Here is a 57,671-nt window from a genome sequence, read left to right as displayed (position 1 = left end):
CCAGAACTTTTTTGTAAAGGCTTTCAAACTTTTCCGGTGAAAAAGGCTTGTTTACTTTGCCCCAGTCGATTTTAGCTTTAACCGATGCTTCTTCAACAATGAATTTATCTTCTGGAGAACGGCCTGTATATTTCCCGGTAGTCGCACGAAGCGCTCCTGTGGAAGTAAGTATACCTTCGTTACGGAGCAAAGCTTTTTCTACAAGAACAGGTACTGGCAGGTTCATATGTGATTGCGGGCTGTTTACCAATTCATTTAAAGAATTCGTGGATTCTACAGTATTCATATAAGGCGATACCATCCTTTATCCTAAGTTTTTATCCTCAATTAGTATAACACATTGATTTAAATAATGTATACTATTTTATTGCCTGCATCATAAAAAGTTCGTAAAATGGGCAGCTTATTTAAGATATTGAACTTTTTTTTGAGCATGATTGTACTAAGTGAAGTTTTCCTCATTAAAAGGACCCCAAAACGTGCTCAACATATCGAAAAAAGAATGTTCTCCTCATAAGGAGAACTTGTTGACACTGCGGGTTAACTGCGCTATCATAATTTCCGAACGGCTACTCTTATTCCGAGTAGGTGGAGGGACAGGCCCTATGAAACCCAGCAACCTGCACTCATTAGCGAGTGAGAAGGTGCTAACCTGCAAGGTGAATACCTTGAGAATAAGAGGTGAAGGCATGGAATTGAATCCTTTTCCCTCGCTTCTTTAAAACAGGGGAAGGTTTTTTTTATGCCCTAAATCAGTTAGCGGAATATATATATTTGTTATATAGAGGAATAAAGTACCGTATCTATTTTTTTCAATTTAAGGGAGGACCTCAATTGTCTAAGAAAGTAAGCCGCCGTTTATTTACATCCGAGTCTGTAACAGAAGGACATCCGGATAAAATTTGTGACCAGATCTCAGATGCGATCCTAGATGAGATTTTAGCTAACGACCCTAATGCGCGTGTAGCGTGTGAAACGTCTGTAACAACAGGACTAGTTCTTGTTGCTGGTGAAATCACGACTTCTACTTATGTAGATATCCCTAAAGTCGTTCGTGAAACAGTTAAAGAAATCGGATACGACCGTGCAAAATACGGATTCGACTCTGAAACTTGTGCAGTTTTGACTTCCATCGATGAGCAGTCTGCTGACATCGCGATGGGTGTTGACCAGGCGCTTGAAGCTCGTGAAGGTTCTATGACAGATGAAGAAATCGAAGCGATCGGAGCAGGTGACCAAGGTTTGATGTTCGGTTTTGCCTGCAATGAAACACCTGAGCTTATGCCGCTTCCAATCTCTCTTGCACACAAACTTTCTCGCCGTTTGACGGAAGTACGCAAGAGCGAAGAGATTCCTTACCTTCGTCCAGATGGAAAAACTCAAGTAACAGTTGAATATGATGAAAACGATAAGCCTGTCCGTATCGACACGATCGTTATCTCAACACAGCACCACCCAGAAAACACACTTGAAGAAATTCAGGCTGACATTAAAGAAAAAGTCATCAAGCCAGTTGTACCAGCTGAATTGATCGACGAAAACACAAAATACTTTATCAACCCTACTGGCCGTTTCGTAATCGGCGGACCTCAAGGTGATGCAGGACTTACTGGCCGTAAGATCATCGTTGACACATACGGCGGATATGCTCGCCACGGCGGCGGTGCATTCTCTGGTAAGGACGCGACTAAGGTTGACCGTTCAGCAGCATACGCTGCACGTTATGTAGCGAAGAACATCGTTGCATCTGGTCTTGCTGATAAAGTAGAAGTTCAGCTTGCTTACGCGATCGGTGTAGCACAGCCTGTTTCTATTGCTGTTAACACGTTTGAAACAGGAAAAGTGGATGAAGAAGTTCTTGTTGAGCTAGTACGCAACAACTTTGACCTTCGTCCTGCCGGCATCATCAAGATGCTGGACCTTCGCCGTCCTATCTATAAGCAGACAGCTGCATACGGCCATTTCGGACGCACAGATATCGAGCTTCCTTGGGAGCAGACAGACAAAGCTGCTGCACTTAAAGAACAAGCAAAAGCATAATAAACACACGAAACGCCCCTCTATCCATAATCAGGATTGAGGGGCGTTTTTATAATAATAATTTTTTATTTTATCTTATTAGCAGTGAGAAGGGTGTTTACCCTTTGCCTGCCGACAGAATCATAGTATAAAGGGAATTCTCTGCTCAGTTTTTTCATTTCTTTAAGCTGAAACATGTTGCGCCCGTCGACGATGACAGGGCTTTTTAGTTTATTCAGCATTTTAGGTTTTAGAATCTCCCTGAACTCATCCCACTCCGTCATGATAATAGCTGCATCACAGCCTTCGAGGCAATCAAGAAGAGAAGGAGATTTTACAGCGCCCGCTACAGGGTTGTCACGAACGAGCGGATCATAAACATTCACATCTGCACCAAGCAGCAGGAGCTGTTCTGCGGCCGATACAGCTGGAGAGGAACGAACATCATCTGTCATCGGCTTAAATGAAAGGCCAAGGACAGCTATTTTCCTTCCGAGAAGCCCACCAAAAACGGTGCTTAATTTGCGCAACACGGCTTTCGCTTGATTTTCATTAATGTACAGCGTTTCACGAATGAGAGGAAGCTCTTCGTTCAATTCTGTGCCGATGCTGGCCAATGCACGAAGATCCTTTGGAAAACAAGATCCGCCAAAACCTGCGCCTGCTTTTAAAAAATCTTTGCCTATCCTGCTGTCACTGCCGATTCCGCGTTCGATATCCTCGATGTTTGCGCCGGTTTTTTCAGCCAGTCCCGCCATCATGTTCATGTATGAAATCTTCATCGCAAGAAACGTGTTTGCGGCATATTTAGTAAGTTCAGCGCTCTCCCGGTTCATTTGAAGTTTTGGGCAGTCCCACTGCTTATACAGCTGTAAAACTTCAGTGCCTGTCTCATCATCATCGGAACCAATGACGATGCGGTCAGGGAAAAGAAAGTCCTGCACAGCGTTGCCCTGTCTTAGAAATTCAGGATTGCTGACAAAAGTAATGCGATGCTCTATGTTCATTGTCTCAGATAGCTTTTCCATCAAGCGCCCTGTTCCAGGAGGCACTGTGCTCTTAATGATGACGATTTTGTCCGAGTCGGCATACCTGCAGATCGTCTTGACCGCAGATTCAAGAAAGCTTAAATCCGCTTCTCCGTTTTTTGCCTGTGGAGTGCCTACACACAGAAATAGATAACGGCATGATGTGACGAGCTCTTTAGCTGTCTGAATATATGTTATATGCTGTTCAGCGAGAAGCTTTTCAAGGCCAGGTTCGAATATCGGCAAGCCTCCAGCAGTTAATGTTGCGATTTTTTCTTTTGAGGTGTCGTGAACCGCTATATCCAGTCCTCGCGACGCGAGGCCGGCGGCTGTAACGAGACCAACGTAGCCTGCTCCAAAAATGCCTGCTTTCACTCGTTTCACTCTCCCTTATGGGGTAATACTTAGATTTTTCTCGAAAAGCACTTCTTCGTATTGTACCAGCAGGTTTCATTAAATGGTAGACCAAGATAGTGTTTGTGGATAGTGCCTTGAAATTCTCGGACTGCTAATAAAACGAAGCGAAAACATACATAGAAGAGTCAGGTAAGTTTGATTGAATTTGTTTAGCTTTTGCCAAGGCGATTCAGTGCCTTATAGCGGCGCACTATGATAAAATGAGGTTCACAAAATGAAGCGCAGGGGGAATAAGAATGTATGAAGGCATCCACCATGTGTCGCTGCTTGTTCGGAACATTAACGCAGCAAAAGAATTTTATGAGGAAGTGCTAGGGTTTACTATGTCTCAAGAACGGCCGGCGTTTGATTTTCCAGGTGCGTGGTACGATATCGGGAACACACAGCTGCATCTTATCGTCCATGAAAAAGGGACTGCAAGAAGAGAGACAGCTGACATTGACAGCCGGGATGGACACTTTGCGGTCCGGGTTAACGATATGGCTGCATTGATCCTCCGTCTGGAGGAGTACGGGGTTTCTTTTAAAAACAAACCCCGCAACAAAACTCCATGGCATCAAGTGTTTGTGAGCGATCCGGACGGGAACTTAATCGAGTTTAACGCTCCTGTTTCTGAATAGATTTATAATACTGTCCTTTTTCCTCGTATTCTCGGCGGATTCTTGCCATGTCAGCGAGATCTTCTTCTGTCAGGTCACGGATGACCTTCGCAGGCCTTCCGAAAGCCATGCTTCCTGCGGGAATCTTTTTGCCGGGAGGAACGAGGCTTCCGGCTCCGATAAAGGCCCCTTCGCCTATTTCAGCTCCGTCAAGGATGAGTGAGCCCATCCCGATCAAGGCATTCTTTCGTACAAAGCAGCTGTGGAGAATAACCGAATGTCCGACTGTCACGCCATCTTCGAGGATGAGGGGTCTGTTCGGACTCTGGTGAAGAACAGAGTTGTCCTGTACGTTTACGCGATCTCCGATGATTGTAGGAGATACATCACCCCGGATGACTGTATTAAACCAGATTGAGCTGTATTCGCCGATCACAACGTCACCAGTGATTGTTGCGTAATCCGCTATAAAGGCGCTTTCGGCAATTTGTGGTTTTTTATTATGATAGTGATAGATCATGAACACACTTCCTGTCTTCTAAGATGGATACGATAAAAGTGTAGCAAACGGTTACAGTAAAGAGAAGGGGGTACAGATATGTGGACTTGGAATTCAAACGCCGAACAAATTAAAGGAACGGTCGTCCTCGTTCATGGGGCAGGTGAATACCACCGCCGCTATGAATGGGTCATCAGCAAGCTTAACGAGTCGGGTTACCATTGCGTTATGGGGGACCTTCCTGGTCAGGGTACTACAACAAGAAGACGCGGCCATATTGATGCATTTGATGATTACATTGAAACAATTGAAGGTTGGGTGTATACAGCTGCAGGCTTTGGATTGCCTGTGTTCCTTTTCGGCCACAGCATGGGAGGGCTCGCTGTCATCCGGACACTTATGGAAAAAAAGATGCCAGTGAGAGCTGTAGCACTGTCTTCACCTTGCTTAGGGCTGGTCAATCCTCCGTCAAAAGGGAAAGAAGCGCTGTCTCTCGTTCTGAATAAAATAGCGCCTTCGGTTAAATTTGCGACGAACCTTCCAGCAGGAAGCGGTACAAGAAGCGAAGAGATGAGATTGAGAGACGAAGGTGATGTTCTTCTTGTCAAAAAAGTTTCGGTCCGATGGTATCGGGAGCTGACGTTAGCCATTAAAACGGCAATAGAAGGTTATAGAAAATTTCCTGATGTCCCGCTGCTTGTCATGCAGGCAGGAAACGATCTGATCGTGGACAAATATTCAGTAAGGCAATGGTTCAGTGCGATTGACTTAAGTGAAAGAAGCTATAAAGAGTTTCCAGAGCTGTATCATGAAGTGTTGAATGAGCCAGAACGTGAAGATGTTTATAGTTATTTAGAAAACTACTTAAAGCTGCATAGTTGATATTCGTCAGGGGAAGGTAATGAAGTAAAGAAAAAGCAGAGGAGTATGCTTCATGAATTCGATTCCTACGCATCCTGTCGCTTTAATGTACAAAGTTTACAAAAAAATCTTCCCTTCAGTTCATGCTTTTTTAAGCCATTGGAAGAGCGAGGCAGAGAATATCCCGGATCCTGAACTCCGAAAACAGGCACTCGCAAGCATTAGTTCTAAGACTTTTCATTGTGAAGGGGGATCAATCTTAGCCCTTACTGCCGGTAAATACCAGGAAAAGGCTGTAAAATTTATCGTGGCGTACCAGACAATCAGTGATTATCTTGACAATTTGTGCGACCGAAGCACGTCGCTTGATGATAAAGATTTTTCTGCCCTTCATGAATCGATGGGGGATGCGCTCACTCCAAGTGCGAAGGACACGAACTATTACCGCTTCAGAAAAGAGCAGAATGACGGCGGGTATCTACAAAAGCTTGTTGCGGAGTGCCAGTCTGTTATTACTGAAATTAAAGGCTACGAAAAAATCTCCGCCTTCCTGCATGAACTTGCTTCGATCTATTGTGATCTGCAGATACATAAGCACGTGATCGTCACGGAAAGAGTGGAGAGACTGCAGAAGTGGTTTGAACAGCACAAAAAAAATCTGCCGCCGATGAGCTGGTATGAATTTTCAGCATGTGCCGGCTCCACACTCGGGATATTCTGCCTGATCAGCTATGCATTTGCAGAAGATTTTACCGAAAAGCAGGCGTCGCAGATCAAAACGGGTTATTTTCCGTGGGTGCAGGGGCTGCATATCCTTCTTGACTATTTTATCGATCAAGATGAAGACAAGCGTGGAGGAGATCTGAATTTTTGTTCGTTCTACAGCTCTAATCAAGAGATGCTGGACAGGCTTGCCTACTTTATCAGACAGGCGGACAGCAGTTTGTCGCAGCTGCCGCACTTTCGGTTTCACCGTCTCATTCACAGAGGCCTTCTCGGGATCTACCTTGCCGATCAGAAAGTGAAAGAGTGCCCTGCTGTTAGAAAAGCAGCATCTAAGCTCGTTCGGCTGGGCGGAACGGTATCACTATTCTTTTATATAAACAGGCGGATTTATCAAAAATTAAAGCCGTCATTGTAATCCGAAATCTAGCAGCAAAGAGGCTGTGACCATCATGGTCACAGCCTCTTTGCTGTTTTATCTTTTTTCGATCGCAATGATAAACGGCGGGGAGTTCTTTTGGTTTATAAACTGATATTTCAGCACGTGCGCTGCATTCTGATCGATCTCTGAAACAAAGGACATCACTTTGTCTTTCTCGGTCTTTCCTTGTTCATGACCGTGATAGATGACTAGGACGATGATGCCGCCGGGCTTCATCCAGGAAAGCAGCTGTTTCACTGCATCGATAGTGGAATTTCCTGTGGTAGTGATTTGTTTATCCCCGCCAGGCAGGTATCCAAGATTAAAGACGGCGCCGGTGAGCTTACCGAAGACTGAAGATGGAAGCACTGACTGAAGCTCACTGTGGCTGCAATGAAAAAAAGTGACGTTGCTGGCGGCAGATTGTTCATTCAGCCGTTTTTTTGCGTTCTCAATCGCGTCTTGCTGGATATCAAACGCAAAAACATGGCCGCTGCTGCCGACTAACCGTGATAAAAACAAAGTATCATGGCCGTTTCCGCATGTTGCGTCCACCACTGCGTCACCATCGCCAGCCGCTTTTGCAAGCAGTTCACGGGCGAAAGGGAGAACTCCTGAAAGCTTCATCTCAGCACATCCTTTGCCGGTTGATAATATTTTCCTTGAAAGCTGCCCCGCCGCTCAAGCTCTGCACCGATCTCGTTGAGCACTTTCCACTTGTTCGTGCTCCACATCGGCCCGATCAATAGCTCAGGCGGCCCGTCACCTGTCAGGCGGTGAATCATTAAATCAGGCGGAAGGACTTCAAGCTGGTCGCAGACGATCTGAATATAGTCGTCAAATTGTAAAAACTCTACCAGTCCTTGCTCATACTGCTTCACCATCGGCGTTTTTTTGAGGAGATGAAGCAGGTGGATCTTGATACCCTGTACATCGAGCTTCGCGACTTCTCTAGCCGTTTCCATCATCATTTCAGGTGTTTCAAGAGGAAGACCATTGATGATATGAGCGCAGACAGAGATATTGTGTTTTCTAAGCTTTTGAACTCCTTCTATGTAAACGGAGTAATCATGTGCCCGGTTGATCAGAAGAGCGGTCCTCTCGTGTACTGTCTGAAGTCCAAGTTCTACCCATAAGTAAGTGCGTTTGTTCAAATCTGCTAGATATTCGACAACATCATCCGGCAGGCAGTCTGGGCGGGTAGCGATCGCCAGCCCGACAACTCCTTCTTGGGCAAGGACTGTTTCAAAAAGCTCTTTCAGCTTTTCGACCGGAGCATACGTATTCGAGAAAGCCTGAAAATAACCGATATATTTTCCTTTTTTCCATTTACGGCTCATGCGTTCCTTCACGGTGTTAAACTGGGTGATGATATCATCTCTGCGGTCGCCGGCAAAGTCGCCGGAACCACTCTGAGAGCAGAATGTACATCCTCCGTAAGCCGCATTGCCGTCACGGTTCGGGCAGTCGAAACCGCCGTCGAGTGTGATTTTTATGATCTTTTCGCCAAAATGCTGTTTTAAATGTTCGTTCCATGTATAGTAAGGCTTGTCGCCGAAGTAAGCCGGCTTTTCCATTAATGAAGTCATTGATCATTGTACTCCCTTCCAGCGCAGCAAAAAAACGCCATATAGCATTGTAGCATGTACATAAATCCCCCGCCAATGGGCTGGCAAGAAACAAAAATTGTAATATGGCCGAAAAAATTCTACAATACATAAGGATGCAAGGGGGAACATGAAATGAAAATGCCGGGGCGTGTCTGGCTGCTTATTGTTGGCATGGTTTTAAATGTAACAGGCTCTTCTTTCCTTTGGCCTGTTAATACGATTTATATGGTAGAAAATCTTGATAAATCTCTCACAGCCGCAGGAATCGTACTTATGCTGAACTCAGGTGCTGGCATACTCGGGAACCTGATCGGCGGGACGATGTTTGACCGTTTCGGAGGATACCGGACTATTCTTGGCGGTGTTTCAATAACATTTACATCTTCTATTCTATTAATATTCTTTCATACGTTCTATGCTTATGCCGCTCTTCTGTTCGTTATCGGCTTCGGTATGGGTATCACGTTTCCGTCCATGTATGCGATGGCGGGAACAACATGGAAAGAAGGCGGAAGAAAAGCGTTCAACGCTATCTACATCGCGCAGAATGCTGGTGTGGCAGCAGGTGCTGCTCTTGGAGGCATCGCTGCTTCTTATTCTTTTACACTATCTTTTGTTTCGAATGCAGTGCTCTCGTGTTCGTTCTTTCTGCTCGTTTTCTTTGGTTTTAAGCATATGGACGGGGACAGGGCGATAGCTTCTGTGTCTGGGCCGCTTAAAAAAGATACTGCGGCACTGTTTAAAAATCCTGGCTTTCAGTCACTTCTCATCCTTTGTGCAGGATACTTATTTGCCTGGATCGGATATGTTCAATGGCAATCCTCCATTGCGGCTCATACCCAAGATATGGGGGTAAGCGTTAAGCTTTACAGTCTTCTTTGGACTATAAATGGTGCCCTGATCGTTCTCGGGCAGCCATTGGTCAATCCTTTGCTTAAAAGATGGATTCCGTCTGTCAAAGCACAGATCATGGTTGGATATGTCATCTTTGTCGTTTCCTTTTTGGTAATCGCTGATGCAGCAGACTTTTCAGGGTTTCTTGCTGGAATGATCATATTAACGGTCGGTGAAATGCTTGTTTGGCCTGGGATACCATCCATAGCAGCAGAGCTCGCTCCGCCAGGCCGTGCTGGATTTTATCAAGGAGTCGTTAATAGTACAGCGACGGCAGGAAGGATGATCGGACCGCTGTTTGGCGGTTTGATCGTGGATGTATTTCATATTCGCATCCTGTTTTATACGCTTATCGTTTTCCTTCTATTCTCGTTTGTTTTCACACAAGTGTTTGACAGAAGGACAAAAAGTAATAGAGAAGCAGCTGCTGAAATGCAGTTTTGAACAAATATACTGCTAGAGGAGAGAGTGCGTTGGAAGGTTTCTTTAGGTTTTCACTCGAAGAACTGCCATTTATTATTATTTCACTTGTTGTTGCGTTTACCATCCACGAATGGGCTCATGCTTATACGGCATACAAGTGCGGGGACAGCACCGCTAAAAATCAGGGAAGGCTGACGTTCAATCCTGCCTCGCATATCGATCCTCTCGGGGCGCTGCTTATTCTGATTGTCGGTTTTGGCTGGGCAAGGCCTGTTCCGGTTGACAGGAGGAACTTTAAGCGTCCGCACCTTTACGGGATTCTCGTTTCGGCAGCGGGCCCTGTCAGTAATTTATTCATTGCTTTCTTAACCTACTTGCTGCTGTTCATTCTCGATTCATCCAGTTTGATGCCGATGTCAGGCAAGGGAGCGGAGTTTGTTTCATCTCTGCTGTCAACGATGCTTCATTTGAACATCGTTCTATTCTTGTTCAACCTGCTGCCTTTTCCGCCGCTTGACGGCTACCGCATCCTTGAGGATCTGGCTCCAGAGAATATACGTTCCAAAATGATGCGCTATGAATCGTTTGGTGCGGTGCTTTTCCTGCTGATCGTTCTGACTCCGCTTGATCAGTATGTCATATATCCGATTTTTGACGCAGGTGTTCCATTTGTGGTGAATACACTGTACGACATTATATCTCCGCTGTTTATCTAGCGGGCTATCAGGCAATAATAGTGCAGGGTGTTCTTGACAATTAACGCTTCAATTCATACAATACAAAGTAACATCATATTTAATGTTTAATAACGATGACAGGAACCAGTAGGATATGGAAGGGTTTTAGAGAGTTGGCGGAAGGTGCGAGCCAATCCTGTACCATATTTGAACTCATCCTCTAGTTGCAGGCGTGAACCAGGAGTAGTGTCTGCCGTATGCCGCGTTAAGGCTTCCAGAGTGAACGCAAATTTTGCGTTAATGAGGGTGGTACCGCGGAATTGTGTATGTTTTCACAGCCTTTCGTCCCTAATGTTTTATATTAGGGGCGGAAGGCTTTTTATATTTTAAGGAGGAACAATCCATGTATTACAATCACAAAAAGATTGAAAAAAAGTGGCAGTCCTATTGGGAAGACCACAAAACGTTCAAGACAAAGGATGAACTCGGCAAGAAGAAGTTTTATGCGCTTGATATGTTTCCGTATCCATCGGGAGCCGGCCTGCATGTAGGGCATCCTGAAGGCTATACGGCGACAGATATCTTATCACGCATGAAGCGGGCGCAAGGTTATAATGTCCTCCATCCGATGGGCTGGGACGCATTCGGACTTCCTGCTGAGCAGTACGCGCTTGATACTGGCAATGATCCAGCAGAGTTTACGGAGCAGAACATTAACACGTTCCGCCGCCAGATCAAAGAGCTCGGTTTCTCTTATGACTGGGACAGGGAAGTGAACACAACAGACCCTGACTATTATAAATGGACACAATGGATCTTCCTTCAGCTTTATAAAAAAGGACTTGCTTATGTCGCGGAAGTGCCTGTGAACTGGTGCGAGGCACTCGGCACAGTGCTCGCTAACGAAGAAGTGATCGACGGAAAAAGTGAGCGCGGAGGCCACCCGGTCGTGCGCAAGCCGATGAAGCAGTGGATGCTTAAAATCACTGAATATGCAGACCGTCTGCTTGAGGATCTTGAAGATCTTGACTGGCCTGAAAGCTTGAAAGACATGCAGCGCAACTGGATCGGCCGTTCTGAAGGAGCGGAAGTTACATTTGATGTTGAAGGGCACAATGAAAAGGTAACGGTATTCACTACTCGTCCGGATACCCTGTATGGCGCAACTTATTTAGTGCTTGCACCAGAAAGTGCATTGGTCGATATCATCATTTCTGATGCTCAGCGTGAAGTCGTTGAAGTGTATAAAAAGCAGGTTGAAACGAAATCTGATCTGGAGCGTACGGAGCTTGCTAAGGAAAAGACAGGTGTATTTACAGGTGCTTATGCTGTACATCCTGTAACCGGTGAAAAGCTTCCAATCTGGATCGCGGATTATGTACTTGCAAGCTATGGAACTGGTGCAATCATGGCAGTTCCTGCTCATGACGAGCGTGATCATGAATTTGCTGTAAAGTTTGAACTTCCGATCATCGAAGTAGTAGAAGGCGGCAATGTGCAGGAAGCTGCCTATACAGGCGACGGCGCGCACGTGAACTCTGGCTTCCTTGATGGTCTTGGCAAAACAGAAGCGATCGAAAAAATGAACGGATGGCTTCAGGAAAACGGAAAAGGCGAGAAGAAGGTGACATACCGTCTTCGCGACTGGCTGTTCTCCCGTCAGCGCTACTGGGGCGAGCCGATCCCGATCATTCACTGGGAAGATGGTACGATGAGCGCGGTTCCTGAGGAAGAGCTTCCGCTTGTATTGCCTCCAATGACAAACATCAAACCTTCAGGCACTGGTGAATCGCCGCTTGCGAACCTTCCTGAATGGGTGAATGTAACAGATCCTAAAACTGGGAAAAAAGGCCGCAGGGAAACGAACACGATGCCTCAGTGGGGCGGCAGCTGCTGGTATTACCTTCGTTATATTGATCCGAATAACAGTGAAGCCCTCGCTGATCCTGAAAAATTAAAACACTGGCTGCCGGTCGACATCTATATTGGCGGAGCAGAGCATGCGGTACTTCATCTTCTTTATGCCCGTTTCTGGCACAAGGTGCTTTACGATCTTGGCGTCGTACCGACAAAAGAACCGTTCCAGCGTCTGTTCAACCAGGGGATGATTCTTGGCGAAGGCAACGAGAAGATGAGTAAATCTAAAGGGAACGTTGTAAATCCTGACGAGATCGTTCTAAGCCACGGTGCGGACACTCTCCGCTTGTACGAAATGTTCATGGGTCCTCTTGATGCATCGATCGCATGGAGCACGACAGGACTTGACGGTGCACGCCGATTCTTAGACCGTGTGTGGCGCTTGTTCGTGACTGAAGGCAATGAAGAGCTACACAGTCATATTAAAGAAGCTGCTGGTTCGCAGGAGTTTGAGCGTACGTACCATCAGACCGTGAAAAAGGTAACAGAGGATTTTGAAAACCTTCGCTTCAACACAGCGATCTCTCAGATGATGGTGTTCGTGAACGAAGCTAACAAGCAGGAAGTGCTTCCTCAATCCATGATGGAGGGCTTCGTTAAGCTGCTATCCCCAATTGCACCGCATATGGGCGAAGAGCTTTGGGAAAAGCTTGGACACAGCGGCTCAATCTCTTACGAAACATGGCCAGCATGGGATGAAGCAAAGCTTGTTCAGAACGAAGTAGAGATTGTCGTTCAGGTGAACGGCAAGCTGAAAACAAAAATGACCATTTCTGCTGATCTTGGCAAAGATGAAATGGAAAAAGCAGCATTAGAAGAAGAGACAGTGCAAGCAGGGATCGAAGGAAAAACGATTCGCAAAGTCGTCGTTGTTCCTGGCAAGCTCGTCAATATTGTAGCGAACTAAGGAGGAAACAAATGGAACTCAAAATCATTTCGCCTGAAGAAGTAAAGCAGCTGCTCAAGGAAGGAAAGAACATCTCGCTGATTGATGTAAGGGAAGATGAAGAAGTTGCTGAAGGGAAAATTCCTGAAGCTGTACACATCAAAATGGGAGAGATTCCAGAACGTCTTGACGAAATCGATAAAGAGAAAGAGCATATCATCATCTGCCGTTCTGGACGAAGAAGCGAGAACGTATCGCTTTTCCTTATGGACCAAGGATACAAGGTCAAGAACATGGAGGGCGGCATGCTCGCTTACGGAGATCATAACAGCTGAACACATTAACAAAAAAAGAAACACGCAGCGAGCGTGTTTCTTTTTTTGTTGCGTATATGGGTCCGGTACCATTTTATATGATGTTGACAATGAAGGGATGTTCTTTAAAGGGGTACCGGACCCCAGAAGAGGATCCAAGGGATACACCCTAATAATTGTTAAAGATGTTCAGGATTTTGCCGATAGATAAGTATATCTATTTATTGGAGGATTCCATGAAATCATATTGGCAAGACAAAATGAAGTGGTTTACAGGGATCGCCTTCCTATACAGCCTGCATATTGCGGGAGAGTTTGGCTTTTTGCCCATAAAAGGCCATATTGGAGAAATTTTGATGAATCTTTCAACCTTGCTTCTTATATTCGTTGTGCTTTTTTTTATGTTTAAAAAGAAAAACGATTATCTTGACAATTTGAAGGAAGAGATTGAGCTGCATAAGGATACACACGAAGAACTGAAGGTTAATAGAGAACGTCTGCAAAATATATTTGATTGTATTGATGTTGCGATTTGGTCACATAACATCAAAGCGGAAAAACTGATGATTTCACCAGGAATCGAAAAACTGTATGGAATTCCAATGGAACGGTTTTTTGAAGATGTTCAATTATGGAGCAAAGTTATCCATCCGGATGATGCAGGAATTATGGAAGAACGCGCTGCAAAAGTGGCAAAAGGTGAAATCGTTACGAGTGAATACCGTATTATATGGCCGAACGGGGAAATTCGCTGGATACAGGACAGGGGCATCCCTTTTCTGGATGAAGATCAAACTCTCGCTGAATTTCATTCGGTTCTCTTTGATATTACAGACAGAAAGCAGTCAGAACATACAATTAACCAGCTTGCGTTTTACGACGAACTGACAGGATTGCCTAACTTGACCGGGTTTATTAAGCGTGTAGAAACAAAACTAGTAAAAGCACGTGTTGAGAAAAAAAGCTTAGCTGTTCTTTTTCTGGATCTGGATCGTTTTAAAGTCGTGAACGACACACTCGGACACAGCTTTGGCGACAGGCTGCTTCAGCAGGTCTCTCAGCTCTTGATCAAGACGATAGGCGAGCATGGAGAGGCATTCAGAAGAGGCGGGGATGAGTTTATCATCACCCTTGAGAATATCCATAAAGAAGAGCTGCAAAGAATAACAAGCAGTATTATTGCGGCATTTAAAAGACCCTTTTTTCTTGGTGGACAGGAGATCTATACTTCTCCAAGCATCGGCATCAGCATTTTTCCCGAGCATGGGGAAGATGTGGAGAGCCTTTTGAAAAATGCTGATTCTGCTCTTTATCTGGCAAAAGAAAGAGGAAGGAACAACGGGCAGTTTTTCTCAGAAAACTTAAATGAAAGAATCAAGAAAAAGCTGCAGGTTGAGCATGGCCTGCATAAAGCATTGGAAAACAATGAATTCCGGCTTGTTTATCAGCCTCAATTTGAACTTTCGACAGGACAGATGATCGGAGCAGAAGCATTGCTCAGGTGGGAGCATCCAAAACAAGGCGTTATTTCTCCGGTAGATTTTATTCCGGTAGCTGAAGAGACAGGACTGATCATCCCAATAGGGGAGTGGGTCATCAATGAGGCGTGCAGGCAGCATCGGTATTGGCAGGATAAAGGCTATAATGGCCTGCTTGTTGCCGTCAACATATCAGCAAGGCAGCTTCTAGATGAAACATTTACGGCAACGATAGAAAGAGCAATACATGAAAACGGTTTATATCCAGAAAATCTTGAGCTGGAAATTACGGAGAGCACGATGCACAACATTGAAGAATCCCTTCCTGTGCTCAACAGGCTGAAGGAGATGGGCGTTTCTATCTCCATTGATGATTTTGGGACAGGGTATTCTTCTTTAGCGTATTTAATGCATCTGCCAATCAATACCTTAAAGATCGATAAGATGTTTATTCAGGATACTGGACGCAGCCCTAAAAGTGATGCCATCGTCAAGACTATCATCAATATGGGCAACAATCTTGGGTTCAATGTTATTGCAGAGGGCATAGAAGAAGCATCGCAGGTTGAATACTTGGAAAAACTCGGCTGCCAGCAAGGCCAAGGTTACTTCTTCAGCAGGCCGGTTGAAGCAGGTGAACTTGAAGCGATCATGATCACAAAGGTTCCCCAGCATACTTGATTAGAAAAAAACTGTTCCTCCTGCCGGAGGGACAGTTTTTTAATTTTTAAAGATTGTTCCATTTGAACGGTTTGTTTTGTTAATAGGTCAGCGGAGTCGCCTTTGTAAAATTCAACACATAAACGATAAGGACAAGTTTCCGCTCTTCGTGGATGATTTTTTTTAATATGTTTGCTTAATCATCTTGAATCCATCATTGATAAAGTTGATCGGAGTGTAAGGTGCCGTCTCCTCGAAAATGAAAATCGCATTTTCTTCGTGCGATGTCTTGCTGCGCAGCCTTCCTTATCCAGCGGGACGAGTGGGACAGGTGAGACCCTTTAGGGCGCGCAGCGGCAAAGGGGCTCACTTGTCCAGCAGAAAACGGCTAGCCCCTCGAGGTCAAAAGGGCAAGTGTCCAATAAGTCAAAGACCGACTTACCGGCCCCTTTCCCTTTTGCTTGTCGGGGCTTAACGAGCCAACCCGTGCTTTTCGCCACGCCCCGCGGAAAGCGTGCGCCTGAAACGGAGATCAACCGCTTCTCTGAGTTCTTATAGCAACAAAGTTAAGTTTGCGTATACAAACTTTTTAAAATTGAAACTATCATGAAGCATAAACAGATTTTACTGATAAGAAAACCGTATAGCATGACGACAAAACAAGTGCAAACCAGACAGAAGATGTGCTAAACCGCAAAAGGAAATGGCAGCGCGTTTCCGAATGTATATGAAAACCATTCATATGGAGGCGAATAGATGCTGCAGGTAAAGCTGTTTGACGAAGAGCATGAAGAAGATCTCGAGACCGAAATGAACGAATTTCTCGCTGCTTTGCCAGAAGGAAGTATTAAAGAAATCCAATATCAAGTCGCGATAAGTGACAATGGGGAGGAAGAGGAAGACGCCATATTTTCATACTCAGCCATGATCATATATCGCAAGACGTAAAGAAGGACCGCTCTCATCTTAGACGGTCCTTCTTTTTCTTACTGATAGCTGGCGTGATGGGCAGCGTTTGTGCCGGCCAGATGACCTGTTACAAATGCGACGGTAATGTTGTACCCGCCTGTATAGCCGTGCAAATCGAGTACTTCACCGCAAAAATAAAGTCCTTGCATCATTTTTGACGCCATAGACTTTGGATCCACTTCTTTGATGGAAATGCCGCCTCCTGTAACGAATGCCTTTTCGATCGACAATGTGCCGTGTACAGAGAATGAAAAGGACTTTAAAAGCTGTACAAAATTTCGTATCGTGTTTTTGGAAAGCTGGTCTACAGCAGTTGATGGATCGAGTTCTGCCCGCTGTAGCAAGAACAGCAAATACCGTTCGGGCAATAAATTTTTTAATATATTCTTAACGGCTTTTTTTGGCTCTTCAGCGAGCATGGAAGAAACGTGCTGAAAAAGCTTTTCTTCGTTCCATTCCGGGTGGCTGTCTATGCGCATTTCAATTGTCCCGGTGCTGAACTTTTTAAGTGCCTTTACAACATATTGGCTGCACCGCAGCACTGCCGGTCCTGATATGCCGAAGTGGGTGAACAGCATGTCGCCTTTGTGCGCTTTTATGAGCTTTCCTTTAGGGTTCCAGACAGAAAGCTCAATGTCCCGAAGCGCCAGGCCCTGCATTTCCTTCGATTTAATAAAATCTTCATGAGACACGATAGGGACTTCTGTCGGATAAAGCTCGGTGATAGTATGTCCTGCTTTTTCCGCCCATGCATAGCCGTCTCCTGTCGAACCGGTATGGGGAACTGACTTTCCTCCAGACGCGATTACGACCGACTTGGTCTTTAAGATATCACCGCTTCGCAGCTCGACACTTTCAACTGAACCATCTTTATAATGAACGGTTTTGACCGGGGCGTTCGTCCGGATCGTGATGCCAAGTGACTTAATCTTGCCAAGCAGAGCATTGACAACATCCTTTGCCTTATTGCTGACAGGGAACATTCTGCCGTTGTCTTCCTCTTTCAGCTTGATTCCAAGCTCTTCGAAGAACGAGATAATATTTTCATTGTTAAAAATAGAAAATGCACTGTATAGAAATCTACCGTTCCCGGGAATATGCTTAATAATTTCATCAACAGGCAGCCGGTTTGTCACGTTGCAGCGGCCGCCTCCCGAAATGGCGAGCTTGCGTCCGAGCTGATCTCCTTTATCGAGCAGCAGCACATTCGCACCGGCTGAAGCAGCAGCAACGCTTGCCATCAGTCCAGAAGGCCCGCCGCCGATGATGATACAATCATAATTCATGATTTAATCCCAACTTTCATCTATGATAAGCAATACAAAGATAGCACAAATTCAAGAAAATGTCGTGAACCTTAAACAAATAACCACCATACTCCACAGCGGTGAAAAAACAGGTTTGCTTACGGATGATTGTGATACAATACTAATATTGTTTAACGAAGTGAAGTAGGAGATGAAAGAATGTCTCGTTTATTGAGAGGAACATTGATTTTAACCGCCGCAACTTTTTTTTCAAAGTTTATCGGCCTGATTTATATTATCCCGTTTACAGCGCTTGTTCATGAGCGGGGGATTGCTCTTTATGGATATGCATATAACCCGTATACCATATTGCTGAGCATCTCGACAATGGGCATTCCGCTTGCTGTTTCAAAATTTGTGTCCAAGTATAATGCTCTCGGAGATTATGAAACAGGGAGAAGGCTGTTAAAATCCGGCTTGCTGATCATGACGATTACTGGAACAGCCGCCTTCTTGCTTCTATACAGCAGTGCCCCGTTTCTCGCTGAAAAGATTATCGTAAAGCACGGTGAGAACGGTAACTCGCTGCAAGACATCATCTTTGTCATAAGGATGGTCAGCACGGCTCTCATTATCGTACCATCCATGAGTCTGATCAGGGGCTATTTTCAAGGGTTTCAATCGATGGGGCCAACTGCTGTTTCACAGGTCGTGGAACAAATCGTCCGAATTATTTTTATCCTGATCGGTGCTTGGGTCATCATGAACGTACTTCACGGCACAATTACTCAGGCAGTTGGGCTTGCCACGTTTGCAGCCACACTCGGGGCTATCGGCGGGCTAATCGTACTGCTATGGTATTGGAAAAAAAGAAGCCCTCATTTGAAGAAGATGTATGCCGAGAACAAAACGAAGTCAAACGTTTCTCTTGCAGCCATGTATAAGGAGACGGTCGCATACGCGATTCCTTTTGTCGCTGTAGGGCTTGCAATCCCGCTCTATCAGATGGTGGACCAATTTACAATCGTCAATGTTTTAATAGAAAAAGCAGGATATACACAGCCTAAAGCCGAATCAGTATTCGCGATTATTACCCAGATCGTCCATAAGCTTGTCATGATTCCTGTGTCCCTTGCAACTGCGCTGGCATTGACACTGATTCCAATCATCACGCAGTCATATGTACAAAAAAACAAAGACGCACTGAACAAGCAGATCACACAGACGTTTCAGATGGTGCTGTTTTTGACGGTTCCTGCAGCGATTGGTCTTTCCGTACTGGGCGTGCCTTCTTATGGCGCTCTGTTTGGCACTAAAGGAATGGAATTCGGCGGACATTTCCTGGAATGGTACGCGCCTACGGCTATCCTGTTTGCTCTTTTCTCTGTCACTGCAGCGATCATGCAAGGACTGAACAAACAAAAATTTGCGTTTGTCAGCTTGATGCTCGGCTTTGGAATAAAGGTTCTTCTTAACGCACCGCTGCTCGGTCTTTTCGAGGGGATAGGCTCTATTATCGCAACAAATATAGGCTTCGGTGTATCGTTTGTGTTTAATCTTTACATTATAAAAAAGTATGGAGAGTTTTCATACAAGTGGGTATTTAGACGATCGGTCCTCATGTCGATTTTCGCAGCTTTAATGGCTGCTTCCGCGTATCTTGTAAAATTCGGACTCGAGTCAATGTATGGAGCAGATTACAGCCGTTTTGAGACAATCATCACACTTGCCGCTGGAATTCTTGTTGGAGGGGCCGTTTACTTGTACCTAAGCTATCGATCGGGTCTTCTGACTATCATTCTTGGTGACAAAATTTCTTTTTTAAGCAGGAAAAGACGAAAAGAAAAGCAGCACTCGTAATGCTGGCAAAAAACAAGAAGGCCGGGATTCCGGCCTTCTCACTTTTTCTTTGCTGAATGCTGTTCATCATACCATTTAAGCTGTTTTCCTATACTGTAACCTTCTAAAGGCACTTCATAAGTGTAGCCTGCTTCTTTGAGCTCAGGCTCAAGAAACTCACGGTACACCCAGCCTCCATGAAGATGAATCTCTGATGTTCGGGGAGGAGCAAATTCTTGAAGCTTCTTAATGACTTTTGCGGCCCATGCCCTTTTTTCGTTTGGAGTAAAAGCTTTAATTGTTACGTTGTAAGGTTCGATAAACTGTTTTTTTGACAGCAGCCCATGCTTGGCGCTGTAAAAAAAATAATCATCATAACTTTCCTCGGCATAGCTCAGGGATTTCTGAAAAAGCGGGCTTATGTATAGGTCCTTCGCTTCAGCCGGGTGCGGCAATTTTTTTCGTGCAGTTGCCAGCAGGCCGATTTTTTTCTTCATTGCGATTCCTCCTATAGTACTAAAATACCCGTTTATATATAGATAAATCAAATATTTAGAAAAAATATAGGTAAATATATACATTCAAGAGGTGTAAGAGATGAGACTTGATAAATGGCTGTCTAATTCAGGGTTCGGTTCTAGAAAAGATGTGAAGCAGCTCATAAAAAGCGGCGCCGTTACAATCAACGGAACCGCCGTAAAAGACGGCAAAAAACAGGCAGTTCCGGGAGAAGATAAGGTAGCGGTTCATGGTGAGGAAATTGTTTACCGTGAATTTATTTATTTGATGATGAATAAACCAGACGGGGTCATTTCCGCCACAGAAGATAATTTTCATGAAACGGTTATCGATCTGATAGATGAATACTTTCAATCATTCAAGCCGTTTCCTGTAGGAAGGCTGGATATCGATACTGAAGGGCTGCTTCTTTTGACGAATGACGGGCAGCTTTCACATTCCTTGCTTTCTCCGAAAAAACATGTACCGAAAAAATATTATGCGGAGATTGATGGAGCCGTTACAGGAAAAGATGCTGAGGCTTTTTCATGCGGTGTAGAATTGGATGACGGCTATGTGACAAAACCTGCTGTTCTGGAGATTCTTGAAGTATCTGGAGAACGGTCAAAAATTAACTTAACCATTTCTGAAGGAAAGTTTCATCAAGTTAAAAGGATGTTCTTATCTAGAGGGAAAGAAGTAACCTATTTAAAACGCATGAAGATGGGAAGAGTTGATCTTGATCCGATACTTGAACCAGGAGAATACAGAGAATTGACCAAGGCAGAATTAGAGAGCTTGTTAGCAAGCGGTGTTTCTGAGCACTAAAGAAAGGGTATTCACCTTTAAAAAGGAGGCAGAATCCCATGCTCAAAATTTCTGAACTGATCGGAAAAAAGATTGAACAATTGTCCCTTGGCAAGACAGAACATAAAGTAAATGATGTGCTTTTCAGGGAAGATGATAACAGGATCGGCTACATTGTTTACCATGTTCAGACCATCGCGGTTGATCAGACTAACCCGCGTGATGACGGATACATGAACAAAGCAAGCACTTGGGTTGCAGGCATGAATACATCAAATGTTCCTTCGCCTGGAATGATGAGTCATCAAGAATCAGCTGCTTCTAATAAGGATACGTATTATATTCCTTGGCCTGAAGTAGATGGAATTACAGAAGACAAACTTATTTATCACGGCAACGAAAGGCAAAAATCAGAAAATGATAACTGCGTTTCTTGGAAGAGCTATAAAGAACTGACTGTAATTCATCCGGACGGCAGAGAATTGGGGCAAATCTCCGATGGCTACTTAAATCCTGAAACAGGCAAGATTGAAGGATGGGAGATTACCGGCGGATTTTGGAAACAGTTAATGGGAGACGGAACGAAAACGATTCATCTCGAAGGCCGGCCTGACTGGAGCAGAGGTGAGTGGAGACTTCAATCTGAACCAGAAGCTTTGATGCAGGAGAAGTAAACATTATATCCAAAAGAAATCCCAGCCAATCAGGCTGGGATTTTATTATCGGTTTTTTTTTGTTAAGAAACTTTTACTTTCTTAGCCGTAGCTTCCCATAGTCCTCTTCCAGGGCTATTGACAAGCTTGTTATAGGCGAGCACGTTTAAATCTCTCTGGATGGTCCGTTGTGTTGTTCCAAATTCTTCAACTAATTCTCGTGTTGTGACTGTTCCATTCTTGCGAATAAAAAGATACATTGCTTTTACACGATTCAGCATCCTGTCAGTTGAAGGACTCAAAAAACCACTCCTTATTGATTGTATTAAAATGCTTAACACTATCTTACTCATCAATTGTGAAATAAGTATGAAAGCCATTTTACAAACATGTTAAGTTTTCTGAAAACACAAAAAGCGAAGATTCGTTTAAAGAATTCTCCGCTGCGCAGGCCTGTCTGATATAAAACGTGATGTCTGATTGGAATGAGTGAAACGGCAACGCAGCTTTAGTGCATACAATTGTACGTGAAACTTTAGCCCCCGTATCCCCACACCTCCTATTTAAGGGGTATTATACAATATAGGCGAATTTTTTGCAAGTTTTATCTATAGGTTGTGATAGGGGTTTTGCGCAGCAAGCACTTTCATGTAGAATAGGAAGGGAATTTACATATACTGTTTGCCGGATACGGAAGGAGATAAACAATGCAAAACGTGAATTGGAAAGATGAAGTCAATAAACGCCAAGAGGATCTGCTGCATGATACGAAAAAGATGCTGCAGATCAAAAGTATCCTAGACGAGGAGAACGCAGTCGAAGGCGCCCCATTTGGAACTAAAGTAAAAGAAGCGCTTGATTTTCTTTTAGACCTCGGCAGTTCGAGCGGAATGAAAGTGAAGAACCTTGATGGCTATGCGGGACATCTTGAAATTGGGGAGGGAGATGACCTTATCGGTGTTCTATGCCATATAGATGTCGTGCCAGAGGGTGACGGCTGGTCAGTTGATCCGTTCGGGGGAGAAGTAAAAGAAGGAAAGATTTTTGCCCGAGGAGCGATCGACGATAAAGGACCTACAATGGCTGCCTTTTACGGGATGAAAATAATTCAGGAGTTGAAGCTGCCTCTGTCAAAAAGAGTAAGGCTGATTATTGGAGCCGATGAAGAAAGCGACTGGAGATGCGTCGATCATTATTTCAAACATGAAGAAATGCCGTCTATGGGATTTGCCCCTGACGCCGACTTTCCAATTATTAATGCAGAAAAGGGAATTATTGATGTGATGCTTTCGCTTCAAGCTGAAGCAGCGGAAGTTAGTGACGGCAGCTTGTTACTGTCATTTTCATCAGGCAGGCGTTTAAATATGGTGCCAGATGCAGCTGATGCTTCCATTCAGACGGAAGATGCAGAAAGTGTACTGCAAGCATTCTCCGCTTTCTTAAAGGAAGAAAACCTGCAAGGGAACGGCAGTTCTGAAGGTGGTACAGTCAAGCTCCGGCTCGAAGGTGTCTCTGCACACGGAAGCACCCCTGAACAAGGTGTCAATGCAGGTACAAAGCTTGCCCGATTCTTATCAAAATATGTTGTGTCCGGCAGCGGAGCTGTATTCATTCAGCTTGTTTCAGAAGGTCTTTCAGAAGATCATTACGGGATGAAGCTTGGGATAGATGAAGAAGATGAAGCGAGCGGTAAGCTTACTGTCAATCCGGGAATGATGGAATATAATCACGACAAAGAAGCTAAAGTAGGCTTAAATATCCGGTTTCCAGTGACACATAAAGGCGAAAAGACGATTGAGAAGCTGAAGAACAATGTGAAAGAAGATGGATGGAACGTGTTTGTTAAAGAAAACAAAGCGCCCAATTATGTAGAAGAAAGCCATGTATTGGTTCAGACGCTGAAGAAAGTTTACGAAGAGCAGACAGGCAAGGAAGGAGAATTGATCGCGATTGGGGGAGGAACTTACGCCCGCTCGCTAAAAGCAGGTGTGGCGTTCGGTGCACTATTCCCAGGCAGAAAAGATGTAGCCCATCAGAAGGATGAGCACATGTTTGTCGATGACTTATTCCAAGCAGCAGCGATTTACGCACAGGCGATTTACGAACTGGCAAAATAACCGGTTCATTTCTTAAGAGAGAAGGGACAGCAACATCGTGGAAATCAGAGGAACGTCCTTAAATATGAAACTGTATTATTTGCTTATTTTTTTCTCGTTCGGCAGCCTTTTTCCGCTGCTTGGCGTTTATTTTAAAGATGCTGGACTTTCTGGAACGCAGATCGGCACCTTGCTGTCGATCAGTCCTGTCGTGATGATTTTCGCACAGCCTCTTTGGGGTGTAATTACGGATTACACACAGCGGCCAAGGCTTATACTCGGCATCAGCTTGCTGCTGACGGCGTCCTTTGGGCTGGTCGTTATGCTGCTTCATGAATATGCTATGCTGATCTTGCTGCTCGTTGTTTTTTCCTTTTTCCAAAGTGCGATCGTGCCTGTGTCTGACAGTATCCTGCTTAATTATGTTCATCGGACGGGCAGGGAGTATGGCAACTATCGACTGTACGGGGCAATAGGGTTCGCTGTCTCAGTTTTAATCGTCGGAAAGCTGTCAGAAGCTACAGCGTTAACTTCAATTTTTTATGTATTTGCCAGTGCACTGTTTCTTTCGCTTTTTCTCGTCAGAAAAATGCCTGGTGAAAATCAGCCGCTTCAAGGCAATCTGAGTGCGGGTATCAAGCAGCTTGTAAGGATGCCGCCATTCGTTCTTTTCCTGCTTGCTGTGTTTCTCGTGTTCGGTCCGATTTTTGCAAATAATTTTTATTTCGGATTTTATATCCAGGAAATCGGCGGAACTCTTACAGGGGTCGGTATCGCTTTTCTCCTTTCAGCGGGCAGTGAAGCTCCTTTCATGAAATTTGCCGGCGGAGCGATAAAGAAGTGGGGAATCGTGCACATCATGATGTTCGCATCCGCATTGTCAGCTGCGCGTTGGACGTTCTATTTTTTTGAGCCTTCTCTTGCAGTTGTTATGGCGACAACGATCGTTCAAGGTTTCAGTGTGGGTCTTTTCATCCCTGCTGCAATGGAGTTCCTTCGTAACCATACCCCTCCAGAAACACGAGCGACAGCTGTTGCTCTCTACACAGCGATCGGAAACGGTGTAGGATCATGGTTCTGCACACTTGTGGGAGGAATGCTTATCGATTCGTATTCTATTTTTTCGACGTACTTATTTTTCGGTATTCTTTCTGTCGGCGGCTTCCTCATCATTGCCGTTCTAAACAAGCTGCAGCAGAAAGAACAGAGAGGCGTCTCCATTTCTGTCATTTCAAAATAAAGCAAAAGCCGGATTCACAGTTCATATGTGAATCCGGCTTTATTATTTATCTCTGTTAAACTAGTCTTGTTGAGTATTTCGCCCGTATCCGTTCAAGTCAGTTTAGCGAAAAGCAGCAGAGATGATTAACATTTTTTAGAATTGAAAGAGATCGCTGGATAAGTATCTTTCTCCTGAATCGCATGTGATGCAGATAACTACTTCGCCTTTTTTTCGGGATGCTGCGATTTTTAATGCAGCAAAAACGGATGCTCCCGATGAAGGTCCGACCAAAATGCCTTCTTCGGCTGCCAGTCTGCGCGTGATATTGTATGCGTCATCGTCTTCTATACGGAGAATTTCATCATAAACGGACGTGTTCAAGATTGGCGGAACAAATCCCGGGCTCGTTCCGACGAGTTTGTGTTTGCCAGGCTTTCCCCCAGAAAGGACGGGAGAGCCGTCTGGTTCGACAACATGAACGGTCAGATCAGGGAACCATTCTTTAAGCGTTTCGCCAGTTCCGGTGATAGTACCTCCTGTCCCGGCTGGTGCAATAAAGGCAGTGAATGGAAGCCCTATTTCTTCAACTGCTTCTTTTATTTCAACAGCTGTAGTGTGGCGGTGAGCATCTGGGTTGGCACTGTTTTCGAACTGCATTGGTATAAAACTGTTCGGGGTTTTTTCAGCTAGCTCTTGAGCTTTTCGGATGGCGCCTGGCATCTTTTCATCGCCAGGTGTCAGCACTACTTCCGATCCATATGCCTTCAGCAGGCTGATTCTTTCCTGAGTCATCGTATCGGGCATCACGATGATGGATTTGTAGCCTCGCGCTGCGCAATTCATGGCCAGGCCTATTCCGGTATTGCCTGATGTCGGTTCAATAATGACAGAATCAGGCTGTAAAAGACCGGCTTTTTCAGCCTGCAGAATCATATTATATGCAGCTCTGTCTTTCAGGCTGCGGCTCGGATTGAAATATTCGAGTTTCACATACACATCTGCACCATCTGGATCTGGAAGTTTATTTAGCTTAACGAAAGGCGTATCGCCGATCAGCTCGGACATGTTTTGAACAACTTTCATAAAGTGAACCTTCCTTACGTTTAGAAAATTTTGTTTCAGTATACCAAAGAATGAATACTGATGAAAATAAATCGACATTAAGGGCTATTCTGATAAAATAATCAATAATGAAAGAAGGGTATATATGGATAGGCACGTATTTCTAGCGCTGCCTCTGTCAGCAGAAGCGAAAAAAAAGCTGGCAGAGGTCACTCAAACGCTCAAGGACAAGGTTCCTATGAAAAAATGGGTGCATCATGAGGACTATCATTTGACACTTGTATTTTTAGGGAACGCGAGAGAAGAGGCATTAAATAAATTAAAAGAAATGCTAAGCACGATAACCGCCAGTCCGCTCACACTAGAGATTGATTCAATCGGCAGTTTCGGACGGGCTCAGAAACCTCGTATATTATGGGCGGGGGTGGCAAGAAATGCGGCACTCGAAGAACTGCAGAAAAAGGTATCTGAAATGTGCAGAGAATGTGGCTTTATTATTGAAGAACGGCCTTTCGCACCACACATCACGCTTGCCCGGTCATACATTAATGATGCCCCGCCATTACAATATGACGTATCGGATTTATGGCCGATACGAGGAACATCCATATCTGTTCCGCAAAAAGAGTTTGTTCTTTTTGAAACAAAGGTCGGAATGCTTCCCAAGTATCATCGTAAGGAAACTTTTCAACTAAATTATGATTAAGGAGAATAAGAATGGCACACTTGGTGAAAATTCATGATTATGTGTCCCGGTATGAAAAAAATCTATACCATTATCAGTCACAGTTTATCCGTTTAAAGAAAAAAAGACGGGAGGAGAAATTGGCAGCAGAGGATCATGAACATTTTATTGAAGAAGAGACGGCTGTTAAGCAGCTGCCTGAACAAAACAAGAAACGGCTATTCAATCGATGGTTCAATAAACCAAAACAAAAACAAAATCTAATAGAAGAGGAAAAAAAGGAGCCTTCTTTTCCTTTATACAAAGTTAAAACAGCACGTGAAAAAATAGAGGAATATAGAGAAGAACTTTTTTCGTTTCAGTTGAAATGGGCGAGTTCAACTGTTAACGAGCTTTCAGAATTAGATCCTTCTATTCTTGATCACAAGCTGCTTCGCTATCTTGCAGAAGAAGTTCCCGATAATTATTTTGTGTTCTATAAACCTGTTATTCATTATATAAGCGCCCCAGTTGAACTGGAGATCATTGTCGTTGGTCCTGCGGATGTGTGGCTGACCGTTTGGCTTGATCAAGAGGGTATTTGGAAGGAAGAAAGCAAGCGTTTCTGGCAGAACAGCGAACTCGCGGGGAAGAGGTACATAAGTCCGCATATTGCGATGCAAAGGATGGAACAAGCAGTATCACAGTTGATGCTTCCTTTTGCGGGGCAGCTCAGTTTGAAGAAAGCAGTCATCGCAAAGGATGCGTTCATTGATGAAGATGATGACTGGAGAAGGACGATGTATATTGATAAAAGGCTTTTTCCTGGGTGGCTTGAAAGCATAAAAAGAGAACCTGCTCCGGTAAAAAGCCAGCAGCTGAAATTTGTTTCTGAACTGCTTTCTCATTGTGTAACGAACTCTTTGTACCGCCGCGGTGAGCAGCTTTCAGAAAGTGGAGATGAAGAGGAAAAAGAAGGATTTTTTGCTGATCCTGTCGAATAAAGTCTGAAAATACATACACGAGGATCAGGAAAACAAATGAAGCAAAAATATTTTTTTATAATTAACAAGCATAACAGAAAAGCACTTACGGTTTGGAAAACGCTCAAAAGATTGCTCGACAAAGAAAATATACCCTACCGGTCTCATTTTACTGAGCATCAGGGGCATGCGGATGAGATCGCCAAAAAAATTTCTTATATCAATACTGATGAAATAAAAGCAATCGTGGCAGTCGGCGGCGACGGAACGATCAATGAAGTGGCCAATGGCTTACACGAAAGACGTCATATCCCTTTTACTTTTGTGTCTGGAGGATCCGGAAATGATATTATCCGTGGAATCTATAAGAAGAGGATGACAGTCAGCCAGCATTTTGGCCGCCTGAAAGGCAAGATGCGTGATGCTGCAATAGATCTCGGGAAACTTAAGCTTATCGGCCGTGGAGGCCAGCCCCGGTATTTTGTAAGTGCGATCGGTGTGGGTCTGGATGGAGAAGTTTCCAAGAGAGCTGACGATTCACCTTATAAAAAGGTTTTCCATTTTTTACGTCTTGGCACGCTGTCTTATGTGCTGGCTCTTTTCAGTGTTTTGCCGCGTTATACACCTCGTGATGTTGATCTCGTAATAGACGGGGCGGACTATCATTTTAGCGGAGTATGGCTTGTGGCTGTCGGTAATTTGCCATTTTACGGAGGCGGCATGAAAATATGTCCTGAAGCTGATGCATCTGACGGCATCCTCGATCTCTGCATCGTTCATGATATGTCCTGGAAAAAGCTGCTGCTTCTTTTTATTACTGTTTTTTCAGGGTCTCATGTACGGCAAAAAGGGGTAACGCTGCTTAAAGGAAGAAGCATCACGATACATTCGAACACTCCGATGATGATTCATGCAGACGGCGAGCATGCAGGCACCACTCCGGTAGAGGTGACTGTCCAGCCGTCTGCCGCCCGTTTGAAGCTTTAATAAAGTTTGTTTTAGCAACCTATGTTGCATTTTAGAATTCAGAGAAGAGGTTGATCTCCGTTTCAGGCGCACGCTTTCCGCGGGGCGTGGCGAAAAGCAGAAATGGCTCGTTCAGCCACGACAAGCAAAAGGGAAAGGGGCCGGTAAGTCGTACTTTGACTTATTGGACACTTGCCCTTTTGACCTCGAGTGGCTAGCCATTTTCTGCTGGACAGGTGAGCCCCTTTGCCGCTCCGCGCCCTAAAGGGTCTCACCTGTCCCACTCGTCCCGCTGGAGTCGGCGCCTTACACTACGATCAACTTGTACAAAGAAGTATTCAAGAAGATCAAGTAAATGTGATGAAAAGTCAGCAAAAGCAATCTAACGAACGGACTAGTCATTGAAGCTAACCTCACCTCGAAGGTATTCCGCCAAATTACAAATTATGAAAAGAGATAAATAAAAACCTCTGTAGGTATTTCTTGTTGTTTTTCACCCATGTAGAATGTAGTTCCTGCAGCGGCAATGAAATGTTGCCGCCCTTTTCTTTTGTCCATGTTTAACATCATCCAAACCGTCCCAATATGATATAGGAGAACCAGAAAGGCAGGAGTGAAAAACATGACAGAAGAATCCAAGCATCAGCCGCAGGCATATTTGGATACGTTCACGATGATCACAGTTCTTCTTCATGAAGAGATATCAAGAGAAGCCTCGTTCCATTTAACTTGCGGGCGTGAGAAAATTTCCTTGAAACGCATTTCTGAGCAGTGGATCGATGGCACGCTGATATTTTATATGACCGCTGAAAAAGCACTGGATATCGGAAAAGAGTACTTGATCTATGGACCAGGATTTTCTTCTGTGCCATTAAAACTGGGCAGCGTAGTGAGGACAGCTGAATTTGAAAAGAGGTTCAGCTGCAGCGGTGAGCTTGGAAGTCTATACACGAAGGATAAGACGGTATTTAAGGTCTGGTCGCCAGTCAGCACAGAAATGAACGTGCTTTTATGGAAAGGCGGAAAAGGGATGCCGTTGACACTGCCGATGAAAAGAAATGATAAAGGTGTCTGGAGTGCTGAAGCTTTAGGCGACTGCCACGGCGATGCGTATCTTTTTTCCGGCAGGGTGAACCACAAGACTGTTTTAGCAGTAGATCCATATGCAAGAAGTGTGACGGCCAATGGGGAGAAGGGACTGGTTGTCTGCCTTGATCACACTCATCCAGCAGGCTGGGAAGATCATAACAGACCAGCTCCGATAAGCAAGACGGATTCTGTTATTTACGAACTTCAGGTAAGAGACTTCTCCTCTCATCCGGAAAGCGGAATGAAAAATAAGAGAAAGTTTCTCGCTTTTTGTGAAAGCGGGACAAAAACTCCTGGAAATATTGAAACCGGCCTGGATTACTTGAAAAATCTTGGTGTGACACACGTACAGCTGCTTCCTGTAGCTGACTTTGGAAGTGTAGATGAAAGGAATCCAGGAGAATCATATAACTGGGGATATGACCCTGAAAACTATAACTCTCCTGAAGGATCATACTCGACGGATCCAGATGATCCAGCAGCAAGGATACGCGAGCTGAAACAGGCTGTTCTCGCACTTCATGAAAGCGGTATCCGTGTCATTCTCGATGTAGTTTTTAATCATGTGTATATCCGTGAGAACTCTTCCTTCGAAAAGCTTGTTCCAGGCTATTACTTCCGTTTTGATCAAGGTGGAAGACCATCCAATGGAACTGGAGTAGGCAATGATACAGCATCCGAACGTTCTATGATGCGGAAATATATCATTGATTCTCTCTCTTACTGGCAAAAAGAATACAAAGTGGATGGATTTCGGTTCGATCTTATGGGGATTCATGATAAAGAAACGATGAAACGTGCTGCGAAAAAACTTCTACAAGAGGACACTTCCATTTTTTTGCTTGGTGAAGGATGGGAAATGAACACCTTGCTGGAGCCATCGGAAAAAGCGAGCATTAGGGCAGCGAAAGAACTTCCGCAATACTCTTTTTTCAATGACAGCTTTAGAGACGCTGTAAAAGGAAGTGTTTTCTTTCCAGATAAGTATGGTTTTATCAGCGGGAATTTCAGGCAGCTTGCAAGTGTGCTCAATGGATCCTGCGGAGGAGGCGGGCTATTTGTTGACGCATCACAAAGCATCAATTTTGTAGAATGTCACGATAACCATACACTCTATGACTGGCTCAGCATCCTTCATCCACATGAAGAAGAATCTAAAAGGCTAAAACGGCAGCAGATTGCTCTCGTGCTGACTGTCTTCTCACAGGGAGTGCCATTCATTCATGCAGGGCAGGAATTTTATAGAACAAAGCATGGATTTGAAAACAGCTATTGTTCGCCTGATGAGATTAACTGGCTTGATTGGAAGCGGAGAGACCGTTTTTATCAAGATTTGAAAACATTCATAGAGCTTCTTTCTATCCGAAAGGCTCAGCCTTGTTTCAGATTTATGGCACCAGAAGAAATTGGAGCCTGCACAGCTTTGATAGAAGATGGTTCAACGGGAGTCGTCCTTTACCGGGTTACGAACCGAAAACCAAAAAACAAGGAAGAATGGCAGGAGGCGCTGCTTTTGATTAACGCCCGAGACACTGAGGCAGAGGTTAAGGTTCCTATAGAAGGTGCCCCATGGCTGAAGGCGGCAGGGACACTTCCGGTAAAAGAAGTATCAGAACAAAGTATCTTGATGGAACCTTTGTCGTACGCGATCCTTTATAAGCCATCTGGTGTTTAAGATTTTTAAGATATACTTTTCATGTCGAATTATGATAAAATAGTGAATTCGTAGAGGTAATCGGAATTTTGATAAAAACGTGTTTTGGGGATGGAAGAAGGTGAAGGCATTGGAACATATTTTAGGAAAAGAATGGCGGCTGTACCCCGCTGGAGGAGCAACAGGTGAAGCATATATCGCCCAGCATGAAGAGCAGCGACTTTTCTTAAAACGCAATTCTTCTCCTTTTTTAGCGGTGCTTTCGGCGGAAGGAATCGTACCTAAGCTCCTATGGACGAAGCGTCTCGAAAATGGCGATGTGATTTCCGCACAGCAGTGGCTCGACGGGCGCGAACTTAAATCAGCGGAAATGAAATGCAGCCATGTCGCAAAACTTCTCGGCAAGATACACAGCTCAAATGAATTGCTCGAGATGCTGAAAAGGCTCGGAAAGATGCCTTTGACCCCTGAACTAATCATCGCTGATCTGCAGCGTCAGTCTGCTGCGATGAAAAACAGCTCTCAGCTTGTAAAGGAATCCATCGCCCGCCTAATGGAAGATAAAAACGAGATTCAATGTGATGATAAAGTGGTCTGTCATTGTGATGTCAATCATAACAACTGGATGCTCAGCAAGGACAGTCAGCTTTTTCTGATTGACTGGGACGGTGCTATGGTCGCAGATCCTGCACTGGACTTAGGGATGCTGTTGTATAGCTATATACCAAAAAGCGAATGGGCCGAATGGCTTTCTGAATATAACATGAAGCTCACTCTAGGCCTTGAAAAGCGGATGCATTGGTATGTTACAGCTCAGACAGCATATATGCATATCCAGAACATAAATAAAGGGGAAACGGAAAAAGCGGCTGAAACAGAAAGCACGCTTTACCGCCTTTTAAATCACCCTTCAATTACACAGTAATATTCTTTTATTCTGTTTGATGAGCTGTTATGGTATTCAGCCAGCCTTCGATATGGGGCATGTGATCTTTGATGTGTACGTCAAGCTGCTGATGCGATGCTCCTGTATGGCTATATTCATTGATAGAAACAATCGCCTGTCTTAATTCTTCGTGAATGAGGCTGTTGGAGGATAATTTGGAAGCCAGTCTTTCGAGCTGAGCGCACTCTGCTGAAGAACCATTGCAGTCAGCGAGATGATCCTGCAATATATCACGTAATAAGGACAGCTGATGGCTGTGATCAAGGGGCACCTGTCATCTTCCTTTCTGTAGAGTAATGGACACCGTGATGAACGGTGTTTTTATTTTTCCTTGGAATCAGAATTTCATGTAGCAGCAGCCATCTTTCGTTTGCGGGAACTTCGTGATAAAATGACCAAGTCAATTTATTTAAAAGGAGCCATGTTATGCGTCAGCGTTTTAAGCCTTGGGCTAAAGATAAATTATTAAGTCACCCAGAAATTTCTCCGGTGAATCCCGCTGAATGGAAGGGAAGATGGAGTGAATATTTTGGAAATGACGGTCCGATCCATCTGGAAGCAGGTACGGGAAAAGGCCGTTTCATAACAGGAATGGGCATTCAAAATCCTGAAGTTAATTACCTGGGCATGGAAATTTACGACAGTATTCTAGTAACGGCTCTAGACCGGATAAAAGAATCCGGGATTTCCAACGTTCGCATTATTAGAGAGAATGCTGAAAAACTGAGTGATTTTTTTGAAGAAGGAGAGCTTGACCGGATCTATTTGAACTTTTCTGATCCGTGGCCAAAATCCAAACATGAAAAAAGGCGGCTCACTTCAGAGTTCTTTTTAGCACAGTATGAGAAAGTGCTTAATGGTAAAGGGGAAATTCATTTTAAGACTGATAACCAAGGACTTTTTGAATACTCTTTGCATAGTATGTCCAAATATGGAATGACGCTTAAGAATGTAAGCTTGGATCTTCATAAAAGTTCTTTCGAAAATAATGTGATGACTGAATATGAAGAAAAATTTTCGGAAAAAGGTTTCCGCATCTATCGTTTAGAAGCCGAATTTAAATAACCGTGATTGATGATGGGGTCCGGTACCATTTGCACAAAGGCGCATATTCGCGCTGTTATTGGCAAATGGTACCGGACCCCATTTTTTGTGATACACTTTAAACTAGATGATATGACAGGAGTGAGGGACTTGGATACATATGAAATTGGCGGGCTGAAGTTTCACTGGCTTGATGGCGGGGTGACAAACATGGACGGAGGTGCGATGTTTGGCGTAGTGCCAAAGCCGCTTTGGAGCCGTAAATACCCTGTAAATGAACTAAACCAGATTGAACTAAGAACAGAACCAATCTTTTTTCAAGCGGAAGGCAAGAATATTTTGATTGAATCAGGTATCGGTTCTGGGAAGCTGAGCGACAAACAAAAGCGAAATTATGGTGTTTCAGAAGAATCATCTATTAAGGAGAGCCTGAAAAAACTGTCTCTAAAACCGGAAGATATCGACATCATCTTAATGACGCATATGCATTTTGACCATGCATCAGGCTTGACAGAAGTGAGAGACGGCATTATCGTTCCTGTATTTGAAAACGCTGTCATTTATACGAGTGAAACAGAATGGAATGAATTGAAAGAACCTAATATCCGATCGAAAAACACGTATTGGAAAGAGAACTGGGAGCCAATCCAGCATCAGGTTAAGACATTTATTGAAAAAGTGGAGATTGTGAACGGTGTTGAAATGATTCATACCGGCGGACACAGTGACGGTCATTCTATCATCCGGCTGACAGCAGGAGATGAGGAAATCATTCATATGGGAGACCTGCTGCCGACACATGCACATTTCAATCCATTGTGGGTGCTTGCGTATGATGATTATCCGATGGACTCCATCTTCGCTAAACAAAAGTGGATGCAGGCCGATAAATGGTATATCTTTTATCATGATGCGATCTATCGTGCCGTGAAATTTTCAGCTGACGGGAAAGTAAAAGAAGCCCTAGATCGGACGAAAATATAGTTTCCTTAAAATTTCCATCACGTAAGACCTATTCAGCTGCTGAAAATGTGGTAAAATGGTTATGGATTTTGCAAAAGAAAGGGGATTCATCACATATGAAGAAATTAATGTCACTGCTTTCACTTTTTGCATTAGTATTGATGTTCGCAACAGGAGTATCTGCTGCAGAGGCTTCAAAAGAAATGACAACAACTATCGAAAAAGGCCTTAAGGACAAGCACAAAGATTTCAAAGAAGGTTCACTTGAACTTTCGGATGTACAAACCTTTTCAAACGGAGATTCTGAGCTGGAAGCAACAGAAATTGTAGGTGCAGTAGCTACTTACAAAACGGTCCGCGATAACGTGTTCAGCTTTGACCGCACTGAAATCGTTTATTTCAATCCTGATAAAAAAGAGATGCTGACAGAGCAGGCTGTAGCGAAAGCGAATCCAGACATCGTAAAGTACAGCAAATCTCACAAGAACGATGTTGGCGTACACATGGACTGGATTGTCGTTACTCTTCTTCTTTCGATTATTATCTTAGTTCCTCTATACATTCTTACTGTATGGGAGAAACGCCAATATTTGACAACAGAATTCAAGCTTGCGAACAATCTATATAATCAGCAGGCAACTTACCGTTAATAAAAAAGACAGCCGATTGCGGCTGTCTTTTTTTGGATTAATCTTTGTTGCTTTTTGAAGAATTCAGAGAAGAGGTTGATCTACGTTTCAGGCGCACGCTTTCCGCGGGGCGGGCGGTGAGCCCTCTCGCCGCTACGCGACATGAGAGGTCTCACCTGTCCCACTCGTCCCGCTGGAGTCGGCGCCTTACACTCCGATCAACTTTATCAAAGATGGATTCAGGATGATCAACCGAACGTAATGTAGAATCAGCTAAAGTAATTAAGGGAGAATGCAAACCTTTCTCAGGATTTAGCGTTTGATTTTTTAGAGGCAAACCTGCTGATCTTTCTTACAAAATACAAAATAAATCGTTCAATAGCAAAAATCCTTAAGAGAAGAGTCTTTATTTTAGCTCTAAGATGATGCCTGTTTCTGCATCTGCAATAAACTCATGATGCACATGCTTTTTCTGAGCATGGATCTGAGAGAAACCGCCTTTATATACATTATAGGGAAGCCCAAAACGCATAACTTTTTCCGGTTTATACTGTATCCAGGTGCCGCTCACGGCATATTCGGGAGCGATTGCGTGTTTTACTTTTTTTAGCACTTTTTCAGGTGACAGCGGATCTTGTTGTTTTTTGACGACCCAATAGCCTGCGAGCGCGCCTGCAGCGCTGGCAGCAAGCAATGTTTTCCATTTCATGTCTTTTCCTGCCTTTCGTCTGTTCTGATTACAGTATATCAAAAAGAGTTCTTCAATTTTCCAGCCTTTTTTGTTAATATTACTTGATGAGGAAGAGGGTTCGCAATTCCCGCCCCTCTTTAAACAAAACTAGGGAGCGTGCAGATACAGAAATGGGCACTCTCTGTTCAATATCAGAGGGTTTTTTATTTGCGGCGCTTTCTTTTCAGAAAGGGTGTACGCATGATGGAATTCAAGATTCCTGAGAAAGTACAAAAATTTAATGTTGATATAAAGAAAGAAGAACTGAAGTATCACAACAAACGTGTCGCGGTAACGAAGGAATTCACGTTCGATGCTGCGCATCACCTTCACCATTATGAAGGCAAATGCAAGAACCTCCACGGCCACACTTACAGACTGATCATCACGATCAGCGGCTATGTGGATGAAGTCGGCATCGCTGTAGATTTCGGCGATATCAAACGAATCTACAAAGAAGTGATCGACAGCAAGCTTGATCACCGCTATTTAAACGAAGTTCTTCCTAACATGAACACAACGGCTGAAAACATGATCGTCTGGATATGGGAGCAGCTTGACGAGAGGCTTGAGGAAGAAGGTTTGAAAAAACAGGGCCACCGTCTTGAAGAGCTTAAGCTGTATGAAACACCGACAAGCTACGCGACGTTAAAGCGGGAATGGATGATCTCTGATGAAAACATTTAACCTTCCTGTAAAAAATGAATGGATGGCTTGGAAGCTGCCGATGGTCGAGATTTTTGAAACGGTCGAAGGAGAAGGTCTGGCTGCGGGCTATCCGACTGTGTTTGTCCGTGTTTTTCACTGTAACCTGAGGTGTACATGGTGCGATACACCATACAGCTATGCACCTGCTAAACCTGAGTACGAAGCGTCTATTCAAGAGATTCTTGAAACGATAAAGAGCTTTAAAGCAGAGAGGATCTGCTTCACAGGCGGTGAGCCATTGATCCACCGTGAGAAATCAGCGGCTCTTTTACTCGGGATGGCTGATTTGGAGCATATAGTGGATATTCATATTGAAACAAATGGAGCGATCGATCTGGCGCCGTTTGAAAAGCTGAGACAGTCTCATCCTGAACTTAAAAGGAAGATGCGGTTCGTTATGGATTATAAACTTCCGGCCTCAGGCGAAATGGAAAAAATGAATCACGAAAATTTTAAAGAGCTTGGCATGCAAGATGAAATTAAATTTGTAGTCGGTTCGGACGAAGATTTTTCTATTACTAAAAAAGTAGTGAACAGCTTATATGAAAAAGGACAGATATCACTGAGCCCTGTCTGGGAAACGATGCCTCCGCGCAGGCTTGTGGAAAAGCTTCTAGCCGATCCGCTTCCAAACGCGAAAATCAGCCTCCAGCTTCATAAAATTATTTGGGATCCGGCAGAAAGAGGGGTATAACAGATGAGTAAAAAAGCGGTTATCGTTTTGAGCGGCGGACTTGACAGTACAACGTGTATGGGAATAGCAAAAGATGCGGGCTATGAGCTGTATCCGATCACATTTCATTACGGACAGCGCCATAATAGAGAAGTAGAACAGGCTGTTAAAGTAGCAGAATTCTATGGTGTGGCTGATCATCGTATCGTGGATCTCGACTTTCTTAAGCAGATCGGCGGAAGTGCCCTTACAGATGAAAAGATCGACGTTCCTGAAACAGCAGAAGAAGGCATCCCTTCAACATATGTACCAGCGAGAAATATGATCTTCCTCTCACTTGCCAGTGCTTATGCGGAAGTTATCGGAGCGGAAGCGGTCTATACAGGTGTTTCTGCTGTGGATTACAGCGGCTATCCTGACTGCCGTCCTGAATTCATCGCAAGTATGGAATCTACTGTTAACTTGGCGACAAAAGCTGGGGTGACAGGTGCTCGCATTCAAATTGCGACACCGCTGATCGACAAAACAAAGAAAGAAACGATCGAGTGGGGTCTAACATTAGGTGTGCCCTATGAATTAACGACGTCGTGTTACAACGGCTTAGAAGAAGCGTGCGGCGTATGCGACAGCTGCCAGCTTAGGCTGAAAGGCTTCCGCGAAGCCGGAAGCGAAGATCCGATTATTTACCGATAAAAAGAATATGCAAGTGGAATTCCCCTGATACTGAATGTACAATGGAAACGTACATAGGTGAAAGGGGTTTTTATTTTGAATGAAAAAACGCTTTCTTTGTTTAAGACACTGACAGAACTTCCTGGTGTTCCAGGATTTGAACGTGAAGTAAGAAATTTTGTAAAAAAAGAGATCGAGCCATATAGTGACGAAATCATCCAAGACCGCCTCGGCAGTATCTTTGGTGTGAGAAAAGGAAACGGACCAAAGATCATGGTGGCAGGCCATATGGACGAAGTCGGCTTTATGGTAACAAAGATCACTCCGAACGGCATGCTGCGCATTCAGCCGCTCGGGGGATGGTGGAACCAGGTGCTGCTCGCACAGCGAGTGCAGGTGATCTCGGCCGGCGGAGAGACGATTGATGGCGTGATCGGCTCTACTCCCCCTCACCTGCTTACGCCTGAGCAGCGCAATAAAACACTGGATTTCAAACACATGTATGTGGATATCAGCGCCGATTCAAAGGAAGAGGCTGAGTCTTGGGGCGTCCGTCCTGGCCAGCCTGTTGTCCCGCTGTGCCCGTTCACACCGATGAAAAACAGCAAAAAAATCATGGCGAAAGCTTGGGATAACCGCTACGGTGTCGGACTTGCGATTGAGCTTTTAAAAGAACTGAGTGATGAGAAGCTGCCAAACACGCTGTTTTCCGGCGCTACGGTTCAAGAAGAGGTAGGTTTAAGAGGCGCAACAACCGCAGCGAACATGATTCAGCCAGACTTGTTTTTCGCGCTTGATGCGAGTCCCGCCAACGATATGACAGGAGACCGAAACGAATTCGGACAGCTTGGAAAAGGTGTGCTGCTCCGTATTTTAGACCCTCGGATGATCATGCACAGGGGCATGCGTGAATTTGTCCTGGATACAGCTGAAACACATAAGATTCCTTATCAATATTTCGTGTCGCAAGGAGGTACGGATGCAGGCAATGTCCATATTTCTGGACAAGGTGTCCCTTCTGCTGTGATCGGCATTTGCTCCCGCTACATCCATACTGCAGCATCGATCATTCATGTGGATGATTATATGGCTGCTAAAGAACTGCTGGTGAAGCTTGTGAAAACAGCTGATCAGACGACATTTAAAACAATCATCGAGAACAGCTGATGACAGAAAGTTTGATAATCGGCATAGGTTCAGGAAATCCGGCAAAGGTTAAAGCGGTGGAAGCGGGTGCTCGGTCCAGCGGCCTGGACACAGTGCAGATCGTCTCTTATAACGTACCTTCGGGTGTCCGTCCGCAGCCAATTAACGATGAAGAAACAAAGGCCGGTGCACTGAACCGTGCTGCAGCATGTGTGAAAGAGGGAGCAGACATCGGTATCGGTCTTGAGGGCGGTGTCATGCAGATGGAAGACGGCATGTACCTGTGCAATTGGGGAGCTCTTACAGACCGGAGCGGCAAAACATTCACTGCAGGAGGGGCGCGCATCAAGCTTCCTGACTTTATAGCAGACGGTCTTCAAGCTGGAAGTGAACTTGGCCAGCTGATGGCTGCATTGACAGAGGATGCTGATGTTAGGAAGAAAGAAGGCGCGATCGGAATTTTTACCTCCAGACTCGTTAATCGTGACGAGATGTTCGTGCACATCGCCCTTATGCTTTTCGGCCAATATGAGTATAGCTTACAAGAAAAACAGTCCTGATCAGGACTGTTTTTCATATTTCAAGGCAGTCTGCACATTCTATGATTAACTTGTTACATCGAGGTGCAGAAGCAGATGAACAGAAAAATCATTATCATTCTTAGCTGGAGCTATACGATTTTTATGGCAGCCATGCTTGTTTACTATTATCCAAAAGGTGACGTTCACAGCTGGCAGGTTGCTGCTGCGGGCATTCTTTGCGGAGCAGTTCCAATCGTTCTCGCGCATTTTACAAAAGTAAAATTCAACATGCCGCTTATCGTTTCTTATATTGGTTTTTTATTCGCTTCTCAATATCTCGGTTCGATAAGAGGTTTTTACGGCCTTGGCTGGTGGGATACGTTTCTTCACTTGCTGAGCGGGGTTTTGCTTGGATTTGTTGCTGTAGCGCTATACGAAAGAATGACGAAAACGGAAGGCCGCTCTTATATTTCAGTATGGCTGCCGTTTTGGTTCATCCTCTCCTTTTCGGTGTTTGGCGGTGTTGTTTGGGAGATCTACGAATTCAGCTTCGACCAGCTGTTTAATATGACGCTGCAGGGCGGAGGAAACAGTGACACGATGGTCGACCTGATCTCAGACACAGCAGGCGGTATTGCAGCTGCGCTTTGGGGCTATTTGACTGCTAAAAAGAAGGCTTCTGAATCATGAGGCGGCGGACAGCATGGTTCATCCTTCTTGCAGGCTTTGTCTTTGCTGCCATTTACGTTTGGACACTGCTGCCGGGAGAAACGAGAAGCGAAGAAATCACCATCACCGTCCATAAAGAAGACGATCTTTATGATATAGCAGGTGTGCTGGAGCAAAAGGATATCATAAAAAGCAGGCAGCTGTTTTATGTTTACGGGAAACTCCAAAGCGGCGGAAAAGAGATCGTAAAGGGAAGACATACATTATTCAAAGATGCTTCATACCGTGAGCTGTACATCGACCTGAAAACAAAAGCGAAAGAAAGGAAAGGTATTGAACTCGTCATTTCAGAAGGACATACATCACGACAGATCGGAGAGAAAATACAATCTCTTGGGATCGCTGATAAGCACGCCTTTCAGAAAGCCGTCCGGTCAGCCGGGACACTGACAAGCGAACAGTCTGAAAAGCTGCAGCTGCCTGATGACAAAAACGGAACAATACCTGTATTAGAAGGCTATTTATACCCAGGTACTTATTATTTTAAAGAAAAGACTGAAGCAGCTGAGATCGTAAGGCAGGCTGTGGAGCGTTTTCTGGAAAATACAAAAAAATTAAACATAAACAAAGAGAGATTAAACGATGTGGTTATCATCGCTTCGATCGTCCAAAAAGAAGCACTGCTGGATCAGGAGAGGCTCGTTATTGCCGGGGTCTTTCAGAATAGGATAAAAAAAGGCCAGAAGCTGCAGTCATGCGCGACTGTGCAATATTTGCTGCAAAAGCCTAAAGCAAGGCTGAGGATCGCTGATCTTAAAGTGAGAAGCCCTTATAATACATATTTAAATAAGGGATTGCCGCCTACTGCAATATCTAATCCGGGCTATGAATCGCTGAAAGGGGCAGCCAGACCGGCAAGACATGGCTATTTTTATTTTGTAGCCAAACAGGACGGTTCTGGCAGCCATTATTTTTCTTCAACGTATGAGCAGCATCAAAATTATACCTCTCTCGGAGGGAATGATTAAATGCGAAAGGACTCCGGAAAGTTTCCGGAGTCCTTTTTTAAACTATTGACGATGATCTTCTTCAATGTGGTCATTCTCTTCCTGTTCAACAGCCGCAGCGGCTTCGTCTATGTAATGAGCTTCTGTATGTACATAGGAAGAAACTTCGTTGTCATCCATTTTATCATCCAGCTGGAATTGGCTTACCTCTTCTTCAAGAATAGCTGCAACACCTTGAAGCTCTTCAGCTGCAAGGTTTACTTGCTGAATCGCTTCTTTCTGATGGATAGCTGATGCGCTCACTTGTTCCGTCATAGCGGCAGATTCCTGCGAAATCGCACTTACTTCATGCATTTTTTCAGAAAGAGTTTTATTTGCTTTTTCAACTAAGGTAACCGCTTCATGAACGCTTGCCAGTTTCAAGTGGATGCCGCCGATATTGCCGGCAATGGCAGAAAAAGCTTTTTCCGTTTCTTGTACAGATTTTTCTTGTTCTTTTCGGTACTGCTCGAACAAAGCTGTTTCTGAAGCTAGACTTTCCATCTGTTTAGCCATTCCTGTGACTAGCTGCTGAATGCGTTCCGCTTCGCTCTTTGACCGTTCGGCAAGCTTTCGGACTTCGCTTGCTACTACTGAGAAGCCTCGGCCGGCATCCCCTGCTCTTGCTGCTTCTATAGCCGCGTTAAGGGAAAGCAGGTTAGTGCTCCCTGCAATTTCCTGAATGGTTTCTACAATCGAAGTAATCTGTTTCGACTGTCGGCTCGCCTGCTGGATCTCCTGAATGAGGCTGTTGGCCAGATCGAGGAATTTGCCAGAGTGTTCATGAAGTTGAGAGACGGTCTCTTTTCCTTTAGTCCCTTCGTTTTTGGCGTTTTGCGCCTCTGCAGAAATCTCCGCACTGTATTGCTTTGTCTCTTCAATAGCATGCGTTACTTCAGCTAATAGATGGGTGCTTTCCTGAAGGTGCTTCGCCTGGCTTTGTGCTCCTTCAGAAACTTGCAAGACTGCAGATGCAACTTCTTCTGTCTGAGCTGTCGTTTCTTCGGAGACGGCAGCAAGGTTTTGTGAAGAAGAACTCATTTTATCTGCTGCTGCTTTTACCTCAAGCATCGCTTTTTGTACTTTGGATGCCATCATGTTGAACGTTTCGGCCAGTTCGCTCATTTCATCTTGGTGCTTTAATGTGACACGGTGGCTTAAGTTGCCTTCTCCAATGATGGAACTGCCTTCTTTAAGAAGAGAGATAGAAGACATGATGGTCCGGATCAGCCAGATGCCGGCTGCCATAAGTGCAGCAGAAATGAGAACGCTGATTCCTGTTAAAAGGAGAGTCAGCCATAGCTGGGATTCTTTCTGTGAAGTGTTCTGCTCTTTTCTTTCTTTTTGGAGAAGCTGGTCGATTCCTTTCATACTGTTCTCAACAGTTAGTGCTGTACTTTCAAATGTCTTAATCGACTGATTGATGCCGCTGTTAAGTGTTTGAATCGTGTCGGCAGAGCTAGTATATTTCAACGTTTTTGTCTTGAAGTCTGTAAGCTCTTCTGGTGAAATTGCAGCAGCATCCAGCAGCAGGTCAAATTTTGCGGCTGTTTCTTTAAAAGAGGCAACAGATTCCGTGTTTGCACTTAGCAGAGCCTCTTTTTCTGCAACCTGCATGATGAGAAGCTGTCTGGCAAGCTTGCTGTCATTCATCCCGTCAATTTTTGCCTGGAAGGACGCTGATGTTTCTTTCATTAACTTCTCTAATGCAAAGATCTGTTCAGATTTGCCAGAAGTCATCTGAAATTCAGACGAATAGCTGGCTGTCACATCCTCGATTTCTTTAAGCGCCTCTTTCTGTTCGTTTGAGCTAGCCTTCTTTTTTAATTGGTTAATTTCTTTCTCCAGACTGCTGATCGAAGAAATGACGCTCTCTTTTTTCTCAACTGAGGGGGAACGGAAATAATCCTGCTCCTTTGCCCTTACTTCATAAAATTGGGACATGATCCCGCTGCTCAGTAATAGAGTTTCCTGAATGTTGTTCATTTCTTTTTCCATCTTATTGCTGCTGAAAATGTAAAGAGCAGTGAATGCAAGGAGCAGGAGGAGCCCGGTCAAAACGACACCCAGCATAATCCTGATTCGGTTTTTGATAGTCAGCTTCAATTTAGATACCCCATTCTTTTGCTGAATTTGTATGTTCTTTAATAGATTTATCGGCTGCTTCAGGTTCATGTTAACCATGTTCTCATACAAATTTATTTTTACACCTGTCTTTACACATGTAAAATCTTCATTATAATCAATAAGGGTATACTATTTTAAAGGAGTCAAGCGATGAAAAATTTTTTAAGAAAAAAGGGCGTTTCCCTTTCTATAAAAGAATACATTATTACCGGATTCAGCTATTTTGCTCTTGGTCTCATGTCTTCACTCGTGATCGGACTTATTTTTAAAACAGCGGGCGAACAGTTTCACCTGCCTTTCTTTGTAAAGGTGGGAACACTTGCAATGAGCTTGATGGGACCGGTGATCGGTGCAGCAGTGGCATATGGCTTGAAGGCGCCGCCGCTTGTCATGTTTGGAGCTGCCATCGCTGGAGCTGCAGGAGCTGAGCTCGGAAGTGTTGCAGGATGCTATATCGCAGCAGTCATTGCCTGTGAAGCAGGAAAAATCGTATCAAAAGAAACTAAGTTCGATATTTTGGTGACACCGGGAGTGACAATCTTGACTGGTTTCTTGACCGCTCAGTTTGTCGGACCTGCCATAGGAAAGTTTATGGCGAACTTCGGAGAACTCGTAATGTGGGCGACCGAACAGCGTCCTTTCCTGATGGGAATCCTCGTTGCCACACTTCTCGGATTTGCGTTAACAGGGCCGATCTCGAGTGCAGCCATTGCGATGATGCTTGGTCTTGAAGGGATTGCTGCTGGGGCAGCCACGATCGGCTGTGCGGCTCAGATGATTGGTTTTGCAACAAGCAGCTACCGTGACAACGGGATAGGGGGTTGGCTCACGCAGGGAATCGGTACATCCAAACTGCAGTTTCCGAACGTCATAAAGAACCCTCTTATCCTCATACCCCCGACAGCAGCCGGAATCCTTCTTGCTCCGATCGGAACGATTTGGCTGCATATGGAAAACATACCTGCAGGTGCGGGGATGGGAACGAGCGGTCTTGTGGGTCCTCTTATGACCCTAAGGACTATGGGCTTTACAGCAGAAACATTCATAGCAGTCCTGATGCTGCATTTTATTGGACCAATTATCATCTCCCTGTTACTATCAGAATGGATGAGAAAAAGAGGGTATATTAAACCCGGAGATATGAAATTAAAGGAGCAATGACAGAATGAAAGAGATGCATTCCCGAGAAGAACTTTTTGCCGCGATTGATAAAGGAGCGAGTATTGTCCTTTTTTCAGCGGACTGGTGTCCGGACTGCGTGTTCATCAAACCGTTTATGCCTGAAGTCGAGTCTAAATTCACTCAGTTTGAGTTTCTATACGCAGACCGCGACAAACTGATTGAAGTTTGCCAAGAGCTTGATATTTTTGGCATTCCCAGCTTTGTAGCTTTCAAAGACGGAAAAGAGATCGGCCGCTATGTGAATAAAGACCGGAAAACACAGGAGCAGATCGAACAGTTTATTTCTGAGCTGTCAATTTAAGGCGCCTAAATAATATTGATGTGGTATAATGAGTTTTAATGCGCAATAATTATTTAATTTAAGAAAGGCGGTTCTTCTTCATGGCTAAAGTAGAAGTAAACCATAGTAAATACGAAGGCATTCGTTTTGATATCCAAGATGAGAATGTAATTCTTGTTGATATCCTTGAAACGATTCCTTATGAATATATCGGTAAAGATACGCTTGTTACCATCCCGACAACAGAGTTCACGTCTGTCTGCCCGTGGTCCGGGCTTCCGGATTTTGCTGATATCATTATCAGCTATATCCCTACAGAAGAGCTTGTAGAGATGAAATCATTGAAATACTATCTTACTTCATACCGAAACGTAGGCATCTACCAGGAACATGCAACAAACAAAATTATGGAAGACCTCGCACGTTTGCTTAAGCCTAAGTATCTTAAGGTGACAGGCAACTGGAATGCCCGCGGCGGACTTGGTACTGAAGTAGTATGCGAATATAAAGCAGGCGAATAAATAAGATGAAAAAACCTCCCTTTAACGGAGGTTTTTTCGCACTTTAAAGAAGGCTCTTTTTGTAAACTATGTCGTGATTAAAGAACTCAGAGAAGCGCTTGATCTCCGTTTCAGGCGCACGCTTTCCGCGGGGCGTGGCGAAAAGCACGGGTCGGCTCATTTAGCCCCGACAAGGAAAAGGGAATGGGGCCGGTAAGTCGGTCTTTGACTTATTGGACACTTGGAAGGATACGTAGCAAGACATCGCACGAAGAAAATGCGATTTTCATTTTCGAGGAGTCGGCACCTTACACTCCGATCAACTTTATCTAAGATGAAATCAAGGTTGATCTAGTGAATGTGATGAATATGCAATTTGGGAATCGAAGCTATATGCAAACCATTTATCATGGATGGGCACTGAAGTATACTCTTCAAGCCAATTCCGCTTAATTTATTAACAAAACAAACCGTTAACAAGGAGGTAACCGTCTGTGTCCGACGTAACTAAATTAAGAAAACTGCTAGAAAGCAATCTAAAAGAAAAAGGTCTTCAAACACAGTACAATTCTAAGGAAGAAACTTTGCGTGTTGAAAACCTTCAGACTGGGAAGGGAGCAAACCTCTCGCTTTCTGGACTTGCTGCTAAATGGCACAACAGAAAAGATGCCTTTTTAGAGGAGCTTCTTTACCATGTGGAGAAATCCCTTAAAGGAGAGGAAGAAGCACCTCAAGAAGCAGCGAAGAACATTTTCCCTGTGATCAGGTCCACATCGTTTCCTGTTGAAGCAGGGGAAAAGCGTCTGCTTCATGACGAACACACTGCTGAAACGAACATTTTTTATGCTCTGGATCTCGGAACGACTTATCGTCTCATAACCGAAGAACAGGCCGAAAGCTGGAATTTAAGCAGAGAGCAGATAAAGGAAATGTCTGCTTTCAACCTTCGCCGTCTTCCAATACAGGCTAAGAAGGATACAGTAGCCGGAAACACGTTTTATTTTATCAACCATAACGATGGCTACGATGCTAGCCGAGTGCTGAACACCTCTTATTTGAACGAAATAAAGTCGGCGATTAAGGGGAAGATGGCTGTTGCTGTGCCTCATCAGGATGTGCTCATTATCGCGGATATTGAAAACGAACAAGGGTTTGATGTGCTGGGTCAAATGGCGATGCAGTTTTTTATTAACGGCCGGGTACCTGTAACGGCGCTTTCTTTTTTATATGAAGAAGAAGGCCTCGAACCCGTATTTATTCTGGCAAAGAACAAGAATACGTCAACAGAAGAATAAAAAAATTGCAGGAAATTGTTGCCGGTACGGCACAATCAGCTATGTATACTGTCGAATCATTAATTAAATAAGGAGGAACGTCTGTTTATTATTTTCAGACTATTGTTCCTCCCATTTTTTAGCTACAATAAAGAAAAAGCGGTACAGAGAAAAAGGTGGTGGATCCATGAGCTGGCTAAAAAAAATGATGAATTACTTTTTTGACGACGAAGAAGACATGGAAGAACCTGAAGAGCGTGAAAAAGCGCCGAAAAATGTCCAGACGAGACAAGCTGCAGATAACGCATCAAAACATACTGCAGACAGTACAAAATCATCCAAAATAAAGAACGCGGGTTCTGGGCCTAAGATGCTGAGTGATTACCCTGCACCAGGAAATTTCCGTTTCCCGGTTATTCCGGATGAGCCGCGTCCTGAAACTGAAAGAAGGATAAATCCTCAAGCGGAGCACCGTGCACCTGCTAGTAAGCCGGTCAGGGTTGACAATATCAGCCGGACAGTGCGCAGCAAAGAACGCACTGTTGAAAGAAACATAGAGCGGCGTCAGGATGATACAAGAAAAGAGCGTACGCCAAGAAAGAGAGAAAAGTTCAGACCTGAGCCTGTTCCTTCTCCAATCTATGGTTTAAACCCGGTAAACAGGAATGACTTAAACCCGGTAAACAGGACTGACGCACCAGAGAAAAAACTACATAACAAGCAAAACATCGAAACTACAAACTCAGAAGTGACGCCGAAATTTGTTCCGACAGATATTCCTTCTCCTGTTTACGGCTTTAAAGAACGGAACAAAGAGAAGATTATTTTTCCCGGCTGGTCGTTTAAGGATGAACAAAAGAAGGAAGATCCTCAAATGATTAATGAGGATAATGCGGAAGAAAATCAGAACGAAGCAGATGGTGTGGTTTATCACGAATCACAAGATCAGGATTCTATTTTAGATGAAAGAGTGGAGTTACTGCCTGCTGCTTCAGAAGAAATTCTATTTGATGCTGAACCAGAAGAACAGAATGAATCAGAACTGACAAGAGCTGATCATGATGGACCAGCTTTTGCAGTATCAGAACCGCCTGCAGAAGAGAAAGAAGAACCACTTGCTGCGGAGGCATCGGAAACTGCTGAAGAGCAACCGTCAGCAATAATAACTCCGTCTGTTACCGCAGGAGGGGATACAAAAGAAAGAAAAACAGAACCGCCTATGAAGAAGCCCGGCGGTACTTATGTTCCTTTTAATGTGATGATGCTGAAAAAAGACAGGCAGGCCATCAAAGAAAGAGCAGCTGCTCCTGCTCCAAAAGCTGTCCCGCAGCCCGCTGTTAAACCAGCTGAAATGGCTCCTAGCGTAAAGCCAGCTCAGGAAAAGAAAAGTCATTTGATCCCGATAGAATTCTTGGATGTAGCTCCTGCTGCACAGTTGGATGATGAAAGCTGGCTATTGTCACAGGAATCACTGCTGCAGGAAACGTTGAACAACTTCAATGTGAACGCGAAGGTCGTGCACCTGACACAGGGGCCATCTGTTACACGGTTTGAGGTTCAGCCTGCACCGGGGGTGAAGGTGAACAAAATCACCAACCTGACAGATGATATCAAGCTGAGTTTATCAGCGAGAGACATCCGAATTGAAGCGCCGATACCTGGCAAGAACACGATTGGTATTGAAGTTCCAAACCGGGTCAGCCGGGCCGTTTACTTGAGGGAGATTATCGAAGATCCAGCATTCAGTGCCAGCGGTTCGCCATTAACTGTAGCTCTGGGACTTGATATTTCAGGATCGCCTGTTGTTACAGATTTGCAAAAAATGCCGCATGGCTTGATAGCGGGAGCAACAGGATCTGGAAAGAGTGTCTGTATTAACTCGATACTTGTCAGCCTTCTTTATAAGTCTTCTCCAGAAGATGTCAGGCTGCTTCTCGTTGATCCGAAAATGGTAGAACTAGCACCATACAACCATATACCGCACTTGGTAACACCGGTTATCAACGATGCAAAGGAAGCTACAGCTGCCTTAAAATGGGCTGTTGAAGAAATGGAACGCAGGTATGAAGATTTTGCCAGAACCGGAGTGCGCGATATCAAACGTTTCAACGATAAAATGACTGCTGAAAAGCATTATGCCAATAAGATGCCGTACATCGTCATCGTGATCGACGAGCTTGCAGATCTTATGATGGTGTCACCGCAGGATGTTGAGGAAGCAATCTGCCGTATCGCTCAAAAAGCGAGGGCTTGCGGGATTCATTTGCTGCTGGCGACACAGCGGCCGTCTGTAGACGTTATTACAGGCTTAATAAAAGCGAATATCCCTACACGTGCAGCATTCGCTGTATCGTCTGCCATCGATTCAAGAACGATTCTCGACATGAGCGGAGCAGAGCGCCTGCTCGGACGAGGGGACATGCTGTTTATGGAAAACGGCTCTAACAAAGCAGTCCGTATTCAAGGGAACTTTGTTTCTGACGATGAGATCGAAGCGGTAACAACCTATGTAAAAGAAGAATATCCGCTCAACTATTTGTTTTCAAGAGAAGAACTGATTCAGACTCAGCAGCATATCGACCAGGAAGATGATCTGTTTGAAGAAGCTTGTTATTATGTCATGGACGTAGGGGCGGCCTCTTCTTCCAGCCTGCAAAGAAGGTTTCGAGTCGGATTTAACCGCGCTGCGCGTCTGATTGAGATGATGGAAGCATTCGGACTTGTTTCAGAAGCGATGGGATCAAAGCCAAGGAACGTTCTATTAACACCGGAAGAATTTGAAGAACGGCTTTATGCTGACGTTTAAAGCTGAGGGAGCTCCCTCAGCTTTTTCTTGTGTTCCAAAACTCTCTTTATTATGATAAGGTAGGACAATCGGATGCCGTCTTACTATGTATTGAGGAGTATTTACATGAAAGAAATAGAGCTGAAGCTGCAAGGAAAGATCAGCAGGCTGACAAACAAGACATTTAAATTTGACGAGAGAGCCGGCGAAGGCTGGTTTTCCGCAGTATATTTCCTAAAGACGTGTGAGATCGTCGAAGCATATAAGCCTGACAATGTGGTGACGATGCAGTTTTTCCAGAAAAATGATGCTGTCCTTTGCGGGACAGATGAAGCGATAGCATTAATAAAAACATTCGGGAAAAATCCAGAAGAACTTGAAATTTACTCTCTGAGGGATGGAGATAAAATCTCTCCGTTTGAAACGGTGCTTACAATCAAGGGGCCTTATCAAAATTTCGGATTTTTAGAAGGAGTAATTGACGGGATACTGGCAAGAAGAACGTCAGTTGCGACGAATGTATATAATGTGGCCAAAGCTGCGAGCCTTTCAGGTATACAAAAACCTGTTATTTTCATGGGGGACAGGGACGATCACTTTGCACAGCAGGCAGGAGACGGATATGCTGCTTATATAGGCGGAGCCTCTGCACAGGCGACTCATGCAATGAATGAATGGTGGGGCAAAAAAGGCATGGGAACGATGCCGCATGCCTTGATTCAGATTTTTAACGGCGATATTGTGGAAGCGACAAAGGCATACCACAAAAAGTATCCTGAAGATGATCTGATCGCTCTCGTGGACTATAACAATGATGTCATCACAGATGCACTAAAAGTTGCGCGTGAGTTCGGAAGCACTCTAAAAGGTGTAAGAGTCGATACGTCGAGGACGATGGTCGACCAGTATTTTTTCAGGAACCAGGATGTCCTTGGAAACTTCGATCCAAGAGGTGTAAATCCAGAACTCATTTTTGCGCTGCGAAGGGCATTGGATGAGGAAGGCTTCAGCCATGTGAAAATTGTTGTGAGCGGAGGATTCACGAAGGAAAGAATCACTCGCTTTGAAGAACTGAAGGTTCCGGTCGATATATATGGTGTAGGCAGTAATTTGCTGAAAATCAATATTGGCTTTACTGGTGACAATGTGCTGATGCATGACGGCCATCAGGCAAAGGCAGGCCGTATATACAGGCCAAATCCGAGACTTGAAAAAGTCGAATAGAACGGCAACATGTTTTGGTGCACAATGCACAAAATAAACAGAGTAAAAAGGACACTAGGCTAGAGCAGCAGTTGGCCGGAAAAGCTGCGATTTGCTATAATGTATGAGATGCCGTGCCGCTTCTTTATGCGCAAGTATGCAGAGCGGGCATATAATACATTAAAAATAGGCCTTTTAGAAGGTGTTCTTTTGTGGAGGTCTTTACAATGACACAATATCATTTTGTTGGAATAAAAGGGACGGGAATGAGTGCGCTGGCGCAAATTCTCCACGATATGAAATTTGACGTGCAGGGATCGGATATTGATATGCCGATTTTCACTCAAGTGGGGCTTGAAGAAAGAGGAGTTTCAATCCTTCCTTTTAACAAGGATAACATCCGTCCAGGTCAGACGATCATTGCCGGGAATGCGTTCAGCGGGGATCACGAAGAACTTAAGGCAGCTGTGGAGCTCGGATTGCCAGTTTACCGATATCACCATTTTCTTGGCGATTTTGTTAAAAAGTTTACTGGGATCGCGGTGACTGGAGCACACGGTAAAACATCAACGACTGGACTTCTCGCACATGTTCTTGAAGGTGCGAAGCCGACAGCGTTCCTGATAGGAGACGGAACAGGGAAAGGAATCGAAAACAGCGAGTATTTCGTGTTTGAAGCATGTGAATACCGCCGTCATTTTCTTTCGTATGAGCCGGATTATGCGATCATGACGAATATCGACTTTGACCATCCGGATTACTTTAAGGATGTCGAGGACGTATTCAGCGCGTTCCAGCAGATGGCGATGCAAGTCAACAAAGGCATCATCGCTTGTGGAGATGATCCATATCTTCAGAAAATTCAGGCTCAAGTTCCGGTTGTGTTCTACGGCCTTGGTGACCATAATGATTTCCAGGCGAAGAATATCGTCCGTGATGCGAACGGGACTACGTTTGATGTATTCGTGCGCAATACATTCTATGGAACGTTCACCATTACAGGGTACGGTACGCATAACGTGTTGAATGCACTGGCTGTGATCGGGATCTGCCATTATGAAGACATCCCGACGGATATTATCGCAGAGCGCTTGAAAACGTTCGGAGGAGTAAAACGCCGTTATTCAGAAAAAACGTTCGGCAGCCAGATTCTAATCGATGATTATGCTCACCACCCGACTGAGATCAAAGCGACGATTGAAGCAACATCTTATAAATATCCTGACCGTGATGCTGTTGCGATCTTCCAGCCGCATACCTTCACTCGTACGAAGACATTCTTGACTGAATTCGCGGACAGCCTGAAGGGGGCCGATTATGTTTACTTATGTGATATTTTCGGTTCTGCCCGTGAAAATGCAGGCGAATTGACGATTCAAGATCTCCTTGATCTAATCCCGAACGCTCAGCTTATCAGTGAAGATACAATTGATGTGCTTAAGCAGCATGAAACAGGAGTCCTTCTTTTCATGGGGGCTGGAGACATTCAGAAATTCCAAAAAGCTTACGAAAACGCGTGCCAGACACCCGTTGAATAATAAAAAAACCGCTGTAAAAGGATAATCCTTTGCAGCGGTTTTTTGTTTATCAAAGTTGCTAATTTAGTATTCATGGAAGCTGTTGATTTCCGCTACAGGCACACGCTTTCCGCGGGGCAGGCGGTGCCTTTCACTCCAATCAACTTAAACAACGTAGAAATCATGATGAAAAACCTTTGTGAAAATCTTTTCCTTGGGTTCTTCTGGTCAGGAATATAAAAGACACTATTGTCGAACACATTCCGCTTGATAAGTGAGGGTCCTCAGCAATACCTTAAACGTAAAGACAAAGCTGTGTTTATTCTCAAGGAGTGGCCCATATCAGCCTCCTGCCCTTTTACTTATCGTGACTGAGCCGTTTCAGGATTCGCTGACACCTTGCGGAAAGCGCGCTCCTGTAAAGCAGAGCGACATCTCACTTGTTTACTATATAAAGATTTTAGTTGGATTTATGTCTTTTAAAGTTCTAAAGTCACCTTTGAATACTTCATTGATAAAGTTGATCGCAGTGAAAGGTGCCGTCTCCTCGAAAATGAAAATCGCATTTTCTTCGTGCGATGTCTTGCTGCGTAGCCTTCCTTATCCTGCGGGTTGAGTGGGCAGGTGAGACCTTTTAAAGTCGCGCAGCGGCAAAAGGGCTCACCGCTCACCCCGCGGAAAGCGTGCACCTGTAACGGAGATCAACATCTCCTCAGAATACTAAAAGCAACAATGATTGCTTAAAAGAGCTTTATCAAAAAGAAAAGCTGCCTGCAAGATAATGCACATCTTGCAGGCAGTTTTTTTTTGTTTATTTCAGGTTCTCAGGGTTCAGCACTTCAAGCTCTGGAAGCACGAATACGCCGTCTTTGCGGATGAGGACATCGTCAAAATAGATTTCTCCTCCGCCGTAGTCGCTGCGCTGGATCATGACCATATCCCAATGGATGTTAGACTCGTTGCCGTTATACGCTTCTTCGTAAGACTGGCCAGGCGTAAAGTGGAAGCTGCCGTCGATCTTTTCATCAAACAGGATGTCTTTCATCGGATGCTGGATGAATGGATTCACACCGATCGCAAATTCTCCTACATAGCGTGAACCTTCATCCGTATCAAAGATTTTATTGATGCGCTCTGAATCGTTTGCTGTGGCTTCAACAATCTTGCCATCCTTAAACGTCAGCTTCACGTTTTCAAAAGTGAACCCATTGTAAGGTGAAGGTGTGTTGTATGAGATCGTTCCGTTGACTGAATCCTTGACTGGAGCTGTGAACACCTCTCCATCAGGAATGTTGTAATTACCTGCACATTTTACAGACGGGATGTCTTTGATAGAGAAAGTAAGGTCTGTTCCAGGACCCGTCAGGCGGACTTTGTCTGTACGGTCCATCAAATCCTTCAATGCGTCCATCGCGTTGTTCATTTTGCTGTAATCAAGTGTACATACATCGAAGTAGAAATCTTCAAATGCTTCTGTGCTCATGCTTGCAAGCTGTGCCATAGATGCACTTGGGTAGCGGAGAACACACCATTTTGTATCCTTTATGCGGATATTGCGGTGCATCGCGAAAATCGTTTTTTCGTAAAGAGCCATTTTTTCTGCAGGTACATCAGAAAGCTCGTTAATGTTATCGCCAGCACGGAGACCAATGTATGCATCCATCTGTTTCATCATGTTTCCTTCATGCTCAGCGATCATCTTCATCTGTTCTTCAGATGCCTCCATGAATTGCTGACGCATAATTGAGTGGTCTTTCAGCAAGACGAAAGGGAATCCGCCGGCTGCGTAAGCTTCTTTTACAAGCTCGTTCACAAGCTCTTTTTGCAAACCGAAGTTTTCGATAAGAACTTTTTCGCCTTTTTGCAGGTTAACGGAATATGTAATCAGGTTTTTTGCCAATTGGCTGATGCGCGGATCTTTCAATGGTATTGCCCCCTTATTTAGAAAAAATAATCTTACAAGTCTATTTTAACTTAATTTAGACAATTTGTAATGTTCTATAAAGAAAACTAGGCTTACCCCGAGCCATAATGCCAGCCTTAGCTGCACTAACACTTAGACGTGACTTTTTTGCCGGTTTCTCATCACAGCATTATTAAAAAAATTTAAGTGGAAAAAGGGTTTGAGCAAAAAAGGAAGAAAATAATCATAACGTTTAATTGAAAAGATTTGGGGAAAAGGAAATAATATAATATTAGGAGGTGTCCATTACATGGATATGATTATTTCAATTAGTGTAGCAATCATCGCAGCAGCATTTGTCGTTCTCGTTTATTTCCTTTCAAGAACACTGAAGTCACTTCAGTTTACACTTGATCACGTGGCGAAAACGCTCGATGGATTAGAAAATCAGCTTCAGGGAGTAACACGCGAAACCGCGGATTTGTTACATAAAACAAATGTGCTCGCAGAAGATGTGCAAAAAAAGTCAGATTCATTAAACCAGATTTTCTCCGCTGTGCAGGATTTCGGCACGTCCATACAGAAAGTTAATCAATCAGTGAGAAAAGTAACCGACCAGATTTCCATTGGAACGGAACAGCAGTCTCATCAGATTAAGCAGGCGGTTCAATGGGGGAACGCAGCTTTGACACTCTGGGAGAAATGGAAAATCAAGAAACAGAATGTCAAGGGGGCGGCTTCTCAAAACTATTCAAGAGGAGGCGTTTATGATGGGCAATAATAATCAGGGCATTGACAGCAAGGATTTTATTATTGGAGCTCTTGTCGGAGGTATAGTCGGAGCGGCATCTGCTTTGCTTTTGGCACCTAAAACCGGTAAAGAGCTGAGAGGGGACCTGAACGAGCAGGCCGTTCTGCTGAAGGACAAATCGAACGAATTTTCTCAGATGGCGATTGAAAAGTCCAACTCGCTTGTGAAAACAGTAAGCGAGCAGTCCACACAGGTTGCCGGCAAGGTTAAAGAACTTACCTCGAACATCCGTCGTGATCTCGATAAGTGGCGCGAAAAAGACACTGCTGATCAGGAAACAAATGAAGTGTACGGTGAAATCACCGAACAGCCTGAAGCAGAAGATCTCCGCACACCAGAGCTTGCTGAGCAAAAATATTGATGCAAGGGACATATTTATGAAATGATACAGAGGAAGGCGATATTCGCCTTCCTCTGTCTGTTATTCAAAGGAGGCAGCTTGATGCTAGTACAGTTAACGAACGAGAACGAATGGAAGAAAGTTTTGGAAGAAAACAACCAGTTTTTCCTGCTGAAAAACAGCACAACTTGTCCTGTGAGCCATGAAGGCTATCGTCAATTTGAAAAGTTCGCTGAAAATCACCCAAATGAAGCGTTTTTCTTTTTGAACGTGCAGGATGCCCGCCCATTGAGCAATCTTATTGCAGAGGAAACGGGAGTAAGGCATGAATCGCCGCAAGTTTTCCTTTTTAAGAACGGAAATCAGGTGTGGAATGCCTCGCACTGGTCCATCACAGTTAAAAAGATGGAAGAAGTTATTTCATAATAAGAAAAAGGCGCCGTCGTTTAAGACGGCGCTTTTTCTATGAGAGAAGGCAAAAGTGACAATGCTAAATAGTTATTTTATACTAAAATAAAGCTTAACCTGCGGGAAAAAGGTTGCCGCAGCACAAAGCCTGTCATACACAGACGACTAACAGCGGGGTGGAACAATATGTCCCTAAATAATATAGATAAAATTAGAGACGATGTCGATAAGATCAACCTTGAGATCATGCGGCTGATCAATAAGCGTGCTAATCTTGTACAAAAAATAGGGAAAGTTAAAAACGCCAGCGGAATTAGCAGGTTCGATGCTGTACGTGAACGCGAGATGCTCGATTTAATTGCCGCAAACAATCAAGGTCCTTTTGCAACTAATGCTCTTCAGCATATTTTTAAAGAGATATTTAAGGCAGGTCTTGAGATCCAAGAAGATGACCATAAAGAAGTTCTTCTTGTTTCGCGCAGAACTCAGAGTGAAGATACGGTGATTTCGTTTGGCTCATCCATTATCGGGGGAGGAAGGCAGCAGATTATAGCAGGACCTTGTGCGGTTGAATCGTACGAACAAACTGCAGCTGCCGCTAAGGAAGTGAAAAAGTACGGTCTTTCCTTCTTAAGAGGCGGAGCTTATAAACCTAGGACTTCCCCATACGATTTTCAGGGACTCGGCCTCGAAGGCTTAAAGATTCTTCGCAGGGCAGCGGATGAATCAGGACTTAAGGCGGTAAGCGAAGTAGTTTCTGTAAAAGACCTTGAAACGGCTTCTGAGTATTTAGATATCATTCAGATTGGGGCTCGGAATATGCAGAACTTTGATCTGCTGAAAGAAGCAGGAAGGATGAAGAAGCCTGTTCTGCTAAAGCGGGGACTTTCTGCTACGATCGAGGAATTTATTTATTCTGCGGAATACATTATATCTCAAGGAAACAGCCAGATTATTTTATGCGAGCGGGGGATACGGACATACGAACGAGCTACGCGCAATACGCTTGATATTACGGCTGTTCCTATTTTGAAAAAAGAAACCCATCTGCCTGTTCTTGTAGATGTAACGCACTCTACTGGAAGGAAAGACCTTCTAGTTCCGGCTGCAAAAGCAGCCATCGCCATAGGTGCGGATGGCGTGATGGCAGAGGTGCATCCTGATCCGGCATCGGCACTATCGGACAGCGCACAGCAAATGGACTTTTCAGAATTTGAAGAGTTTATGAGTGAACTCACTGCATCAGGTCTACTGAAGACCGTTAAAGAGACCGTTTAGTTGAAGAACAACTCGCTCCTTTTCACAAAGGAGCTTTTGTCATTTTCTGGCCTTTTTTTAGTATGTTTCAAAAGGGTAACGCTAACACTATGAAAACAGTACAGGCTTTTTTCAAAATCATTGTGAAACAAAGAGCAATCCATTGCCTGTCACATTACTTTAGCGTATGATAAAACTTAATATTACATAAACCTTGACAGGTTTCGGTTCAAGAATTAAAGGAGGATTAATTTGAATACAACGATTTATGACGTGGCACGTGAAGCGGGTGTGTCGATGGCAACGGTTTCCCGTGTCGTAAACGGCAATCCAAATGTTAAGCCATCTACAAGAAAAAAGGTGCTTGAGGCAATCGATCGCCTCGGCTACAGACCTAACGCAGTTGCGAGAGGACTGGCGAGCAAGAAGACGACAACCGTCGGAGTGATCATCCCTGATATTTCAAGCATCTTTTTTGCTGAGCTCGCACGCGGGATTGAAGATATCGCCACGATGTATAAATACAATATCATTCTATGTAACTCCGACCAGAACAAAGAGAAAGAGATCCATCTGCTGAACACGCTTCTTGGCAAACAGGTAGATGGCATCGTGTTCATGGGCGGAAAAATTACAGAAGAACATGTTGAAGAATTCAAGCGCGCTGCTGTTCCGATTGTTATGGCTGCAACAGTTGATGTGAACGAAGAAATTCCGTCTGTTAACATTGACTATCAGCAGGCAGTATATGACGCTGTTAAGCACATGTTCGAGCAAGGCCATAAGACAGTGCATATGGTGACAGGACCGCTTGAAGATCCGATTAACGGCTATCACAAGTTTACAGGCTACCGAAAAGCGGTTGAAGAAGCAGGCAAAAAAGTCGACGAGACACACATTTTTGTCGGTGATTACACGTATGATTCCGGCATTGAAGCATTGGAGGCGTTTCTCGAAAGCGGACAGGAGCCTACAGCTGTTTTTGTCGGGACCGACGAGATGGCTCTTGGCGTCATTCACGGTGCTCAGGACAGAGGCTTAAAGATTCCGGAAGACATTGAAGTAATCGGCTTTGATAACACAAGGCTCGCTACAATGGTACGACCGACGCTTTCCACCGTTGTACAGCCGATGTATGATATCGGGGCAGTGGCGATGCGCT

Annotated in this window: 55 protein-coding genes, 1 riboswitch and 1 other annotated feature (2 of these 57 only partly in view); of the genes, 42 read left to right on the top strand and 13 right to left on the bottom strand. The window is 44.4% G+C overall.

The window, feature by feature from the left end; translation table 11 throughout:
• A protein-coding gene (gene pckA, locus CGZ90_RS10415) for a phosphoenolpyruvate carboxykinase (ATP) (protein WP_094252424.1) crosses the window boundary here: on the bottom strand, positions 1–286 show its start. 1,301 nt of this gene lie to the left of the window's left edge; the window shows 286 of its 1,587 coding nt (coding positions 1–286); its start codon is at positions 284–286; its stop codon lies off the left edge, out of view.
• Positions 287–572: 286 nt separating this feature from the next.
• A riboswitch (SAM riboswitch) is annotated at positions 573–681 on the top strand.
• A gap of 153 nt (positions 682–834) precedes the next feature.
• Between pckA and metK the strand changes: the two genes are divergently transcribed.
• Positions 835–2,040 carry a methionine adenosyltransferase gene (gene metK, locus CGZ90_RS10410; RefSeq protein ID WP_094252423.1) on the top strand — a complete coding sequence of 402 codons (1,206 nt, stop codon included), beginning with the start codon at positions 835–837 and terminating at the stop codon, positions 2,038–2,040.
• Between the two features lie 65 nt (positions 2,041–2,105).
• On the opposite strand, the gene CGZ90_RS10405 is transcribed toward metK, so the two are convergent.
• Positions 2,106–3,422: a UDP-glucose dehydrogenase family protein gene (locus tag CGZ90_RS10405; protein WP_165766830.1), complete on the bottom strand. Its 1,317-nt coding sequence runs from the start codon at positions 3,420–3,422 to the stop codon at positions 2,106–2,108.
• A 278-nt stretch (positions 3,423–3,700) separates the two neighbouring features.
• Here CGZ90_RS10405 and CGZ90_RS10400 point away from each other — a divergent pair, with 278 nt between their 5' ends.
• Positions 3,701–4,084 carry a VOC family protein gene (locus CGZ90_RS10400; protein ID WP_094252421.1) on the top strand — a complete coding sequence of 128 codons (384 nt, stop codon included), beginning with the start codon at positions 3,701–3,703 and terminating at the stop codon, positions 4,082–4,084.
• Here the strand turns inward: CGZ90_RS10400 and CGZ90_RS10395 are convergent.
• Complete coding sequence (locus CGZ90_RS10395) at positions 4,062–4,583, bottom strand: gamma carbonic anhydrase (protein WP_094252420.1); 522 nt, start codon at positions 4,581–4,583, stop codon at positions 4,062–4,064. The two genes, CGZ90_RS10400 and CGZ90_RS10395, sit on opposite strands and share 23 nt — an antisense overlap.
• A gap of 78 nt (positions 4,584–4,661) precedes the next feature.
• On the opposite strand from CGZ90_RS10395, the gene CGZ90_RS10390 reads away from it, so the two are divergent.
• Together CGZ90_RS10390 and CGZ90_RS10385 are read left to right on the top strand one after the other, a co-directional pair.
• The gene (locus CGZ90_RS10390) at positions 4,662–5,444 is read left to right on the top strand and encodes an alpha/beta fold hydrolase (protein WP_094252419.1); all 783 of its coding nucleotides are present in this window, start codon (positions 4,662–4,664) and stop codon (positions 5,442–5,444) included.
• A gap of 52 nt (positions 5,445–5,496) precedes the next feature.
• Positions 5,497–6,564, top strand: a complete 1,068-nt coding sequence (locus CGZ90_RS10385; protein WP_094252418.1) for a tetraprenyl-beta-curcumene synthase family protein — start codon at positions 5,497–5,499, stop codon at positions 6,562–6,564.
• A 57-nt stretch (positions 6,565–6,621) separates the two neighbouring features.
• Here CGZ90_RS10385 and mnmM read toward each other — a convergent pair whose 3' ends face one another.
• Together mnmM and mnmL are read right to left on the bottom strand one after the other, a co-directional pair.
• Positions 6,622–7,194, bottom strand: a complete 573-nt coding sequence (mnmM, locus tag CGZ90_RS10380) for a tRNA 5-(aminomethyl)-2-thiouridylate-methyltransferase MnmM (RefSeq protein WP_094252417.1) — start codon at positions 7,192–7,194, stop codon at positions 6,622–6,624.
• Complete coding sequence (gene mnmL / locus CGZ90_RS10375) at positions 7,191–8,156, bottom strand: tRNA modification radical SAM protein MnmL/YtqA (RefSeq protein WP_094252416.1); 966 nt, start codon at positions 8,154–8,156, stop codon at positions 7,191–7,193. The genes mnmM and mnmL overlap by 4 nt, the downstream gene beginning before the upstream one ends.
• Before the next feature lie 159 nt (positions 8,157–8,315).
• Between mnmL and CGZ90_RS10370 the strand changes: the two genes are divergently transcribed.
• The 6 genes from CGZ90_RS10370 to CGZ90_RS10345 all read left to right on the top strand — a co-directional run bounded on the left by CGZ90_RS10370 (position 8,316) and on the right by CGZ90_RS10345 (position 16,374).
• Positions 8,316–9,515 carry an MDR family MFS transporter gene (locus tag CGZ90_RS10370; RefSeq protein WP_094252465.1) on the top strand — a complete coding sequence of 400 codons (1,200 nt, stop codon included), beginning with the start codon at positions 8,316–8,318 and terminating at the stop codon, positions 9,513–9,515.
• Between the two features lie 29 nt (positions 9,516–9,544).
• A complete protein-coding gene (locus CGZ90_RS10365) occupies positions 9,545–10,210 on the top strand; it encodes a site-2 protease family protein (protein WP_094252415.1) in 666 nt (221 codons plus the stop codon).
• 86 nt (positions 10,211–10,296) lie between these two features.
• Positions 10,297–10,524 (top strand) — a binding site (T-box leader).
• Positions 10,525–10,574: 50 nt separating this feature from the next.
• Positions 10,575–12,995, top strand: a complete 2,421-nt coding sequence (gene leuS, locus CGZ90_RS10360) for a leucine--tRNA ligase (RefSeq protein WP_094252414.1) — start codon at positions 10,575–10,577, stop codon at positions 12,993–12,995.
• 11 nt (positions 12,996–13,006) lie between these two features.
• Positions 13,007–13,309 carry a rhodanese-like domain-containing protein gene (locus CGZ90_RS10355; RefSeq protein ID WP_094252413.1) on the top strand — a complete coding sequence of 101 codons (303 nt, stop codon included), beginning with the start codon at positions 13,007–13,009 and terminating at the stop codon, positions 13,307–13,309.
• A gap of 215 nt (positions 13,310–13,524) precedes the next feature.
• Positions 13,525–15,447 carry a putative bifunctional diguanylate cyclase/phosphodiesterase gene (locus CGZ90_RS10350; protein ID WP_165766829.1) on the top strand — a complete coding sequence of 641 codons (1,923 nt, stop codon included), beginning with the start codon at positions 13,525–13,527 and terminating at the stop codon, positions 15,445–15,447.
• 735 nt (positions 15,448–16,182) lie between these two features.
• A complete protein-coding gene (locus tag CGZ90_RS10345) occupies positions 16,183–16,374 on the top strand; it encodes a sporulation protein Cse60 (protein ID WP_094252411.1) in 192 nt (63 codons plus the stop codon).
• Positions 16,375–16,412: 38 nt separating this feature from the next.
• Here CGZ90_RS10345 and CGZ90_RS10340 read toward each other — a convergent pair whose 3' ends face one another.
• A complete protein-coding gene (locus tag CGZ90_RS10340; protein ID WP_094252410.1) occupies positions 16,413–17,681 on the bottom strand; it encodes a BaiN/RdsA family NAD(P)/FAD-dependent oxidoreductase in 1,269 nt (422 codons plus the stop codon).
• 180 nt (positions 17,682–17,861) lie between these two features.
• On the opposite strand from CGZ90_RS10340, the gene CGZ90_RS10335 reads away from it, so the two are divergent.
• Positions 17,862–19,502 carry a putative polysaccharide biosynthesis protein gene (locus CGZ90_RS10335; RefSeq protein ID WP_094252409.1) on the top strand — a complete coding sequence of 547 codons (1,641 nt, stop codon included), beginning with the start codon at positions 17,862–17,864 and terminating at the stop codon, positions 19,500–19,502.
• Positions 19,503–19,540: 38 nt separating this feature from the next.
• On the opposite strand, the gene CGZ90_RS10330 is transcribed toward CGZ90_RS10335, so the two are convergent.
• Entirely contained in the window at positions 19,541–19,978 is a 438-nt protein-coding gene (locus CGZ90_RS10330; protein ID WP_094252408.1) for a DUF6884 domain-containing protein, read from the bottom strand.
• 100 nt (positions 19,979–20,078) lie between these two features.
• On the opposite strand from CGZ90_RS10330, the gene CGZ90_RS10325 reads away from it, so the two are divergent.
• Together CGZ90_RS10325 and CGZ90_RS10320 are read left to right on the top strand one after the other, a co-directional pair.
• The gene (locus CGZ90_RS10325) at positions 20,079–20,807 is read left to right on the top strand and encodes a pseudouridine synthase (RefSeq protein ID WP_094252407.1); all 729 of its coding nucleotides are present in this window, start codon (positions 20,079–20,081) and stop codon (positions 20,805–20,807) included.
• 38 nt (positions 20,808–20,845) lie between these two features.
• Positions 20,846–21,460, top strand: a complete 615-nt coding sequence (locus CGZ90_RS10320) for a PRC-barrel domain-containing protein (protein WP_094252406.1) — start codon at positions 20,846–20,848, stop codon at positions 21,458–21,460.
• 62 nt (positions 21,461–21,522) lie between these two features.
• Here the strand turns inward: CGZ90_RS10320 and CGZ90_RS10315 are convergent, their stop codons facing one another.
• Positions 21,523–21,741, bottom strand: coding sequence for a DeoR family transcriptional regulator (locus CGZ90_RS10315; RefSeq protein ID WP_094252405.1), 219 nt, complete (start codon positions 21,739–21,741; stop codon positions 21,523–21,525).
• Between the two features lie 405 nt (positions 21,742–22,146).
• Here CGZ90_RS10315 and pepV point away from each other — a divergent pair, with 405 nt between their 5' ends.
• A complete protein-coding gene (gene pepV, locus CGZ90_RS10310; RefSeq protein WP_094252404.1) occupies positions 22,147–23,556 on the top strand; it encodes a dipeptidase PepV in 1,410 nt (469 codons plus the stop codon).
• A 64-nt stretch (positions 23,557–23,620) separates the two neighbouring features.
• Positions 23,621–24,775, top strand: coding sequence for an MFS transporter (locus CGZ90_RS10305; RefSeq protein ID WP_094252464.1), 1,155 nt, complete (start codon positions 23,621–23,623; stop codon positions 24,773–24,775).
• Positions 24,776–24,910: 135 nt separating this feature from the next.
• Here the strand turns inward: CGZ90_RS10305 and cysK are convergent, their stop codons facing one another.
• The gene (gene cysK / locus CGZ90_RS10300; protein ID WP_094252403.1) at positions 24,911–25,840 is read right to left on the bottom strand and encodes a cysteine synthase A; all 930 of its coding nucleotides are present in this window, start codon (positions 25,838–25,840) and stop codon (positions 24,911–24,913) included.
• Positions 25,841–25,964: 124 nt separating this feature from the next.
• Here cysK and thpR point away from each other — a divergent pair, with 124 nt between their 5' ends.
• The 5 genes from thpR (at position 25,965) to CGZ90_RS10270 (ending at position 32,100) form a co-directional block, all read left to right on the top strand.
• Positions 25,965–26,525 carry an RNA 2',3'-cyclic phosphodiesterase gene (gene thpR / locus CGZ90_RS10295; RefSeq protein ID WP_094252402.1) on the top strand — a complete coding sequence of 187 codons (561 nt, stop codon included), beginning with the start codon at positions 25,965–25,967 and terminating at the stop codon, positions 26,523–26,525.
• An 11-nt stretch (positions 26,526–26,536) separates the two neighbouring features.
• Complete coding sequence (locus CGZ90_RS10290; RefSeq protein ID WP_094252401.1) at positions 26,537–27,487, top strand: hypothetical protein; 951 nt, start codon at positions 26,537–26,539, stop codon at positions 27,485–27,487.
• Between the two features lie 36 nt (positions 27,488–27,523).
• Positions 27,524–28,453, top strand: coding sequence for a diacylglycerol/lipid kinase family protein (locus CGZ90_RS10285; RefSeq protein WP_094252400.1), 930 nt, complete (start codon positions 27,524–27,526; stop codon positions 28,451–28,453).
• Positions 28,454–29,054: 601 nt separating this feature from the next.
• Positions 29,055–31,196 carry a type I pullulanase gene (gene pulA / locus CGZ90_RS10275; protein WP_094252398.1) on the top strand — a complete coding sequence of 714 codons (2,142 nt, stop codon included), beginning with the start codon at positions 29,055–29,057 and terminating at the stop codon, positions 31,194–31,196.
• Positions 31,197–31,305: 109 nt separating this feature from the next.
• On the top strand, positions 31,306–32,100 hold the full coding sequence (locus CGZ90_RS10270; RefSeq protein ID WP_094252397.1) for a phosphotransferase family protein: 795 nt from the start codon (positions 31,306–31,308) through the stop codon (positions 32,098–32,100).
• Positions 32,101–32,107: 7 nt separating this feature from the next.
• Here the strand turns inward: CGZ90_RS10270 and CGZ90_RS10265 are convergent, their stop codons facing one another.
• Positions 32,108–32,392, bottom strand: a complete 285-nt coding sequence (locus tag CGZ90_RS10265; protein ID WP_094252396.1) for a YtzH-like family protein — start codon at positions 32,390–32,392, stop codon at positions 32,108–32,110.
• A gap of 155 nt (positions 32,393–32,547) precedes the next feature.
• Here CGZ90_RS10265 and trmB point away from each other — a divergent pair, with 155 nt between their 5' ends.
• From trmB to CGZ90_RS10250, 3 genes are all read left to right on the top strand, one after another.
• Positions 32,548–33,186, top strand: a complete 639-nt coding sequence (trmB, locus tag CGZ90_RS10260; protein ID WP_094252395.1) for a tRNA (guanosine(46)-N7)-methyltransferase TrmB — start codon at positions 32,548–32,550, stop codon at positions 33,184–33,186.
• 129 nt (positions 33,187–33,315) lie between these two features.
• The gene (locus tag CGZ90_RS10255) at positions 33,316–34,149 is read left to right on the top strand and encodes a YtnP family quorum-quenching lactonase (protein ID WP_379675142.1); all 834 of its coding nucleotides are present in this window, start codon (positions 33,316–33,318) and stop codon (positions 34,147–34,149) included.
• 95 nt (positions 34,150–34,244) lie between these two features.
• Positions 34,245–34,778 carry a hypothetical protein gene (locus tag CGZ90_RS10250; protein WP_094252393.1) on the top strand — a complete coding sequence of 178 codons (534 nt, stop codon included), beginning with the start codon at positions 34,245–34,247 and terminating at the stop codon, positions 34,776–34,778.
• A gap of 385 nt (positions 34,779–35,163) precedes the next feature.
• Here CGZ90_RS10250 and CGZ90_RS10245 read toward each other — a convergent pair whose 3' ends face one another.
• Positions 35,164–35,466: a PepSY domain-containing protein gene (locus CGZ90_RS10245; protein WP_094252392.1), complete on the bottom strand. Its 303-nt coding sequence runs from the start codon at positions 35,464–35,466 to the stop codon at positions 35,164–35,166.
• 222 nt (positions 35,467–35,688) lie between these two features.
• Here CGZ90_RS10245 and queD point away from each other — a divergent pair, with 222 nt between their 5' ends.
• The 7 genes from queD to mltG all read left to right on the top strand — a co-directional run bounded on the left by queD (position 35,689) and on the right by mltG (position 40,904).
• Positions 35,689–36,174, top strand: a complete 486-nt coding sequence (gene queD / locus CGZ90_RS10240) for a 6-carboxytetrahydropterin synthase QueD (RefSeq protein WP_094252391.1) — start codon at positions 35,689–35,691, stop codon at positions 36,172–36,174.
• A complete protein-coding gene (locus CGZ90_RS10235) occupies positions 36,161–36,889 on the top strand; it encodes a 7-carboxy-7-deazaguanine synthase QueE (RefSeq protein WP_094252390.1) in 729 nt (242 codons plus the stop codon). Before queD ends, CGZ90_RS10235 begins: the two co-directional genes overlap by 14 nt.
• Positions 36,890–36,892: 3 nt before the next feature.
• Positions 36,893–37,561: a 7-cyano-7-deazaguanine synthase QueC gene (gene queC, locus CGZ90_RS10230; protein ID WP_094252389.1), complete on the top strand. Its 669-nt coding sequence runs from the start codon at positions 36,893–36,895 to the stop codon at positions 37,559–37,561.
• 75 nt (positions 37,562–37,636) lie between these two features.
• Entirely contained in the window at positions 37,637–38,707 is a 1,071-nt protein-coding gene (locus tag CGZ90_RS10225) for a M42 family metallopeptidase (protein ID WP_094252388.1), read from the top strand.
• Positions 38,707–39,246: a DUF84 family protein gene (locus CGZ90_RS10220; protein ID WP_094252387.1), complete on the top strand. Its 540-nt coding sequence runs from the start codon at positions 38,707–38,709 to the stop codon at positions 39,244–39,246. The genes CGZ90_RS10225 and CGZ90_RS10220 overlap by 1 nt, the downstream gene beginning before the upstream one ends.
• Before the next feature lie 75 nt (positions 39,247–39,321).
• Positions 39,322–39,897, top strand: coding sequence for a DUF2238 domain-containing protein (locus CGZ90_RS10215; protein WP_094252386.1), 576 nt, complete (start codon positions 39,322–39,324; stop codon positions 39,895–39,897).
• Positions 39,894–40,904: an endolytic transglycosylase MltG gene (gene mltG, locus CGZ90_RS10210; protein ID WP_094252385.1), complete on the top strand. Its 1,011-nt coding sequence runs from the start codon at positions 39,894–39,896 to the stop codon at positions 40,902–40,904. The genes CGZ90_RS10215 and mltG overlap by 4 nt, the downstream gene beginning before the upstream one ends.
• Positions 40,905–40,946: 42 nt before the next feature.
• Here the strand turns inward: mltG and CGZ90_RS10205 are convergent, their stop codons facing one another.
• Positions 40,947–43,118, bottom strand: a complete 2,172-nt coding sequence (locus CGZ90_RS10205; protein ID WP_094252384.1) for a methyl-accepting chemotaxis protein — start codon at positions 43,116–43,118, stop codon at positions 40,947–40,949.
• Positions 43,119–43,199: 81 nt separating this feature from the next.
• Here CGZ90_RS10205 and CGZ90_RS10200 point away from each other — a divergent pair, with 81 nt between their 5' ends.
• From CGZ90_RS10200 to murC, 7 genes are all read left to right on the top strand, one after another.
• Positions 43,200–44,210: a PTS sugar transporter subunit IIC gene (locus CGZ90_RS10200; RefSeq protein ID WP_094252383.1), complete on the top strand. Its 1,011-nt coding sequence runs from the start codon at positions 43,200–43,202 to the stop codon at positions 44,208–44,210.
• 4 nt (positions 44,211–44,214) lie between these two features.
• On the top strand, positions 44,215–44,532 hold the full coding sequence (locus CGZ90_RS10195) for a thioredoxin family protein (RefSeq protein ID WP_094252382.1): 318 nt from the start codon (positions 44,215–44,217) through the stop codon (positions 44,530–44,532).
• A gap of 80 nt (positions 44,533–44,612) precedes the next feature.
• Entirely contained in the window at positions 44,613–45,032 is a 420-nt protein-coding gene (gene queF, locus CGZ90_RS10190; RefSeq protein ID WP_094252381.1) for a preQ(1) synthase, read from the top strand.
• A 473-nt stretch (positions 45,033–45,505) separates the two neighbouring features.
• Positions 45,506–46,306, top strand: coding sequence for a DUF1444 family protein (locus CGZ90_RS10185; RefSeq protein ID WP_094252380.1), 801 nt, complete (start codon positions 45,506–45,508; stop codon positions 46,304–46,306).
• Between the two features lie 166 nt (positions 46,307–46,472).
• Positions 46,473–49,091 (top strand): DNA translocase FtsK, encoded by a 2,619-nt coding sequence (locus CGZ90_RS10180; RefSeq protein ID WP_094252379.1) that lies wholly within the window; start codon positions 46,473–46,475, stop codon positions 49,089–49,091.
• A gap of 105 nt (positions 49,092–49,196) precedes the next feature.
• Positions 49,197–50,294 (top strand): nicotinate phosphoribosyltransferase, encoded by a 1,098-nt coding sequence (locus CGZ90_RS10175; protein ID WP_094252378.1) that lies wholly within the window; start codon positions 49,197–49,199, stop codon positions 50,292–50,294.
• Between the two features lie 206 nt (positions 50,295–50,500).
• Positions 50,501–51,811 (top strand): UDP-N-acetylmuramate--L-alanine ligase, encoded by a 1,311-nt coding sequence (murC, locus tag CGZ90_RS10170; RefSeq protein WP_094252377.1) that lies wholly within the window; start codon positions 50,501–50,503, stop codon positions 51,809–51,811.
• Between the two features lie 790 nt (positions 51,812–52,601).
• Here murC and CGZ90_RS10160 read toward each other — a convergent pair.
• The gene (locus tag CGZ90_RS10160; protein ID WP_094252375.1) at positions 52,602–53,714 is read right to left on the bottom strand and encodes an aminopeptidase; all 1,113 of its coding nucleotides are present in this window, start codon (positions 53,712–53,714) and stop codon (positions 52,602–52,604) included.
• Between the two features lie 289 nt (positions 53,715–54,003).
• On the opposite strand from CGZ90_RS10160, the gene CGZ90_RS10155 reads away from it, so the two are divergent.
• The 5 genes from CGZ90_RS10155 to ccpA form a co-directional block, all read left to right on the top strand.
• Positions 54,004–54,474 (top strand): DUF948 domain-containing protein, encoded by a 471-nt coding sequence (locus tag CGZ90_RS10155; protein WP_094252374.1) that lies wholly within the window; start codon positions 54,004–54,006, stop codon positions 54,472–54,474.
• A complete protein-coding gene (locus CGZ90_RS10150; RefSeq protein WP_094252373.1) occupies positions 54,461–54,865 on the top strand; it encodes a YtxH domain-containing protein in 405 nt (134 codons plus the stop codon). Before CGZ90_RS10155 ends, CGZ90_RS10150 begins: the two co-directional genes overlap by 14 nt.
• Before the next feature lie 81 nt (positions 54,866–54,946).
• On the top strand, positions 54,947–55,270 hold the full coding sequence (gene ytxJ, locus CGZ90_RS10145) for a bacillithiol system redox-active protein YtxJ (RefSeq protein WP_094252372.1): 324 nt from the start codon (positions 54,947–54,949) through the stop codon (positions 55,268–55,270).
• Between the two features lie 168 nt (positions 55,271–55,438).
• The gene (locus tag CGZ90_RS10140; protein ID WP_094252371.1) at positions 55,439–56,530 is read left to right on the top strand and encodes a bifunctional 3-deoxy-7-phosphoheptulonate synthase/chorismate mutase; all 1,092 of its coding nucleotides are present in this window, start codon (positions 55,439–55,441) and stop codon (positions 56,528–56,530) included.
• A 231-nt stretch (positions 56,531–56,761) separates the two neighbouring features.
• Positions 56,762–57,671, top strand: the 5' portion of a protein-coding gene (gene ccpA, locus CGZ90_RS10135; protein ID WP_094252370.1) for a catabolite control protein A. The gene runs 92 nt beyond the window's last position; only the first 910 of its 1,002 coding nucleotides appear in the window; it begins with the start codon at positions 56,762–56,764; its stop codon lies off the right edge, out of view.

The sequence above is a fragment of the Fictibacillus aquaticus genome, assembly GCF_002245695.1.
Classification (GTDB): Bacteria; Bacillota; Bacilli; order Bacillales; family Fictibacillaceae; genus Fictibacillus; species Fictibacillus aquaticus.
This window is presented reverse-complemented; position numbering and strand designations above follow the sequence as displayed.

What these genes read in the sequence shown, in the direction of transcription:
- CGZ90_RS10400 (WP_094252421.1), top strand. Translation starts at nt 3,701, where the DNA reads ATGTATGAAGGCATCCACCATGTGTCGCTGCTTGTTCGGAACATTAAC.
- CGZ90_RS10395 (WP_094252420.1), bottom strand. Translation starts at nt 4,583, where the DNA reads ATGATCTATCACTATCATAATAAAAAACCACAAATTGCCGAAAGCGCC.
- CGZ90_RS10390 (WP_094252419.1), top strand. Translation starts at nt 4,662, where the DNA reads ATGTGGACTTGGAATTCAAACGCCGAACAAATTAAAGGAACGGTCGTC.
- CGZ90_RS10385 (WP_094252418.1), top strand. Translation starts at nt 5,497, where the DNA reads ATGAATTCGATTCCTACGCATCCTGTCGCTTTAATGTACAAAGTTTAC.
- mnmM (WP_094252417.1), bottom strand. Translation starts at nt 7,194, where the DNA reads ATGAAGCTTTCAGGAGTTCTCCCTTTCGCCCGTGAACTGCTTGCAAAA.
- mnmL (WP_094252416.1), bottom strand. Translation starts at nt 8,156, where the DNA reads ATGACTTCATTAATGGAAAAGCCGGCTTACTTCGGCGACAAGCCTTAC.
- CGZ90_RS10370 (WP_094252465.1), top strand. Translation starts at nt 8,316, where the DNA reads ATGCCGGGGCGTGTCTGGCTGCTTATTGTTGGCATGGTTTTAAATGTA.
- leuS (WP_094252414.1), top strand. Translation starts at nt 10,575, where the DNA reads ATGTATTACAATCACAAAAAGATTGAAAAAAAGTGGCAGTCCTATTGG.
- CGZ90_RS10355 (WP_094252413.1), top strand. Translation starts at nt 13,007, where the DNA reads ATGGAACTCAAAATCATTTCGCCTGAAGAAGTAAAGCAGCTGCTCAAG.
- CGZ90_RS10350 (WP_165766829.1), top strand. Translation starts at nt 13,525, where the DNA reads ATGAAATCATATTGGCAAGACAAAATGAAGTGGTTTACAGGGATCGCC.
- CGZ90_RS10345 (WP_094252411.1), top strand. Translation starts at nt 16,183, where the DNA reads ATGCTGCAGGTAAAGCTGTTTGACGAAGAGCATGAAGAAGATCTCGAG.
- CGZ90_RS10340 (WP_094252410.1), bottom strand. Translation starts at nt 17,681, where the DNA reads ATGAATTATGATTGTATCATCATCGGCGGCGGGCCTTCTGGACTGATG.
- CGZ90_RS10335 (WP_094252409.1), top strand. Translation starts at nt 17,862, where the DNA reads ATGTCTCGTTTATTGAGAGGAACATTGATTTTAACCGCCGCAACTTTT.
- CGZ90_RS10330 (WP_094252408.1), bottom strand. Translation starts at nt 19,978, where the DNA reads ATGAAGAAAAAAATCGGCCTGCTGGCAACTGCACGAAAAAAATTGCCG.
- CGZ90_RS10325 (WP_094252407.1), top strand. Translation starts at nt 20,079, where the DNA reads ATGAGACTTGATAAATGGCTGTCTAATTCAGGGTTCGGTTCTAGAAAA.
- CGZ90_RS10320 (WP_094252406.1), top strand. Translation starts at nt 20,846, where the DNA reads ATGCTCAAAATTTCTGAACTGATCGGAAAAAAGATTGAACAATTGTCC.
- pepV (WP_094252404.1), top strand. Translation starts at nt 22,147, where the DNA reads ATGCAAAACGTGAATTGGAAAGATGAAGTCAATAAACGCCAAGAGGAT.
- CGZ90_RS10305 (WP_094252464.1), top strand. Translation starts at nt 23,621, where the DNA reads ATGAAACTGTATTATTTGCTTATTTTTTTCTCGTTCGGCAGCCTTTTT.
- cysK (WP_094252403.1), bottom strand. Translation starts at nt 25,840, where the DNA reads ATGAAAGTTGTTCAAAACATGTCCGAGCTGATCGGCGATACGCCTTTC.
- thpR (WP_094252402.1), top strand. Translation starts at nt 25,965, where the DNA reads ATGGATAGGCACGTATTTCTAGCGCTGCCTCTGTCAGCAGAAGCGAAA.
- CGZ90_RS10290 (WP_094252401.1), top strand. Translation starts at nt 26,537, where the DNA reads ATGGCACACTTGGTGAAAATTCATGATTATGTGTCCCGGTATGAAAAA.
- CGZ90_RS10285 (WP_094252400.1), top strand. Translation starts at nt 27,524, where the DNA reads ATGAAGCAAAAATATTTTTTTATAATTAACAAGCATAACAGAAAAGCA.
- pulA (WP_094252398.1), top strand. Translation starts at nt 29,055, where the DNA reads ATGACAGAAGAATCCAAGCATCAGCCGCAGGCATATTTGGATACGTTC.
- trmB (WP_094252395.1), top strand. Translation starts at nt 32,548, where the DNA reads ATGCGTCAGCGTTTTAAGCCTTGGGCTAAAGATAAATTATTAAGTCAC.
- CGZ90_RS10250 (WP_094252393.1), top strand. Translation starts at nt 34,245, where the DNA reads ATGAAGAAATTAATGTCACTGCTTTCACTTTTTGCATTAGTATTGATG.
- CGZ90_RS10245 (WP_094252392.1), bottom strand. Translation starts at nt 35,466, where the DNA reads ATGAAATGGAAAACATTGCTTGCTGCCAGCGCTGCAGGCGCGCTCGCA.
- queD (WP_094252391.1), top strand. Translation starts at nt 35,689, where the DNA reads ATGATGGAATTCAAGATTCCTGAGAAAGTACAAAAATTTAATGTTGAT.
- CGZ90_RS10235 (WP_094252390.1), top strand. Translation starts at nt 36,161, where the DNA reads ATGAAAACATTTAACCTTCCTGTAAAAAATGAATGGATGGCTTGGAAG.
- queC (WP_094252389.1), top strand. Translation starts at nt 36,893, where the DNA reads ATGAGTAAAAAAGCGGTTATCGTTTTGAGCGGCGGACTTGACAGTACA.
- CGZ90_RS10220 (WP_094252387.1), top strand. Translation starts at nt 38,707, where the DNA reads ATGACAGAAAGTTTGATAATCGGCATAGGTTCAGGAAATCCGGCAAAG.
- CGZ90_RS10215 (WP_094252386.1), top strand. Translation starts at nt 39,322, where the DNA reads ATGAACAGAAAAATCATTATCATTCTTAGCTGGAGCTATACGATTTTT.
- mltG (WP_094252385.1), top strand. Translation starts at nt 39,894, where the DNA reads ATGAGGCGGCGGACAGCATGGTTCATCCTTCTTGCAGGCTTTGTCTTT.
- CGZ90_RS10200 (WP_094252383.1), top strand. Translation starts at nt 43,200, where the DNA reads ATGAAAAATTTTTTAAGAAAAAAGGGCGTTTCCCTTTCTATAAAAGAA.
- CGZ90_RS10195 (WP_094252382.1), top strand. Translation starts at nt 44,215, where the DNA reads ATGAAAGAGATGCATTCCCGAGAAGAACTTTTTGCCGCGATTGATAAA.
- queF (WP_094252381.1), top strand. Translation starts at nt 44,613, where the DNA reads ATGGCTAAAGTAGAAGTAAACCATAGTAAATACGAAGGCATTCGTTTT.
- CGZ90_RS10180 (WP_094252379.1), top strand. Translation starts at nt 46,473, where the DNA reads ATGAGCTGGCTAAAAAAAATGATGAATTACTTTTTTGACGACGAAGAA.
- CGZ90_RS10175 (WP_094252378.1), top strand. Translation starts at nt 49,197, where the DNA reads ATGAAAGAAATAGAGCTGAAGCTGCAAGGAAAGATCAGCAGGCTGACA.
- murC (WP_094252377.1), top strand. Translation starts at nt 50,501, where the DNA reads ATGACACAATATCATTTTGTTGGAATAAAAGGGACGGGAATGAGTGCG.
- CGZ90_RS10155 (WP_094252374.1), top strand. Translation starts at nt 54,004, where the DNA reads ATGGATATGATTATTTCAATTAGTGTAGCAATCATCGCAGCAGCATTT.
- CGZ90_RS10150 (WP_094252373.1), top strand. Translation starts at nt 54,461, where the DNA reads ATGATGGGCAATAATAATCAGGGCATTGACAGCAAGGATTTTATTATT.
- ytxJ (WP_094252372.1), top strand. Translation starts at nt 54,947, where the DNA reads ATGCTAGTACAGTTAACGAACGAGAACGAATGGAAGAAAGTTTTGGAA.
- CGZ90_RS10140 (WP_094252371.1), top strand. Translation starts at nt 55,439, where the DNA reads ATGTCCCTAAATAATATAGATAAAATTAGAGACGATGTCGATAAGATC.